Genomic DNA, 55,830 nt, shown 5'->3' on the forward strand with positions numbered 1-55,830 from the left:
ACAGGGGCCGCCGCCCGGCACACCGAGAGCACGCACCGACCACCGCCCGGCCCGCCCTCCGGGCGAACGACGGGAGTTTGACGACAGGACCTAGGCCGCTGCCGACGGATCCCCGGGGCGCGGGGATCGTTCGTCCGAGGGGTTTCCCGTGGGGTTCGGAGCAGTGGCGGACGGTGCTGGGGTGCGCTGGGTCCCGGCGTGGGCTGTGATGTGGGCTACGGCTGGCCCAGGCGGTCAGGCGTGAGCCCGCAGTCCGGACCGTCAAGGAGGCGCCATGCGCGGAGCCGCGCGCGCGAAGTGGGCCGTCGGCGCGGCGGCCCTGGCCCTCGCGGCCTCCGCCTGCGGGGGCGGCACCGCGGGCCCGGGCGGCTCCGCCGTGGTCAGCGCCTCCTGGGGGGACCCGCAGAATCCGCTGGAGCCGGCCAACACCAACGAGGTGCAGGGCGGCAAGGTCCTGGAGATGCTGATGCGCGGTCTGAAGCGCTACAACCCCAAGACCGGCGCCGCCGAGAACGTCCTGGCCGACCGCATCGAGACCACCGACGCCCGGCACTACACCGTGACGCTCAAGCCCGGCTGGACCTTCAGCAACGGCGAGAAGGTCACCGCCAAGTCCTTTGTGGACGCCTGGAATTACGGGGCGCTGCTCGACCACAAGCAGAAGAACGCGTCCTTCTTCCAATACATCGACGGCTTCGACAAGGTCCACCCCGACAAGGGCACGGCCACCGCGAAGACCCTCTCCGGACTGAAGGTGAAGGACGACCGCACCTTCACCGTCGCCCTCAACCAGAAGTTCTCCAGCTGGCCGGACACCCTGGGCTATTCGGCGTTTATGCCGCTGCCGCAGGCGTTCTTCCGGGACCACGAGGGCTGGTTGAAGAAGCCGATCGGCAACGGCCCGTACATGGTGGACTCCTACGACAAGGGCACCGTGCTGCGGATGCGGAAATGGAAGAAGTACCCCGGCCCGGACCCGGCCCAGAACGGCGGCATCGACCTACGGGTCTACACCGACAACGACACCGCCTACACCGACCTCCAGGCCGGGAATCTGGACCTCGTCGACGACATCCCGGCCTCGCAGTTGCGCAACGTCCGCAGCGACCTCGGGGACCGCTATCTCAACCAGCCGGCCGGCATCATCCAGACCCTCACCTTCCCCATGTACGACCCGCAATGGGGAAAGCCGGGCCGGGAAAAGGTGCGGCGCGGGCTGTCGATGGCGATCGACCGGCAGCAGATCACCAAGGAGATCTTCCAGCACACCCGGACCCCGGCCACCGACTGGACCTCGCCGGTCCTGGGGGAAAAGGGCGGTTACCAGGCCGGGGTGTGCGGCGATGCCTGTGACTTCAATCCGGCCAAGGCCCGGCAACTCATCAAGGAGGGCGGGGGACTTCCCGGCGGCCGGCTGACCCTCACGTACAACGCGGACACCGGCTCCCACAAGGACTGGATCGACGCCGTCTGCAACAGCATCAACAAGACGCTGGGCAACGACCGGGCGTGCGTGGGGAATCCGGTCGGCACCTTCGCCGACTTCCGCAACCAGATCAGCGCCCGGCACCTGACCGGTCCCTTCCGGGCCGGCTGGCAGATGGACTACCCGCTGATCCAGAACTTCCTCCAGCCGCTCTACTACACCGGCGCCTCGTCCAACGACGGGAAATTCAGCAACGCCGCGTTCGACAGGCTGGTCAACGAGGCGAACGCGGCGCCCGATGCGCGGCAGGCGGTGGCGAAGTTCCAGGACGCGGAGCGGATTCTCGCCCAGCAGATGCCGTCCATTCCGCTGTGGTACCAGAACGGCAGCGGCGGTTATTCGGAACGGATCAGCATGGTGCGGCTCAATCCGTTCAGCGTGCCGGTCTACAACGAGATCACGGTCGGCTGACCACGAAAGCGGGCGCGCTCATGGGACGTTATGTGATCCGGCGGCTGCTCCAGATGATCCCGGTCTTCATCGGCAGCACCTTCCTGATCTTCGTCATGGTCTACGCGTTGGGCGATCCGGTCGCCGCGATGTTCGGTGACCGGGCGCCGGACCCGGCCACCGCGGCGCAGATCCGCCACGACCTCTACCTCGACCAACCACTGTGGAAGCAGTACCCGCACTACATGGGCCAGATCTTCCGCGGGAACTTCGGCACCGCGTTCAACGGCCGGCCGGTGACCGAGCTGATGTCCACGGCCTTCTCGGTCACCCTGCGGCTCACCCTGGTCGCGATCGTCCTCGAAACGCTGGTGGGCGTCGCGCTGGGCGTGTTCAGCGGGCTGCGGCGCGGCCGGAGCATCGACACCACCGTGCTGGTGCTGACCCTCGTCGTGGTCTCGGTGCCGACCTTCGTCAGCGGCTATCTGCTCCAGTTCGTCTTCGGCGTGAAGCTTCAGACGGCCGCACCGACCGTCGCACTGGAGGCGCCGCTGGGCCAACTGCTGCTGCCCGGGCTGGTGTTGGCGCTGGTCTCGCTCGCCTACGTCACCCGGCTGACCCGCACCTCGATCGCGGAGAACGCCCGCGCCGACTACGTCCGCACCGCCGTCGCCAAGGGGCTGCCCCGGCACCGGGTCATCACCCGCCATCTGCTGCGCAACTCCCTGATCCCGGTCGTCACCTTCATCGGCACCGACATCGGGGCGCTGATGGGCGGCGCCATCGTCACCGAACGCATCTTCAACATCCACGGCGTCGGCTACCAGCTCTACCAGGGCATCCTCCGGCAGAACTCGCCGACCGTGGTGGGCTTCGTGACGATCCTGGTGCTGGTGTTCCTGATCGCCAACCTGCTGGTCGACCTGCTGTACGCCGTCCTCGACCCGAGGATCCGCTATGCCTGAGTCGTACGTCCCCAAGGAAGCCGTCGGTCACGGTGACGGCGGCACCGCCGCGCTCGCCATCGGCGCGGCCGAATCCCTGGAGCGCGCCCCCGGCGCCGCGCCCCCGCTCCCGGGCGGCGAACCCACCGGAAAGCCCCGCAGCCTGTGGAGCGACGCCTGGCACGACCTCAGTCGCAACCCGGTGTTCGTGATCTCCGCGTTGGTCATCGTCTTCCTGGTGGTCATCGCCATCTGGCCGCAGGCGATCGCCACCGGCAACCCCTACCGCGCCGACCTGTCCAAGGCCCAACTGGGCGCCTCGCCCGGCCACCCCTTCGGCTTCGACACCCAGGGTCGGGACGTCTACACCCGGGTCGTCTACGGGGCCCGCGCCTCCATCACCGTCGGCACCTGCGCCACCGCCGGTGCCGCCCTCCTCGGCAGCCTCCTCGGCGGCCTGGCCGGCTTCTTCGGCGGCTGGTGGGACACCCTGCTCTCCCGGATTGCCGACATCTTCTTCGGTATTCCGGTCCTGCTGGGCGGGCTGGTCTTCCTCTCCGTGGTCATCAGCACCACCGTCTGGCCGGTGGTCGGCTTCATCGTGCTGCTCGGCTGGCCGCAGATCGCCCGGATCGCCCGCGGTTCGGTCGTCACCGCCAAGCAGAACGACTACGTCCAGGCCGCCCGGGCGCTGGGTGCCGGCAACGGGCGGATGCTGCTGCGGCACATCGCGCCCAACGCCGTCGCCCCCGTCATCGTCGTCGCCACCATCGCGCTGGGCACCTACATCTCCCTGGAGGCCACGCTGTCCTACCTCGGTGCGGGCCTGAAGCCGCCCACCGTCTCCTGGGGCATCGACATCTCCGCCGCCTCCACCCACATCCGCAACGCCCCGCACATGCTGCTGTGGCCCGCGGGCGCGCTGAGCATCACGGTGCTGGCGTTCATCATGCTCGGCGACGCGGTGCGCGACGCCCTCGACCCCAAGTTGCGCTGAGGAGGCGTCAGATGACGAACCGCGACGGCGCGGACCCCGAGGGGGCACTGCTGGACGTCCGGGACCTCCAGGTGGAGTTCCGCACCCGCGACGGCGTCGCGAAGGCCGTCAACGGCGTCAGCTACACCGTGGCGGCCGGGCAGACGCTGGCGGTGCTCGGCGAGTCCGGCTCCGGCAAGTCCGTCACCGCGCAGGCCGTGATGGGCATCCTGGACTCCCCGCCGGGCTTCGTCACCGGCGGGGAGATCCTCTTCCAGGGGCGCGACCTGCTCACCCTGGGCCGGGAGGAGCGTCGCAGGATCCGCGGCGCCAAGATGGCGATGATCTTCCAGGACGCGCTCTCCGCCCTGAACCCGGTGCTCAGCGTCGGCGCCCAACTCGGCGAGATGTTCCGGGTGCACACCGGTGCGTCCCGTAAGGAGACCCGGGCGAAGGCCGTTGCGCTGATGGAACGGGTCGGCATCCCGGCCGCGCGGGCGCGGGTGGGCGACTACCCGCACCAGTTCTCCGGCGGGATGCGCCAGCGCATCATGATCGCCATGGCGCTCGCCCTGGAGCCGGACCTGATCATCGCGGACGAGCCGACCACCGCCCTGGACGTCACCGTGCAGGCCCAAGTCATGGACCTGCTCGCGGAGTTGCGCCGGGAGTACCGGATGGGGCTCGTCCTGATCACCCACGACCTGGGCGTGGTCGCCGACGTCGCCGACACCATCGCCGTGATGTACGCGGGCCGGGTCGTCGAGACCGCCCCGGTTCACCAGCTCTACAAGGCGCCCGCGCACCCGTACACCCGCGGCCTGTTGGAGTCCGTGCCCCGCCTGGGACACCAGGGCCGGGAGCTGCACGCGATCAAGGGCCTGCCGCCGAACCTCACCGCCGTCCCGCCGGGCTGCGCCTTCCACCCCCGCTGCCCGCTCGCCCGCGACGTCTGCCGCACTGACCGCCCGCCGCTGTACGAGGTCGGGCCGGGGCGGGCCAGCGCCTGTCACTTCTGGAAGGAGGCCATGAATGGCGGCAGTTGACGCACCGCTCCTCGAAGTCCGCGATCTGGTCAAGCACTTCCCGCTCACCCGCGGGGTGCTGGTCAAGAAGCAGGTCGGCGCGGTCAAGGCGGTCGACGGGGTCTCCTTCGCGCTGCGGCCGGGCGAAACCCTCGGCATCGTGGGGGAGTCCGGCTGCGGCAAGTCCACCGTGGCCCGGATGCTGGTCGGCCTGGAACGCCCGACCTCCGGTCACATCCGCTACCGCGGCGAGGACCTCACCCGCCTCTCCGGCCGCGCCATGAAGGCCGTCCGCCGCAACATCCAGATGGTGTTCCAGGACCCCTACACCTCGCTCAACCCCCGGATGACGGTCGGCGACATCATCGGCGAGCCCTACGAGATCCACCCCGAGGTGGCGCCCAAGGGCGACCGCCGGCGCCGGGTCCAGGAACTCCTCGAAGTCGTCGGCCTCAACCCGGAGTTCGTCAACCGTTATCCGCACCAGTTCTCCGGCGGCCAGCGGCAGCGCATCGGCATCGCCCGTGGACTCGCCCTCCGCCCGGAGATCATCGTCGCGGACGAGCCGGTCTCCGCCCTCGACGTCTCCGTGCAGGCCCAGGTGGTCAACCTGCTGGCCCGCCTCCAGAACGAGTTCCACCTCTCCTACGTCTTCATCGCGCACGACCTGTCCGTCGTGCGGCACCTCTCCGACCGGGTCGCGGTGATGTACCTCGGCAAGATCGTCGAGTTGGGCACCGGCGAGGAGATCTACGACCACCCCACCCACCCGTACACCCAGGCGCTGCTCTCCGCCGTCCCGGTGCCCGATCCCGAGGCCCGGGACCGCCGGGAGCGCATCCTGCTCAGCGGCGACGTGCCCTCGCCGGCCGACCCACCGTCCGGCTGCCACTTCCGCACCCGCTGCTGGAAGGCCCAGGAACTGTGCGCCCGGGTCGAGCCGCCGCTGACCGTCCCGACGGACTTCCGACATGTCCAGGGCCCGGTGCGGCATCCGTCGGCTTGCCACTTCGCGGGGGAGCGGCGGGGGGTGTTGAGCGAGTAACGGGCCCACGACGCACCAAAGCCCGCTTCCCTTGAGGGAGGCGGGCTTCAGCGTTGTCGTGCGGGTGTGCGGGTCAGTCCTGCTGCTCGTCCGCCCCGTTCACGCCCTCGATCGCCGCCAGTGCCGGGTCCAGGACGATGTCCTCGCCGCGGGCCGCCGTCGTCGGCTCCTCCGGGAAGTGGCAGGCCGTCAGGTGGCCGGCATCGCTGCCGCCGAGTTGGACCAGCGGCGGCTCCTCGGTCGCGCACTTGTCCTGGGCCTTCCAGCAACGGGTGCGGAAGCGGCAGCCGGAGGGCGGGTTGACGGGGGAGGGGACGTCGCCGGCGAGGCGGATCCGTTCGCGGTCGTCCTCGCCCTCCTCCGTCAGCCGCGGCTCGGGGACGGCCGAGAGCAGGGCGTGGGTATACGGGTGGCGCGGGCGGTTGTAGATCTCGTCACGGGTGCCGACCTCGACGATCTTGCCGAGGTACATCACCGCGACCCGCTCGCTGAAGTGCCGTACGACGGCCAGGTCGTGGGCGATGAAGACGAACGCGATGCCCAGCTCGCGCTGGAGGTCCTGGAGCAGGTTGACCACCTGCGCCTGGATGGAGACGTCGAGGGCGGAGACCGGCTCGTCCGCGACGATCAGCTTGGGTTCCAGGGCGAGCGCGCGGGCCACGCCGATGCGTTGGCGCTGACCGCCGGAGAACTCGTGCGGGAAGCGGTTGTAGTGCTCGGGGTTGAGGCCGACGGTTTCCAGGAGCTCGCGGATGCGCTTCTCGCGGCCGCCCGTTGGGTTGATGCCGTTGATCTCCATCGGGCCACCGATGATGGTGCCGACCGTCTGCCGCGGGTTCAGCGAGGCGTACGGGTCCTGGAAGATCATCTGGATCTCGGAGCGGACCGGCGCCAGCGCCTTGCGGTTGGCGTGGGTGATGTCCTGGCCCGCGTAGGTGATCTTGCCGGAGGTGGGCTCCATCAGCCGGGTCAGCAGTCGCCCCGTGGTCGACTTGCCGCAGCCGGACTCGCCGACCAGGCCGAAGCTCTCGCCGGCGTGGACGGTCAGGTCCACCGCGTCGACGGCCTGGACGGCACCGACCTTCCGCTTGAACGGGAAGCCGCCGTAGATCGGGAAGTGCTTGGTCAGCCCCTCGGCGGTGAGCAGTGGCTCGCCCTGGGCGGGCGCGGGGGTCCGGGGCGCGGGGAGGGTGTCGTTCTTGGACATGGTGGTAACTCCCTAGCCCAGCCGGGGCTTGATCTGCTCGGTGAAGAGGGTCTGCTTCTGCTCGGCGGTCAGATGGCACGCGGCGGCGCGGCCCACTCCCAGCGGCGGACGCTCGGTGGTGCAGCGGTCGCCGTCGACCTCCGCGGTGAAGGCGCAGCGCGGGTTGAAGGCGCAGCCGGAGGGCGGGTTGAGCAGGCTCGGCGGGGAGCCCGGGATCGGGTGCAGCGACTCGGTGACGTCGGAGGAGAGCCGCGGCATCGAGCTGAGCAGGCCCCAGGTGTACGGGTGGCGGGGCTCGCTGAGGATCTCCTTGACGGTGCCGCGCTCGACCGCCCGGCCCGCGTACATCACCAGCACGTCGTCGGCGGTGTCGGCGACCACGCCGAGGTCGTGGGTGATCAGGATGATCGCGGAGCCGAACTCCTGCTGGAGATCCTTGAGGAGGTCCAGGATCTGCGCCTGGACGGTGACGTCCAGGGCGGTGGTCGGCTCGTCGGCGATCAAGAGCTGGGGGTTGCAGGCCAGCGCCATGGCGATCATCGCGCGCTGGCGCATACCGCCGGAGAACTGGTGCGGGTAGTCGTCCACCCGCAGGTTGGGCTGCGGGATGCCGACCTTGGTCAGCATCTCGATCGCCCGCTGCCGGCCCTCGCGCTTGTTGGCGCCGGTGTGCTTCATGAACGGCTCGGCGATCTGCCGGCCGACGGTGTAGTACGGCGACAGGGCGGTCAGCGCGTCCTGGAAGATCATCGCCATCTTGTTGCCCCGGAGCTTCTCCAGGGTCTTCTCCTTGGCGCCGGTGAGCTCCTGGCCGTCCAGGTGGATCTCACCGGTGATCTCGGTGGCCTTGGGGTTGTGCAGCCCCAACACCGCCAGGTTCGTCACGGACTTGCCGGAGCCCGACTCGCCGACGATGCCCAGGGTCTTGCCGCGCTCCAGGTCGAAGGAGAGGCCGTCGACCGCCTTGACGATGCCGTCCTCGGTGGAGAAGCGGACGTGCAGGTCGCGGACGGAGAGGAAGGAGCCGGTGCCGGACCCGTTCGGGGCCGGCGTCTCCGCGGTCTTGGTGGGTGTGGTCACGACTTTCTCCTAGGACAGGCGCACGCGCGGGTCGATGAACGCGTACGCCGCATCCACGATGATGTTGAAGACCAGGATCAGGGCGGCGCTGAAGATCATCACGCCCATCACCATGGGCAGGTCCAGGGTGATGACCGAGTCGACCGCCAGCCGGCCAAGTCCCGCCAGCTGGAAGGTGAATTCGGTGATCATCGCGCCGCCGAACAGCGACCCCAGGTCCACACCGAGGATGGTGACGATCGGGATCAGCGAACCGCGCCAGGCGTAGCGCAGGAAGACGTAACGCGCCGGCATGCCCTTGGCCTTGGCGGTGCGGACGTGCTCCTCCTGAAGCTGCTCGATCATCGTCGAGCGCGCCATACGGGTGTACTGCGCGGTGAAGATCGTCGCCATCACCAGCCACGGGATCAGCAGGCCCGTGAACCAACCGGCCGGATTGCTGGTGAGGTTCACGTACTGGGGCGCGGCCATGATGCCGCTGTAGACGAAGATGCCCAGCACGACGGGGCCGAGGATGTAGATCTGCACCGAGCTGAGGATCATCGACGCACCGGTGACCGCCTTGTCCAGCAGCGTGCCGCGCTTCCAGGCCGCGATCAGGCCGGCGCCCAGGCCGATCACCAGGAAGGCCACGGCACCGCCGAAGGCCAACGACGCGGTGAGCGGCAGTCGGTCCATCATGGTGTTCCAGACGTCCTGCTTGGTGGCGAAGGAGTAGCCGAAGCAGGGGGCGGCGCAGTGGCCGAGGGTGAAGTCGCGGCCGGCGAAGATGCCGACGAGGAAGTGCCAGTACTGGACCGGCACGGGCTGGTCCAGCCCCAGGTTCTTGTGGATCAGCGCGACGTTGTCGGCCGTGCAGTTCTTGCCGCAGGCCATCAGCGCGGGATCGCCCACGGAGAAGAAGACGAAGAACGTGAAGGCACTTAGAAGGACGAGGATGACGACCGCGCCGATCGTCCGGCGAAGGAGGAAGGGAAACATGACAGTTCGCTGCTCTCAGGACGGCGGCTGCAGTGGGGTGAGGGGTGGCGGGAAGGCCCCGGAGTGCGCGCCCCGCCTTGCGCGCGCACTCCGGAATGCCTTCGGCTGGGTGCTGCTTACTTCTTGACGAACAGCGTGTTCACGTCGAGGTAGTTGGTGTCCGTGTTGTAGCGGATACCGCCGATCTTCGAGCCGTAGAGCTGGAGCGACTTGACGAAGAAGACCGGGGCGGCCGGGTTGATCTTCTCCACGATGTAGTGGTGGAGCTTCTGCCACTCCGCGGTCTGCTTCTTGGCGTCCGGGATCTGCCGGATGCGGTCGATCTCCTGGCTGATCTTCGGGTCGCGGACGTGTGAGTAGTTGGTGGCGCCGTCCGCGATGGTGCGGCCGTCGTAGGACGGCGGGATCACCGTGGAGGCGTCCGGCCAGTCCTGGCCCCAGCCGGTCAGGTAGATGTCGAAGCCGTTGTCGACCTTGCCCATCTGCTGGTACCAGGAGGAGGAGTCGATTTCCTTCTTCTGCACGTCGAAGCCGGCCTTGGCCAGCCCGTCGGCGATGGCGACCGCTTCCTTCTGCCGGATCTCGGTGTTGGCGTAGGCGTAGACCAGCTTCATGCCGGTCTTGCCGGCTTCCTTGAGGAGCTGCTTGGCCTTCTCCGGGTCGCCGTTGGGCTTCTTCAGCTTGCCGTAGGGGTCGTAGCCCTTCTCGTAGCCCGCGACGGTCGGGGAGAGCAGACCGCCGGCGACCTCACCGCCGTAGCTGCCGCCCTCGATCCGGACGACCTGCTGGCTCGGCAGCGCGTAGGTGATGGCGTCACGGATCCGCTTGTCCTTGATGCGGTCCATGTTCATGTTCAGCTGCCAGACGTAGGGCTGGTAGCCCTGCACCAGGCGCTTGCTGGCGCTGGGGTTGCTCAGCACCTGCTTGGTCAGCGTCGGCTCCACGGCGTTGGTGAAGCTGATGGCGGTCTTGTCGCTGCCCTGATCGGCCATCAACCGCTTGGTGGAGTCCGAGAACTGGTGGTTGAAGGAGATGTTGTAGCCGTCGACGTACTGGTGGCGCGCCGGGTCGGTCTTGGGGTCCCAGTTGGTGTTTCGCACCAGCTGCATGGACTTGCCGGACTTGAAGGACGCGATCTTGTACGGGCCGGTGCTGACCGGCTTGACGTCGTAGTTGTCCTTGGTGTCCTTGGCGCTGTCCGGGACGGCGCTGTAACCGGCCATCGCCAGCGCGTAGGGCAACTGCGTCTGCGGCGCCTTGAAGTGGAAGACGATGGTCTTGCCGTCCGGGGTGTCCAGGACCGACTTGGGCAGGTGGTCGCCCTTGTACGGACCGTCCGGCAGCGCCTTGCGGTAGGCCGTGCCGTCGCCCGAAAGCCACTGCTGGATGTAGGTGGGACCCTCGGTGATGAACGGCGCGTACATTCGCTCGATGGAGTGCCGGATGTCCTTCGAGGTGATCGGCGTGCCGTCCTCGAACTTGATGCCGTCCTTGAGCGTGTACGTCCAGGTCTTGCCGCCGTCGGACATCTTGCCGGCGTCGGTGGCCAGGTCGCCGACGAGGGTCTTGTTGCCCTTGTCGTCCTGGGTGTAGGTGGTCAGGCCACGGAAGATCAGCTTGGCCAGGTCGCCCACGTCGCTGACGTACATCTGGGCCGGGTCCAGGTGGTTGTAGCTGTCCCGCTGGTAGACGGTGATGGCGCCGCCGTTCTGCGCGCCCGGAACCGCGGCCGCGGGGCCGTTGGACTGCGCCGCGGTGCCGAGCGGCACCACCTTGGACTGGGTGGCCGCGTCCTTGTCGGTCTGTGCGTTGTCCTTGCCCGTGCGGCCGCCGCTGCTGCAACCGGTGAGCGCGAGCGAACCGGCCGCCAGGGCCACGATCATCGCGCGAGCTCTACGCGTGGAGAGTGCATTCATGAGGATCCAAGCACCTGCCTGTCAGTCGTTGTCCCGATGTGCTGTCTGACGCATCCGGTGCGTCACCGGCGCGGGGGTGACAGCTCCCCCGTCAAAAGGGCGATCAGCGCCCGGACTTGGGGTCAAAGGCGTCCCGTACCGAGTCCCCGAGCAGGTTGAAGCAGAGCACGAAGATCACCATCGCGGCGCCGGGGAAGAGAAGGTAGGTCGGGTCGTTCTCGTAGATCTGGCCGGCCGTCTTGAACAGCCGCCCCCAGTCGGGAGTGGGGTCCACGATGCCGACGCCCATGAAGGACAGGCCGGCCTCCGCCGTCACGAACAGCGGGAGCATGTAGGTGCTTTGCACGAGGATCGGGGTCACCACGTTGGGGAGCAGTTCCTTGGTGATGATGCGCCAGGGGGAGGCGCCGGTGATCCTCGCGGCCTCGACGAAGTCGCGCTCCCGTAGGGACATCACCTGTCCGCGCAGCAGACGGGCCAGGCCCATCCACCCCAGCGCCCACTGCACGAGGATCAGCGCGATCACGCGGATGTAGGTGGGGGTCTCGTCGCCCGGTGCCACGAAGAGCGCGATCACCGCGGGCATGAACGCCACGAACGTGAGCTGGCTGGGGAAGGCGAGCAGGAAGTCGATCAGCCGGCCGACCCAGTAGTCGGTCTTGCCGCCCAGGTAGCCGGCCGTGATGCCGATGATGGTGCCGGTGATGACCACCAGGATGGTGACCGCGAGCGAGATGCCCAGCGAAGTCCGCATGCCGTACAGCAGGTTGGTGAACAGGTCGCGGCCGAGGCCCGGCTCGATGCCGAACCAGAAGTCGCTGGACATGCCGCCGTTGGGCCCCGCCGGGTAGCTGAACTCGTCGAGCAGGCTGGGGTCCTGGCCGCCGTAGAGGGTGTACGGGTCCTTGCCGTAGAGCGAGGCGATTACGGGTGCGAGCGCGGCGACGACGAAGAAGGCGAGCACGACGATCGCGCAGATCACGCCACTGCGGTCGCGCTTGAAGCGCGCCCACATCAACTGCCCGGGGGAACGGCCGACGAGCTCACCGCCCGTGCCCTTCTTCTTCTCCTTCTTCAGACCCTTGGGCGCAGGTCCTGGTGAATCAGCCGTGCTGACCGCGGTCTGGGATGGACTAGTCATCGCGAAGTGCCCCCGCGCCGAGTTCTCTTGGAACGTGAAGCGGCACCGGTCGCACCGCTGGATGAGCGCGACTTTCGCAAGTGGTTTATGGCGGAGTCAAGGGTATGAGGTGTGCTCGTGCACAGGTCGTCCGCTTCTTGAGCGAAGATTGCGCAGATCGTCGCCATGGCGTGCTTGACATGGGTTCGTCATGTGCCGCATATGGGACATCTCGCCGTCAATTGCTTTAACATGCGGGCAACTTGGCCGTCGCAACACCGATATACGGACGCGCCATGATGAACACCGTACGGCCGTGCGGGTGCCGTAGGTCGGCCGGGATGCCAAACGGCGTCCCGGCCGACCGTCGTTTTGTGCGGCTTTCGCGGTCTGGTTCCCGCCATGTCTGTTGTCCGAGGGTTGAGATGGGAGTAGACCTGCGGTAGCGCCTTCACGAATGCGGGGGCGCGGTGCCGCTTCGCGGGGTTCGGCCCACGTTGTTGGCTTTCCCGCCGCGCGGGTTGCTTTTTGCGCCTGCGGCGCGGGTCCGCTGCGCGGGGCTGTTGGGTGCGGTGCCGGGTCTCCGGGGTGGGTGTGCAGGACTGCTTCGCTTTACGTCCTGCACACCCACCCCTCCGCCCCGTCCCCTCCCGTTGGGGGTGGGGGAAAACGGTGGTCGCTGGCTTCTTCTGGTGGGTCAACTGAGGCTTCTGGCTGGGGTGGTGGCCGTCAGAGGACCGGTTACGCCAGCCCCCACTCACCTGTCCCACCACCCCCCCAACGGGAGGGGGCGGGCCGGAGGGGCAGGGGTTCCGGACGTAAAGCGAAGCAGTCCGGAACCCCTGCCCCGGAGGCCCGTCACCGCAGCCGATAGCCCCGCGCAGCGGATAACAAGCCCGCGCCGCAGGCGCTACGGCGGGAAAGCCGACAACGTGGGAAGCGGGCAGAGCGCAGCGACACCGCGCAGCGGACAATAAGCCCGCGCCGCAAGGCGCAAAGACAGCAACCCGCGCGGCGGGAAAGCCAACAACGTGGGAAGCAGGTCAAGCGCAGCGGATCCCCAACGCCCGTCTGAGGAAGTCCACTTGGAACAGCAGCAGATTCTCCGCCACCTGTTCCTGGGAGGCCATGTGCGTCACCCCCGTCAGCGGCAGCACCTCGTGCGGCCGGCCGGCGGCCAGCAGCGCCGAGGAGAGCCGCAGGGAGTGCGCCACCACCACGTTGTCGTCCGCCAGGCCGTGCACGATCAGCATCGGGCGGTGTGGCTGCGCCGCGCCCGACAACCCCTCGTCCGTCACCAGGGAGTTGCGCGCGTACACCGCCGGCTCCTCGTCGGGGTGGCCCAGATACCGCTCCTGGTAGTGGGTGTCGTAGAGCCGCAGGTCGGTGACCGGCGCCCCCACCACCGCGGCGTGGAAGACGTCCGGCCGGCGCAGCGCGGCCAGGCCCGCCAGATAGCCGCCGAAGGACCAGCCGCGGATCGCCACCCGCGTCAGGTCCAGGGGGAAGGAGTCGGCCAGCGCGGTCAGCGCGTGGACCTGGTCCTCCAGGGTCACCGACGCCAGCTCCCGGGAGATCGCCTTCTCCCAGGCGGGGGAGCGGCCCGGGGTGCCCCGGCCGTCCGCCACGATCACCGCGAAGCCCTGGTCGGCGAACCACTGGGAGGTCAGATGGGCGTTGTGCGCGGCGACCACCCGCTGGCCGTGCGGGCCGCCGTACGGGTCGAGCAGCACCGGCAGCGGGCCGTCGCCCTCCGTATAGCCGGTGGGCAGCAGCACCGCGCACGGGATGCGGCGCTCGCCGGCGAGCACCAGCCGCGGCCGGGCGGCGAGATGGGGCGTCTCGGCATGCGAGCCGATGACGGCCAGCGTCTTCTCGGCGCCGTCCGGATCCAGCCGGACCACCTCCGAGGTGGCGCCCGGACGCTCCAACGACGCCTGGGTCAGCACCATCAGCGCCCCGCTGCGCACCGCCGAGGACACCGTCGGATACGGCCGCTCGCCGACCCGCTCCCAGGTCGTCAGGGCCGGGGAGGCGCCGCCCTCCTGGCCGCCGCTGTGGAACCACGCCCGATAGACGCCGATGTCGTGCAACTCCGGCCCGCTGGCGGCGAACAGGACATCGTCCTCGCCGATGTCCAGCACCGCGCGGACGTGCAGCGGCTCCCCGGTCAGCGGCCGGTCGCCGACGAACAGCTTCCGGGCGCCGCCCTCGTCGGCGATCCGCACCAGCCGGCCGTCGGGCGTCCAGCCCGGTGCTCCGGGGAACGGCTCGACCCACACCTCGTCCTGGTCCTCGTGCAGCACGGCGGTCTCGCCCGTCTCCGGGGCGACCGTCAGATAGCGCTGGGCCCGTTGGTCCCGGGTCTGCACCAGGAGCAGCGGCGGGCCGGCCGCCGACCAGTGGACGCGGGCCAGATACGGATAGCGCGCGGTGTCCCAACGGACGTCCGTACGGGCGCCGTCCAGCCCGAAGAAGGCCAAGGAGACCTCGGCGTTGGCGGTGCCGGCCGCCGGATACGGCACCTGGGATGGCGCCCGGTCCGGATGCGCGGGGTCGGCGATCCACCAGCGGGCCACCGGCGACTCGTCGACCCGGGCGGCCAACAACCGGTCGCTGTCGGGGGACCACCAGAAGCCGCGGTGGCGGCCCATCTCCTCGGCCGCGATGAACTCGGCCAGCCCCCAGGTGACATCGGGGCCTTCGGGCTCCGCCAGCGCGCGGTCCGCGGCCGCGCCGCCGTCCCCGCCGCCGTCCGCCGCGACGACCCGCAGCGCGCCGCCCGACACATAGGCGACATGGCGGCCGTCGGGGGACGGGCGGGGGTCCACCACCGGGCCGGCCGCGGGGAGTTCGCGGGTGGTGCCGGCCCGCAGCTCGGAGACGAACAGTCGTCCCGAGAGCGCGAAGGCGGCCAACTCCACCGCGGTGTCGACCGCGTAGCCGACGATGCCGGCAGAGCCCTCGCGGCTGCGCTCGCGGCGCGCCCGCTCCTCGGGCGGCAGGTCCTCCTCCGCGCCGGCCAACAGGGCGTGCGGGTTTGCGGCGGTGAACTCCCGTCCGCCGTCCAGCTCCACGACCCAGAGCTGCTGGCTGCGGTCGGTGCCGGTGGCGGAGCGGAGGAAGGCGACGCGGGTGCCGTCGGGGGCCAGGGCGAAGGCGCGCGGGGCGCCGAGCGTGAAGCGCTGGGTACGCGCCGAGTGCCGGGGGAAGGGCAGCTGTCCGGTCATGTGCCGAGCCTACGGCGGCAGTGGCCGCGGCGGGTGGGACTGTGGAAAACGGCGTGCGCCCCCACCGTGCTCCGGTGCACCGACTTATGCGCAACGACGGAAAGTTATGATCCCATGCGCGTAGGGGGTGCGGGGTACAAGAGCCCTTGGCATACCCGGGTACGTCGTGCTGTCCGTTTGGCTCACGTACCGTCAACTCTGTCCGGACCATGCGTACTTGGAGGTGGGCCGCCGTGGCACTCTCGATTTCGGCGGTGGTGCTGCTGGCGATCATCGTCTTCTTGTTGATCAAGAAGTCCGGGCTCAAGGCGTTGCATGCCTTCGTCTGTATGCTGCTCGGCTTCTATCTGGCCAGCTCGTCCGTAGCCCCGACGATCAAGAGCCTGACGACCAACGTCGCGGGGATGATCGGCGGCATCAAGTTCTGAGCCGCTGACCGCCCCTCCGCCGGCCCGCCCCGGCTCCGTGCTCCGGCGGGCCCCGGGGCGGTCGTGCAGAGCGGCCTCCGGGGGCGCGGCGGCCGGCTCGTAGGCTGTCCGCATGACCTCCCACCCGCCCGCGGGGCGCAGCGACGCTCCCAGTCGCCGCCTCCTCCTGGTGCACGCGCACCCGGACGACGAGTCGATCAACAACGGCGCCACCATGGCCAGGTACGCGGCCGAGGGCGCCCGGGTCACGTTGGTGACCTGCACCCGTGGCGAGGAGGGCGAGGTCATCCCGCCCGGGCTCGCCCACCTGGCACCGGACCGCGACGACGCCCTGGGCCCGTACCGCGTCCGCGAACTGGCCGACGCGATGGCCGCCCTCGCCGTCACCGACCACCGCTTCCTCGGCGGCCCCGGCCGCTACCGGGACTCCGGGATGATGGGCGCGCCCCAGAACGACCGGGCGGACTGCTTCTGGCAGGCCCCCGTGGACGAGGCCGCGGCCCACTTGGTGGCCGTCATCCGGGAGGTCCGTCCCCAGGTCCTGGTCACCTATGACCCGAATGGCGGATACGGGCACCCCGACCACATCCAGGCCCACCGCGTTGCGATGCGGGCCGCCGAGCTGGCCGCGCGGGCCGACTTCCGCCCGGACCTCGGCGGCGCGTATGCGATCGAAAAGATTTACTGGAACTGCAACCCCCGCTCGGAGGTCGAGGCCGGTCTGGCCGCGGTGGCCGCTGCCGAGCACGGCTTCGCCGGGGTCGCGGCGGTGGGCGAGATCCCCGGCGTGGTGCCCGACGACGCGGTCACCGCGACGCTCACCGGCACGGACGGATACGCGGAGGCGAAGGCCGCGGCGATGCGCGCGCATGTGACGCAGATCGTGATCGACGGGGCGTTCTTCGCGCTCTCCAACAACCTGGGCCAGCCGCTGTTCGGCACCGAGCACTACCGGCTGGTGCACGGGAAGTCCGGCGCGGCCGACGGGGAGCGTGAGGACGATCTCTTCGCGGGGATCGCGGAGTCGGCCGGTTCGACGGGGGCGCCCGAGCGCGCCCGACGTGAGGAGGCGGCGGAATGACGACGTCGAAGGGCGGCGGGACCGCGGCCCGGCGCGGCCCCCACAAGGGCGGCGCCGACGCGGACAAAGGCCCTGACAAGGGCGCGAACAAGGGGCAGCGGACCCGGGCGTCCGGTGGCGGCGCCGCGGCGCGCGGCGGCACCCCCGCGGCGCCGCCGGGCGGGGCCCCCGCGAGCGCGCCGTTGACGCCGGGCCGGGTGGGCACCTACGTCCTGCTGCTGGTGGCCGGTGTCCTGGTCGCGCTCGCCGGCACGCTCGTCCAAGCGGCCTGGTTCCCGGGCGGGTTGCTGCTGGCGCTGGCCGGAATTGGTGCCCTCTTCTACGGGGGTTCCAGGGCGACCGGGACCGCGGGCGGGGTGCTGGTGCCCGGCGCTGCCTGGCTGGTGACGGTGTTCCTGCTGATCAGCGACGTTCGACCGGAGGGCGACTTCCTGTTCGGGCCGGGGCTCGGTTCGTACGCCTTCCTCCTGGGCGGCATCGTGATCGCTGTGATCTGCGCCACCGCGCACCAGTTCCGCGCTACCGCCGCGCCCCGTGGCCGAGTTGGCGGATGACGCGGCCCATATCGGGGCGTGTGCCGCGTAGTTGCGGGCGACCGGCCCCCATGCCGGCGGCACGGCCGATGCGGCGGCCTTGCCGCGCACTCGGAGTGCCGGACGGCGGCGGACAGTATGGTGGTGCGCGCCGCCGCGCCGCCCTGGGGGCGCCCCTCCAGCTGACGTTGGAGGCTCCCCGCCCGGCCTTCAGGTCGGGGGATCATGTCTGACGAGCGGCGGAGCCAACCGGGAGAACCTGCTTTGAGTCGTGAATCTGACAGTTCGTCCTCCGGCCCTCGGGGTCGTGGCGGAGCCGTGTACCCGTCGGGGACACCGCCCTACGGCTCGCCCAGGGGAGAAGCCGGCGAGGCGTCGGCGTCCGGATCCGCGGACCGGCCGGAGGAGCCCAAGACCGAGACCACGCTGACGACGCGGATCAAGATCAATATCCCGGGGTCCCGCCCCATCCCGCCGGTCGTCGTGCGCAAGCCCGTCGGTGAGGAGTCCGGCATGAACGCATCGGCTGCATCCGGCGGTTCCGCCGGCGGCTCCGGGTCCCAGGGGACGTCCCGCCCGGCCTTCGGTGGCGAGCGGGCCGCCGAGCGGACGGCGCAGACGCCGCGACCGGAGGCGGCGGACGAGGCACCCGCCGCCCCGAAGGAGAAGACGACCAGCGACTGGTTCGCGCCGCGCAAGCCCCAGGGGCCGGCCGGTGGGCAGTCGTCCACCACGGGCACCCACCAGGTGCCGGGGACGCCGGCAGCGGCGGCGGGCGGCCCGGCCACCCAGCAGCGCCCGGACCTGCCGTACTTCTCGGACGCCCCGGCGGCGGCCTCCGGGCCCGCACCGCAGGGCGGCGGCACGCCCTTCGACGGCGGCCGCGGCCACACCGCCGCGCCCTACGAGAACGACCCGCTGGGCGGCGACCCCCTGGGCGGCGCTCCGTTGGGCAAGGACCCCCTGGGCAACGACCCGCTGGGCAGTGGCCCGTTGGGCAAGAAGCCGCTGGACAACGACCCGTTGGGCAAGGGCCCGACGGGCGGCGATCCCCTGGGGGGCGACCCCTTCGGTGGCGACGCGCCCGGTGGCGACCCGTTGGCCGGCCCCTCCCCGTTCGACGGTGGTCCGCGCGCCGAGGCGTCGCCCTTCGACGGCAGCCCGCGCGGCGGCTCGCCGTTCGACGCCCCGGCGCGGCCCGCCGCCGACCGCAGCCCGTTCGACGGCCCGCAGGGCCCCAGCGGCGCGACGGCCGGCCCGGCGCGCGGCGACTCCGCGCTCGACCTCCCGCCCGGGTTCAGCGACCCCAGCGCCGGGAAGAGCGCCGCCGGCCGACTGAGCGACGACACCGCCGAGCTCACCCCGCAGCCCCCGGCCGGTGCCGGCCCCGGCGTCAGCGGCGGCATCGCGGGCGGCCTGGGCGCTCCCCGTCAGAACAAGGGCGCCGGGCCTGGCCCCAAGGGCGGCCCGCGCAGCGGCGGCCCCGTTGGCCAGGTGTCCGGCGACACCCTGGTCGGCGGGATCCCCAAGGTTCCCGGGAAGGACGGTCCGAAGACCGCCACCCCGTTCGCCGCGGCCCCCGGCAAGGGCGAGGAGGGCGCGGCCGCCAAGCCCCGCCCCAAGATCCCCGAGCCGATCAACCCGCCCAAGAAGGGCCGCAACAAGCTGGTGCTCCTCGGCGTCGCCGTGGTCGTCCTGGCCGGCGTCGCCTACGGTGCCGGACTGCTGCTCGACCACGCCGACGTGCCGAACAACACCACCGCGCTCGGCGTGGACATCGGCGGCAGCTCCAAGGACGACGCGGTCAAGAAGCTGGAGACCGCCCTCAAGGACCGCCGCACCGCACCGCTGAAGATCACCGTCGACGGCAAGTCCGAGAGCCTGCTGCCCGCCCGGGCCGGCCTGGACATCGACCTCCAGGCGACGGTCCGCAACGCGGCCGGCCGGGACTACAACCCGGTCTCCGTCATCGGCTCGCTCTTCGGCGTCAAGCGCACCGCCCAGCCGGCGGTGATCGCCGACAAGGAGAAGCTGGGGGTCGCGCTCCAGAGCGTGACCGGCCCGGCGGACGCCACCGCCGACGGCGGGATCACATTCGAGAACGGCAAGGCGGTGCCGCACTACGGCGCGCCCCACAAGGCGATCGACGCCGCGGCCTCCGAGAGCAAGATCACCGACGCCTATCTCAACCGCGTCAGCACCGGCAGCGACGCTCCCGTGGTGCTCGCCGCCACCACCCAGCAGCCCAAGGTCAGCAAGGCCGCGGTGGACAAGGCGCTCAAGCAGTACGCCGAGCCGGCGATGTCCGGGCTGATCACGGTGCGGACGGACCCCCGGCACGCGGTCTCCTTCAGCCCGCAGAAGTCCATCCCGAAGTTCTTCTCGTTCAAGATCGTGAGCGGCGAGCTGGTGCCCTACTACGACCGGCCGGCCCTCAAGGAGCTCTACGGGACCACCTTCGACGGCGTCATGGTGACCAAGGGCGACGGCAGCAAGCACCCGGTCAGCGTCGAGGAGGTGGCCAGCGCGGTGGGCAAGGCGCTGCAGGGCACCACCCCGGCCGAGCGCGTCCAGACCATCGCGACCAACGGCAGCTGACGGCCGGGATTTCCGCTTCCCGACCGCCGTATCCTCGACACCAGCAGGTCAGAGGCCCTTTCGTCCAGTGGGCGGAAGGGCCTCTGACGTTGCGGAACCCTTGAGAGCACATCAGGTCGCAGCGGCGAGTTCGCCGGTCTTTTGCCGGTCTCCAGGGCGGCCAGCCCGCTCGGCGAGCTTCTGGGCCTTCCGTGCCGTCTTCTCGGCCTTCTCTCGGCCTTCTCTCGGCCTTCTCCCGGTCTTCCTCAGCGCCTTGGGCTGCCTGCTTCCTTTGTTCCGCCAAGTGTCGACGTGAGAGCGGGAGTTAGTCCCCTAATTCCAGGGGAGTTGCGGACTGGTTCCTGCCGCAAATTCCTCGACGGTGTCTTCTGTGAGGCGTGAACGCCCGTCCTCTTTACCGAACGTGGCGCTGTAGTTGCTGTGTTGGGTAGTCGTATTCTTCGCCGTGGTGGTGGCGGTGGTGCTCCCGGCCGTGCTCGTTCTCGTCGCTGTCTTTGCCGAACGAGTTGATGCACGCGTTGCTGTGACACCCATTCCACATGCCGCCGTGGTGGCTGCTGCCGTTTCCGCCGGAGCCATTGCCGCCGGAGCCGTTTCCACCGGAGTCGGTGCCCGGGGGGCACGGCGGGGCCGAGCAGTGGGGCGCCAGGTAGGCGGAGGATGACGCGAATGCGTGCGGTGTCGAGGTGGGGATTCCTGCCGCGCTGACGGCGCCGGCGGTTGTCATGGCGAGTATGGGGGCTGCGCACACGGCAACGGCAACTCTTCGCACGGTGGCTTTCGTTGAGCGCATGGTGATATCCCTCGTTTCGGTCGAGGGTCGTTCTTGGGTATCGGTAGTTGGTTCCGGTGACCTTGTTCGTCCCGTATCAAGACGCTCAGCGTCAGCTTTATTCTCCGCCCTTCTGATGGATTCCGGGAGAGTTCGCGGAACGCGGTGGGCAGCCGACATCTTCGCGTCATAAGGCAGTTCGCGGAGCCGTTCGGGGAGCGCGTTTCGAAGGCCACGGTCGGCTCGGCACGCATGAGGCTGCGAACTAGGAGGAGCCGCGAGCGCCCAGAGGGGGAGGCATTACCGCAGGTCAGAGGTCCGCTGGGGAGAGTCCTCCGGGATTCCCCTAGGGGGCCTCACCCATGACATCTGTCATGCCGCTTTGCGGACACCTGACACTGCCGGACGACACCGTCGGTCGAGGAAACTCGATGCCATGACGACGACAGCGACCACCACACTCACCGCCGCGCAGGACGCGGGACGGGCCCCGGTGGTCAGCTTCCAGGGGGTCAGTAAGAGTTACGGCGCGGTGCGCGCGGTGGCCGACCTCCACCTGGAGCTGCACCCCGGCGAGACCGTCGCCCTCCTCGGCCCCAACGGCGCGGGCAAGTCCTCCACCCTCGACCTCCTCCTCGGCCTGCGCACCCCGGACACCGGCGAGGTCTCCCTCTTCGGCACCACCCCGCAGCGCGCCATACAGGAGGGCAGGGTCGGCGCGATGCTGCAGAGCGGCGGCCTGATGGAGGGCGTCAAGGTCCGCGAGCTGGTCCGGCTCGCCCGCGATCTGCATCCGCGCGGCTATTCCGTGGACCAGATCATGGCCACCGCCGGCATCACCGACATCGCGGACCGGCTCGTCGGCAAGCTCTCCGGTGGCCAGGAGCAGCGGGTGCGCTTCGCCCTCGCCACCGCCGGCGCCAACGACCTGATCGTGCTCGACGAGCCCACCACCGGCATGGACGTCTCCTCCCGGCAGACCTTCTGGGGCGCCATGCGCCGCCAGGCCGACGACGGCCGCACCGTCCTCTTCGCCACGCACTACCTCGAAGAGGCCGACGAGATAGCCGACCGCGTGATCGTGCTGCACCGCGGCCGGGTGCTGGCGGACGGCACCTCCGCCGAGATCAAGGCCCGGGCCGGCGCCCGCCGGATCACCTTCGACCTGGACGAGCTGCCCGACCGCAGCGCGCTGGAGGTCCTGCCGCACCTGACGTCCCTGACCGTGTCCCACAGCGGCTCCGCCGCGGGCGCCGCGCGCACCGTCCGCATCCAGTCACAGGACGCCGACGCCACCGTGCACGCCCTCTACGGCCTCGGTCTCTACCCGCGCAACCTCGAAGTCTCCGGCCTTGGCCTGGAGCAGGCGTTCATCGCCATCACCACCGCCGAGGAGGCGGCCCGATGACCACTCTGATCAAGCTGGAGATCCTCCGCGCGCTGCGGAACAAGAAGTTCATGTTCTTCTCGGTGATCTACCCGCCGGCGCTCTACGCCCTCATCGCCGGCGGTGCCGACGACAAGCCGCTCACCGGCACCGGCCTCACCATGGGCCTCTACTACATGGTCTCGATGGCCGCGTTCGGTGCCATGACGGCCGTCCTGCTCGGCAACAGCGAGCGGATAGCCAAGGAGCGCGAGCAGGGCTGGGTGCGTCAGCTCCGGCTGACCGCGCTGCCCGGCCGGGGCTATGTCGCCGCGAAGATAGCCGCCGCGGCGACGGTCAGCCTGCCCTCGATCCTGCTGGTCCTGCTCGCCGGCGCGGTCGTCAAGGACGTCCGGCTCGAAGCCTGGCAGTGGCTCGCCATCGCCGTCGGCACCTGGCTCGGCAGCTTCGTCTTCGCCGCCCTGGGCGTCGCCATCGGCTACGTGGCCACCGGCGACGCGGTCCGCCCGATCTCCATGCTCTGCTTCTTCGCGCTGGCCTTCCTCGGCGGATTGTGGATGCCGATGACGCTGCTGCCACAGTGGGTGCAGAACATCTCCGAATGGCTCCCGACGCACGCCTACGCGGCGCTGGGCACCGCCGTCGAGGCAGGCGGTGCCCCGCACGCCAAGGACGTGGCCATCCTGCTGGGCTACCTCATCCTCTTCGTGGGCGGTGCGGCTTGGCTGTACCGCAAGGACACTCGAAAGGCATGAGACCGGTGAAGACGAGGAGCGTGGTGGACGACCGCAACCCGGTGCTGATCGGGCAGCGGCCACGCAGCCGCCGCCAGGCCATCGGCAAGTCGATGTGGATCGCCATCTGGCTGCTCTACCTCGCCGGCCCGGTGGCCGAGCTGGGCAACCGCGGCTTCAGCACCGGCCAGCGGATATGGGGCGTCGTCGGCCTCACGCTCTTCGTCCTCGCCTACGTCCTCCTGGTCTTCCGCCATCTGTTGCGGAAGCCGCCGCTCGCCCTGCGGCACACCCCGCTGGTCGTGATGGTGCTGCTCTCCGTCCTCCTGACCTGGACGCTGGGCTACTCCTGGCTGGTGCTGTTCATCTTCACCAGCGTGGCCTCCGCGGTGGTGCTGCCCTGGCAGCGCTCCCGCTGGGTCATCCCGCTCATCACCGCGGTGCTGATCGCCGTCGGCATCCGCTATCCGGAGATACGCAACTACTACCTCTTCGCCTACGCGTTGCCCGCCCTCGGCAGCGGCTTCGTGATGGTCGGCGTGCAGAACCTGGTCCGTACGACCCAGGAACTGCGGGCCGCCCGGGAGGAGGTCGCCCGCCTCGCCGCCAACGAGGAGCGCCTGCGGCTCGCCCGCGATCTGCACGACCTGCTCGGGCACTCGCTCTCGTTGATAACGCTCAAGAGCGAGCTGGCCGGGCGGATGCTGCCCGGCCGCCCCGACGACGCCGCCAAGCAGGTCGCCGACATCGAGCGGGTCAGCCGCCAGGCCCTGGTCGACGTCCGCGAGGCGGTCACCGGCTACCGCCGCCCCCGCCTGGCGGTGGAGCTGGCCGGCGCTCGCGCCGCGCTGCGCACGGCCCAGATCGCGCTCACCGTCGACCCGTCGCTGGAGGAGGAGCACCGCGGGCTGACCGACGACACCGAGGGCGCCCTGGCCTGGGCGCTGCGCGAGGCGGTCACCAACGTCGTCCGGCACAGCGGCGCCCGCCGCTGCGAGCTGCTGCTCACCGAGGAGTGGGAGGTGGACGAGCGCCGCTACGTCTGCCTGACCGTGGCCGACGACGGGGACGGCCCGTCCCGCGCCCAGCACGACGGCAACGGCCTCGCCGGCCTGCGCGAGCGGCTGGCGCTCACTGACGGCCATCTGGAGACCGGCCAGGCCCCCGGCTCCGGCGGCTTCGTCCTGCGGGCCTTCGTCCCGCTGCGCGCCCCGGCCCCGTCCCCGGACGGGCCGATATCCACGCCGGACAGCTCCCCGGAGCCGGTGAACGGCCCCGCCTAAGGGGCGCCCGCTGCCCCGCGTACGGACTCCCGGCCGCCGTGCCCGCGCCGGGCCGTAAGCTGGCCCGCATGATCCGACTCCTCCTGGCCGAGGACCAGTCGATGGTCCGAGAGGCGCTGGCGGCGCTGCTGTCCCTGGAGGACGACCTGGAGGTCGTCGCCCAGGCGTCCCGCGGTGACGAGGTCCTCGCCCAGGCCAGGGCGCACGCGATCGACGTCGCGCTGCTGGACATCGAGATGCCGGGGATGACCGGGCTGGACGCCGCGGCCCGGCTGCGCGACGAGCTGCCCGGCGTGAAGGTCGTCATCCTCACCACCTTCGGCCGCCCCGGCTATCTGCGCCGCGCCATGGAGGCCGGCGCGGACGCCTTCCTGGTCAAGGACGCCCCGGCGGCCCAGCTCGCGGACGCGGTGCGCCGGGTGCGGCACGGCGAGCGGGTCATCGACCCGGCGCTGGCGGCGGCCGCGCTGGCCGACGGCGCCAGCCCGCTGACCGAGCGCGAGCGCGATGTCCTCCGGTCCGCCGCCGACGGTGCCACCAACGCCGAGATCGCCACCGCCCTCCACCTCTCCCAGGGCACGGTCCGCAACTACCTCTCGCTCGCCATCCAGAAGACCGGCGCCCGCAACCGCGCCGAGGCCGTCCGCACCGCCCGCGACAAGGGCTGGCTCTAGGGCCGGTCCGATGGGGCAGGGGCTGACCGGGGCCGGGGCGTCTGGCACGGCACCTCGTGGCGTTGCCGAAGCGTCCCCATAGCTTCGCTGTCAGGCCGCTCCGGCCTTGCGATGCACCGCACCAGACGCCCCAGCGCCAGTCAGCCCCTGCCCCATTAGACAGGTCCCAGGGCGTTTCCAACGGCCCACGCCCGCCCCCGCGCCGCCGGCCGCGCCCGGGACCTCCGTCGGGCGTTCCGGCGGACCTTCGCCCCTGTGCGGGCGCGCGGAACGTCCCGCAGGCTTGAAGTGTCATGCCAGCCCACCGCCCCGCCGAGGACGGCGTTCTCGCCCCCGTGCTGCTGATCCTCGCCATCGTGGTCGTCGCGACGGTCGACGCCACGACCGGCCCGGAGCTGCACATCTCCGCGTTCATGGGCATCGCCCCGTTGATCGCCGCGCTGCGCTGCTCCTACCACCGGACGCTGCTGGTGGCGGTCGTCTACGTCGTCTGCCTCACCTACGTCGATCTGTTGACGGTGCCCGACTGGGCCCCGGCCAGCCGCGTCGTCGGCGTCTTCGGGGCGTTCCTGGTGGGCGTCTTCTCGCTGGTGCTGTGCCGCACCCGGCTGGAGCGCGAGGCGTTGCACGCCCGCACCAGCCTGGTCGCCGACACCGTGCAGCGGGCGATGCTGCGCGAACTGCCGCTGCGCGCCGGCGCCCTGGAGGCGTACGGCTTCTATGTCTCGGCCCAGGAGGGCGCCCGGGTCGGCGGCGACATCTACGACGCCGTCGACACCCCGCACGGGATGCGGCTGCTGATCGGCGACGTCCAGGGCAAGGGCATGCCGGCGATCGGCGCGGGCCTGGAGGTGCTGGCGTCGTTCCGCGAGGCGGCCCAGTACCAGGAGTCGCTGGAGGGCGTGGCGGGCCGGATGGAGCAGGCGCTGACCCGCTACAACGCCCGCTCCGCGCAGGAGGGCACCGACGAGCGCTTCGTCACCGCGCTGCTGTTGGAGCTCCGCGCCCCCGGCCGGGCCCGCGTCCTGTCCTGCGGCCACATCCCGTACTACCTGGTGCGAAACGGCCGCGTCCACGAGCGCTTCGACGGCGAGGGCGGGCTCCCGTTGGGGCTGGCCGGGCTGAGCCGCGAGTCCCGCCGGAGCGCCCTGATCAGCCCGCAGCCGCGCGACTGGGCGGTGTTGTGCACGGACGGTGTCACCGAGGCCCGCAGCGGCGACGGCCACTTCTACCCGTTGGCCGAGCGGATCGCCGCCTGGGTGGAACTGGAGCCCGCCGACCTGGCCCGCACGCTCCGCGCCGACCTGGAGCACTTCACCGGCGGCGACCTGAAGGACGACGCCACGCTGTTGATCGTCCGCCGCGTCCCCGCGGACGAGGCCCCGGCGGCGCCGGCCCGGTCCGCGACGGCCTGACCGCGCGCCGCCGGCCCGTCAGTTGAGCCGGGCCCGGGCCGCCGCCGCTTCCTGCCGCAGCGTGATCGCGGCCGCCGGCTGGACCGGCTCCAGCACCTGCGCGTACTCCTCCAACTCGGCCGCCCCGGCCAGGAATTCGCCCCGCTGCACCAGGAGCCGGGCGCGCTCGTGGCGCAGCCGCGCCGGATGGCTCGGCAGCAGCAACAACAGGTCCAGCGCCCACAGATGGACCGCGCTGTGCTCCGGGCGGGCCTGCGCCCAGGCCCGGATGTTGTTGAGGATCCGCTGGACGATCTCCAACGGGCCGGCCGGCGCGAGCATCCCCGGCGTCAGCGCCTCGCCGGTCGCCCCCGCGACGAGCATCGCCGCGTCCTGGTCGGTGAGCAGCCGCCCGCCCTCGAACGGGTCGGCCAGCACGTGCCGCCCGGCCGGATCCCCGAGCCCGACGATGAAGTGGCCCGGCAGCGCCACCCCGTAGACCGGCGCCCCGGCCCGCCGGGCGACCTCCATCCAGACCACCGACAGCAGGATCGGCAGGCCGTGCCGCCGCCGCACCACCTCGTGCAGCAGCGACGAAGCGAGCCGCCGGTAGTCGCTGGACGAGCCCCGGAACCCGTGCCGGGTGCCCAGCAGTTCGGCGAGGTTGCGGGCCCAGGCGCCGGGGCCGCCGGCCGGGGCGTAGGGCAGCGCGCCGGCCAGCCGGTCGAGTTCGATCTGCGCCGCGTCGATGCCGGCCTCGTCCAGGGACGGGTCGGCCTCGGCGCTGATCAGCAGGCACAGCAGGGCGAGGTCGGGCCGCTCCTCGCGGGCCGCGGCCGCGAACTGCCGCCGCCGCATCTCGCGCGCCGCATCCCGCTCCGGCTCCCCGCCGCACTCCGCTCGCTCACCCATACCGGACGGATACCTCCTCAGGCCCCGGTCGCGCCGTCGGCCGGGCCGCGCCGGTAGTGATAGCCGTGGTGCTCGGTGAACCCGAGCCCGTCGTACAGCGCCAGCGCGCCCGCGTTGTCCGCCTCGACCTGGAGGTACGCCGCGGAGGCGCCCTCGGCCAGGGCCCGCTCGGCGAGCGCCGCCATCACCAGTTTCGCCAGCCCCCGGCGCCGCCGCGCGGGAGCGGTCTCCACCGCCGCGAAGCCCGCCCAGCGCCCGTCGACGACCAGCCGACCGATCGCCTCGGTGCCCCCGTCCGGCGCCGGCGCCCGCGCGAACCACACCGACGGGCCGCCGGCCAGCACCGCCAGCGCGTCCGCGGTGGGCGTCCCGGTCCGGTTGTACAGGCCCAGCCAGTCGGCGTCCGGCTGCCGGGAGAGCAGCACCCGGGAGGTGTCCGCGCCGGTGTCCGCCAGCGGCGCCAGGGCCGCGGTCCGCACCGAGGTGTGCGCCTCGTCGCGCCAGCCACGGGCGGCGAGTTCGCCGGCCAGGCGCTCCTCGGCGTCGGCCCGTTGGGTGGCGACGGTGAACAGGGCGGGCAGCCCGCGCTCGGCATACCACCGGGTGACCCGGGCCAGCGCCTCGTCCAACGGGACACCGGGGTCACCGAGCGGCAGGACGGAATTGGCGCGCCGGGTGAAGCCTCCGGAAGCGCGCAGCGTCCACTCCCCGAGAAGCTCTGTCTCAATGGCCGGCCAGCCACGGGCCGCGACCTCCTGGAGCTCGCGCACCGAGGCCGCCGGACCCCTCCTCCGGGCCGGCGCCGCGGGCACTACCTTGCCCGCCACCAGCGAAGACTCGTCGATCCGCACACACTCGCCGCTGCGTCGTGTGATGCTCAGCACACCGTCGTCCCATGATGTGAGAACGCCGACCGCGTCCGTGAACGCCCCAGCCCCCGCGCCGGCCCCGGTCAGACGCCGGACGGATACCCTTTTGCCCACGTCAGCATGGGTGATGCGGACTGCAGCGCGACCGCCGGCAAGGAATTCCATCGCTCTCTAACCGCCCCTCTTGTTCGTCTCGTGCCCGGGAACGGAGATACTAGGTGGCGGGCATCGACGACGCCGCGCTCCCGCGCGCCCAGCGGCGGTACCGCCGATCGGTCCGCCGGCCCTACCGAGGAGGAACGACAGCGTGACCTACGTCATCGCGCAGCCTTGTGTCGACGTCAAGGACAAGGCATGCATCGAGGAGTGCCCCGTCGACTGCATCTACGAGGGCTCTCGGTCCTTGTACATCCACCCGGACGAATGCGTCGACTGTGGTGCCTGTGAGCCGGTCTGCCCGGTCGAGGCGATCTTCTACGAGGACGACACCCCGGAGGAGTGGAAGGACTACTACAAGGCGAACGTGGAGTTCTTCGACGAGCTCGGCTCCCCGGGTGGTGCCAGCAAGCTCGGCCTGATCGAGCGCGACCACCCGTTCATCGCCGCGCTGCCGCCGCAGAACCAGGACCACTGATCCACACCGCCCGGAGGGGCGGAGGGGAGCCGGCCCGCTCTCCCGCACCTCCGAGGCAGCCGGGGGCAGCCCCGGCGTGAGCTGGGGAAGGCCGCACGGCGCCGCCCGGTCCCGTACGGCCACGCCGTACGGGACCGAGGCGTTTTCGCGTCCCGGCGTTCCCCGGCGCCACCCCGCGAGCGGGCCCGTACGAGAAAGAGAGCACCGTGGGCGCAGTCTCCCCCCGCCAGTCGCTTCGCCAGCGTCTTCCCGTCTTCCCCTGGGACCGCCTGGAGCCCTACAAGGCGACCGCCGCCGGGCACGCCGACGGCATCGTCGACCTCTCCGTCGGCACCCCGGTCGACCCGGTGCCCGCGCTGGTCCAGCAGGCGCTCACCGACGCCGCCAACAGCCCCGGTTACCCGACGGTGTGGGGCACCCCCGCGCTCCGGGACGCGCTCACCGGCTGGGCCGCCGACCGCCTCGGCGCCCCCGACCTCGCCCACCCCAACGTGCTCCCGGTCGTCGGCTCCAAGGAACTCGTCGCCTGGCTGCCGACCCAACTGGGCCTCGGCCCGGGCGACAAGGTGGCCTACCCGCGGCTGGCCTACCCCACCTACGAGGTCGGCGCCCGCCTGGCCGGCGCCGAGCCGGTCACCTACGACGCTGAGACATTTGCGGCTTCCGCCGCGGGGACGGCGCTCGACCCGGCCGGCCTGAAGCTGCTCTGGCTCAACTCCCCGTCCAACCCCACCGGTCGGGTGCTCACCGTCGACGAGCTGCGCCGCGCCGTCGCCTGGGCCCGCGAGCACGGCGTGCTGGTCGTCAGCGACGAGTGCTACCTCGAACTGGGCTGGGACGCCGAGCCGGTCTCCGTCCTGCACCCGGACGTCTGCGGCGGCTCCTACGAGGGCCTCGTCGCCGTCCACTCGCTCTCCAAGCGCTCCAACCTCGCCGGCTACCGCTCGGCGTTCCTGCTCGGCGACTCCGCGGTCCTCGGCGACCTGCTCCAGATCCGCAAGCACAGCGGCATGATGATGGCCGCGCCGGTCCAGGCCGCCACTGTCGCGGCGCTCGGCGACACCGCCCACGTCGCCGAGCAGCGCGAGCGCTACGCCCGCCGCCGGGCCGCGCTGCGCACCGCCTTCGAGGCCGCGGGTTTCCGCATCGAGCACAGCGAGGCGTCGCTCTACCTCTGGGCGACCCGCGACGAGCCCTGCTGGGACACCGTCGGCGACCTCGCCAAGCGCGGCATCCTGGTCGCCCCCGGCGAGTTCTACGGCGCCGCGGGCGAGCGCTTCGTCCGGATCGCCTTCACCGCCACCGACGAGCGGGTGGCGGCCGCGGTGCGCCGGCTGTCCGGGAGTTGAGCCGGTGACGCGCTGAACGCGCGGGGGCCCGGGGAGGCGTTCTCCCCGGGCCCCCGCGTCGTCGCGCGGCGTGTGGTGGAACGATTGCTCACCGGCCGCCGAGCGGCAGCCCGCCGAGCAGGCCGGCGGCCGGCTTGAGCAGGCCCTTGGCCGCCTCGGCGGCGATCGCGTCGGTCGAGATCCCGTTCTTCAGGACCGGGCGGGCCGTGTCCGCCGCCTTGTGGGCGGCGTCCTGGGTGAGCGGGGCGGCCTGTTCGACGACCGGGCCCAGGGTCTTCACCAGCGCCGGCGCGAGGGTGCGCGCGGCCTGGTTGCCCGCCTCGTTGACCACGGCGACGCCGGTCCGGGCGGTGTTGTCCAGGGTCTTGCTGGTGTTCGCGGAGTCCAGCGTGCTCAGTCCGCCCAGCTCGTTGCCCTTGGGCGGCAGGTCCACGGCGTTCGCGGATCCGGCCGCAGTGACCACGGGAGCGGCGCCCGCTGCGACCAGCAGGGCGGCTCGGGCGATCCGACGCGTAACGGGGAGGGACATGGTGCTCCTTTTACGGAGAAGGACTCGTACTTCTGACAGATGTGCCATGTCCGCCGGGCGGACGGACGCCCTGATTACCGCGTCAGGTGCCCGAAGGTTGCGGTGAACCCCGGTAAAGAATTGGCAACGTGTCACATAATCCGCCCTCGTTAAAGAGCGGCAATATGCACGCGTGCCGATGCCGTGCGGAAACGTCACGGACCGTAAAACGCACGGGAATTGGCCGGGGATACGGCCGCGGTCAGGTGAAATTCCGTGCAGGGAAAGCGGATTGCCGGCCCGGCCCGCGCGGTGTGGCCCAACACCCCTACCGCGCGGTGGTGATCCGCACCGACTCCGCCGCACCGACGGGCGTCGCCGGGCCCTGCCAGCCCTTGCCCGAGTCGGCCGCCGTCCACGTCCGCCCGGCGTAGGAGATCCGCTCGATGTGCAGGTCGGTGGCGTGCGCCAGCGCCCAGTTCGCCAACTGCCAGCCGCGCTGCGTGGTATCGCCCTCGGCCGCCGTGCGGAACCCGTCCGGCTGCACCGGCACCGTCACGCTCCGCCCCGACGTCGCGGACCGCCCGCCGGCGCCCACCGCCCGCGGCAGCACCTCGGGCCCGAACTCCCGCACCAGCTTCTCCCGGACCTTCGCCGCGCCGTCCGGCCCCGGGCTGTCCACGGGGTGGCTCACCGTGCAGCTCAGCGCGTCCTCGCTGCGACCGGTCAGCGCCCCGGTGAGCAGCGTGGCATTCGCCTCGTGCTTGGCGTACGCCTGCGGATAGCCGCTGCGCTGCACCTTCTGCGCGGCGACGGTCAGCGGCAGCCGGGAATAGCCCGGCACCTTCGCCAAATGACGGTAGAACTCCCCGGACGCATAGACCGGGTCCATGATCTGTTTCACGGTGCCCCAGTCCTGGGACGGCCGCTGCTGGAAAAGCCCCACCGAATCCCGGTCGCCGAAATTGATGTTGCGCAGCCCGGACTCCTGCATCGCGGTCGCCAGCGCGATCGTCACCGCCCGCTCCGGCAGCCCGCGCGAGGCCGCCACAGCGGAGATCGTCGCGGCGTTCGCGGCCTGCTCGGGCGTGAGCTCGTAGGGGTCCCCACCACCCTGGACGCGCACCGTGCAGTGCGGCGCCCCGGGGCCACTGGTGAGGTACTGCACCAGGAGATACGCGACCACCCCGAGGAGGACGACAAAGGCCGCGGCGGTGCGCCACAGACGGGTGCGACGGGCGGGGGAAACGGGCTGGGCGGACACGCAGCACAACGTACCGGAGGGCTGCCGATAGGGTCGGCCCCATGGAGCGCTCTACTCACACCGGCCTTGACCTGTCGTTGGACGCCGCCGCGTTGACCGCCCGGCTCGTCGACTTCCCGTCCGTGAGCGGCACCGAGAAGGACCTCGCCGACGCCGTGGAAGACGCCCTGCGCGCCCTGCCGCACCTGACCGTCGACCGGTACGGCAACAACGTCGTCGCCCGCACCCAGCTCGGCCGGGCGGAGCGGGTGGTGCTCGCCGGGCACCTCGACACCGTGCCGATCGCCGACAACGTCCCCTCCCGTCTGGACGACCAGGGCGTCCTGTGGGGCTGCGGCACCTCCGACATGAAGTCCGGGGTCGCCGTCCAGCTCCGGGTGGCCGCCACCGTCCCCGCGCCCAATCGGGACCTCACCTTCGTCTTCTACGACAACGAGGAGGTCGCCGCGCACCTCAACGGCCTGGGCAAGGTCGCCAAGGCCCATCCCGACTGGCTGGCCGGCGACTTCGCCGTCCTCCTGGAGCCCACCGACGGCGAGGTGGAGGGCGGCTGCCAGGGCACCCTGCGGGTGCTGCTGCGCACCCGGGGGGAGCGCGCCCACTCCGCGCGCGCCTGGATGGGCGCCAATGCGGTGCACGCCGCCGCCCCGATCCTGGCGAAGCTGGCCGCCTACGAGCCGCGCCGCCCGGTCATCGACGGCCTGGAATACCGGGAGGGCCTCAACGCGGTCGGCATCCAGGGCGCGGTGGCCACCAACGTCATCCCGGACGAGTGCACCGTCACCGTCAACTACCGCTACGCGCCCGACCGCAGCCCCGAGGAGGCGGAGGCCCACGTCCGCGAGGTCTTCGCCGACTGCCCCGTGGACGAGTTCATCGTCGACGACCACTCCCCGGGGGCGCTGCCCGGGCTGTCGCACCCGGCGGCCGAGGCGTTCATGACCGCGGTCGGCGGCGCCGCGCGGCCCAAGTTCGGCTGGACCGACGTCTCCCGCTTCAGCGCCCTCGGCGTCCCGGCCGTCAACTACGGGCCCGGCAACCCGCTGCTGGCCCACAAGAAGGACGAGCGGGTCGAGGTCGACCACATCCTGCACTGCGAGGAGCGGCTGCGCGCCTGGCTGACCGACGGCCCGGCGGCCTGACGGACGCGGCAGGTCAGCGACTGATCAACGGGGTCGTCCGGGACCGGACGGCCCCGTTGCCGTCCGCCCGCATACCAGCCGAATTCCCCTCCGTGTCACACCGGCCGATCTACGCTGAAGTGGCAAACGATCTGTCAGCGGAGGGAGCACGTCATGGCCAACCCCGAGGGAGCGCCCGTCCCCGAGGAGCAGCGGCTGGGCCCCGTACTGCGCCGGCACGACCAGGTGCAGACCGGCACGACGACGGACCAGCGGCTGCTGGACTCCGAAGGTCCTTCCGAGTGGGTGCACACCGACCCCTGGCGCGTGATGCGGATCCAGTCGGAGTTCGTCGAGGGCTTCGGCGCGCTGGCCGAGCTGGGCCCGGCGGTGAGCGTCTTCGGCTCGGCCCGTACGCCGCGCGGCACGGCCGAGTACGAGGCCGGGGTGCGGATCGGCGCCGCGCTCGTGGCGGCCGGCTTCTCGGTGATCACCGGCGGTGGCCCGGGAGCCATGGAGGCTGCCAACAAGGGCGCCTTCGAGGCCGGCGGCACCTCCGTCGGGCTCGGCATCGAGCTCCCCTTCGAGCAGGGCATGAACCGGTATGTGAACCTCGGCGTCGACTTCCGCTACTTCTTCGTCCGGAAGACCTGCTTCGTGAAGTACGCCCGCGGGTTCGTCGTGCTCCCCGGTGGACTGGGCACCCTCGACGAGCTCTTCGAGGCGCTGACCCTCGTCCAGACCCGTAAGGTCACCCGCTTCCCGATCGTGCTGTTCGGCTCGGAGTACTGGGGCGGGCTGGTCTCCTGGCTGCGCGAGACCCTGGTCGCCCAGGGCAAGGCGTCGCCGCACGACCTGGAGCTGTTCCACCTCAGCGACGACGTGGACGAGGCGATCGCCCTGGTCACCAAGGAGGTCGGGATCTAGCGCCCGACTCATCGGGCCGGCCCCGGGGTTGAGGCAATGGGGCATCCCTGGGGCCGGGGCAGGCGGGCCCTCGCGGGAATACCGCCCGCCCCCGGCCCGTTGTGGCCCCGCAGGGGGCCCGGCCATCCCCTACGGGATCTGTTCCCACGCCCCCTAATGCGGCCCCCGAGCGCTCCCGGGGCGCGTCCCCTCAGGCCAGCCCGCGCCGGGCCACCGCCGGCTCCCGGTGGCCGGCGATCGAGGCCACCATGTCCAACACCTGCCGGGTCTCGGCGACTTCGTGGACGCGGTAGACCTGGGCGCCGAGCCAGGCGGAGACCGCGGTGGTCGCCAGGGTGCCCAACCCCCGTTCCTTGACCGGCTTGTCCAGCGTCTCGCCGACGAAGTCCTTGTTGGACAGCGACACCAGCACCGGCCACCCGGTCGCCACCATTTCCCCGAGCCGCCGGGTCGCCTCCAGGCTGTGCCGGGTGTTCTTCCCGAAGTCGTGCCCCGGGTCGATCAGGATCCCGTCCCGCCGCACGCCCAACTCCCGGGCCCGCTCGGCCAGTCCGAGCGTCACCGACAGCACGTCGGCCATCACGTCGTCGTACACCACCCGGTGCGGCCGGGTGCGCGGCTCGACGCCGCCCGCGTGGGTGCACACCAGGCCCACGTCGTACCGGGCGGCGACCTCGGCCAGTCGCGGATCGACCCCGCCCCAGGCGTCGTTGAGCAGATCCGCGCCGGCCTCGCACACCGCCTCGGCGACCTCGTGCCGCCAGGTGTCGACGCTGATCACCACGTCGGGGTGGCGGCGGCGCACCTCGGCGACGAACCCGACCGTGCGGCGGGCCTCCTCCTCGGCGTCGACCTCCTCGCCGGGGCCGGCCTTGACGCCGCCGATGTCGATGATCGCGGCGCCGTCGTCGATCGCCTGCGCCACGCGGTCCAGCGCCGGCTCGTCACGGAAGGTCGCCCCCTGGTCGTAGAAGGAGTCCGGCGTCCGGTTGACGATCGCCATGATCACCGGCTCATGCGCTCCGAACTCGCGTTTTCCCAGCCGCAGCATTGCCTGACTCCCTCTCCGTGGTCCGGCAGCGACCCTAACTGTCAGACCCGCATGGCACGATCGGTGCAGGCACTTGAAGTCCGGGGAGATGGTCGTGTTCTGGTTCATGCTGATCGCGATGGTCGTGGTGGTGGCCGCGGTCACGCTCGTCGTCGTGGGCGGGGGCGACGCCGGCGGCGAGGGGGGCGGGCTGCGCGACGCCGAGCCCACGGCGCTGTACGACCCGCTGCCCCAGGACCGCCCGCTGGCCCGGGCCGACGTGGAGGCCGTCCGGCTGCCGGTGGCCGTCCGCGGCTACCGCATGGACGACGTCGACGACGTGCTGGACCGCGTCGGCGCCGAGCTCGCCGAGCGGGACGCCCGGATCGCCGAGTTGGAGGCCGCGCTGGCCGGCGCCCATGCCGCGGCGATGGGCGGGCCGGGCCTCATAGAGGGCGCGCCGCCCGCGCCCACCGAGGAGCCCGGGCGGCCCGGGACCGACGAGGCGCCGGGCGGTGTGGCGAGGAGCGACGGACCGGAAGCCCCCGGCCGCGCGGAGCACGGAGACGGTCGCGCCGAGCGCGCGGAAGGGGAGGGACCGCAATGAGTGGAGTGGTGACGGCGCCGGACGGCGTCCCGCGCTGTCCGTGGGGGATGGAGTCGGAGCAGATGGCCGACTACCGCCTCTATCACGACACCGAGTGGGGTCGGCCGGTCCACGGCGACGACGCGCTCTTCGAGCGGATGAGCCTGGAGGCGTTCCAGTCCGGGCTGTCCTGGATCACCATCCTGCGGCGCCGCGAGGGGTTCCGGGCCGCGTTCGCCGGCTTCCGCATCGCCGAGGTGGCCCGCTTCACCGACGTGGACGCCGAGCGGCTCCTGGCCGACCAGGCCATCATCCGCAACCGCGCCAAGATCGCCGCAACGATCGCCAACGCCAAGGTCGCCGTCGAACTGGCCCCCGGCGAGCTCGACGCCCTGATCTGGTCCCACGCCCCGGCCCGCGCCGGCCGCCCGGTGCCGCACACCGTCGCCGAGGTGCAGCCGACGACGCCGGAGTCCACCGCACTCGCCAAGGACCTCAAGAAGCGCGGCTTCCGGTTCGTCGGCCCCACCACCGCCTACGCGATGATGCAGGCGTGCGGTCTGGTCAACGACCACCTCGCGGACTGCCATGTGCGCGCGGAGGTGGAGGCGGCGGCCGGCTGAGCGCCGGCCCGGCCCGCCGTCCACCGGGAGCGGCGGGCCCGGTCAGCGCCCGACGAAGACCGGCTTCTCCTTCTTGACGAACGCCTCCACCGCGCGGTGGTGGTCCTCCGAGGCCCCGGCCCGGACCTGGAGCTCGTCCTCCTTCTCCAGGGTCTCGGCGAGCGAGTGCCCGGCGCCGTAGGCCAGCGACTCCTTGAGCGCGGCGTAGGCGGCGGTCGGCCCCTCGGCCAGTCGGCGGGCCACCGCGGCGGCCTGGGCCGCCAGTTCGTCGGCGGGCACCACCTTGTTGGCGATGCCCAGTTCGTACGCCTCCTGGGCGGGGACCGAGCGCGGGAAGAGCAGCAGGTCGGCGGCGCGGCCGTGGCCGATCAGCCGCGGCAGCGTCCAGGACATCCCGGAGTCCGCGGTCAGCGCCACGCCCGCGAACGAGGTGTTGAAGGAGGCGGTGTCGGCGACGACGCGGTAGTCGGCGGCCAGCGCGAAGCCGGCGCCGGCGCCCGCGGCGACGCCGTTGACCCCGGCCACCACGGGCTTGGGCATCTCCGCCAGCGCCGTGACGATGGGGTTGTAGTGCTCCCGCACGGTGTTCATGGTGCGGGAGCCGCCGCTCTTGCGGTCCTCGGCCAGCAGCCCGATGTGCTCCTTGAGGTCCTGTCCGACGCAGAAGGCGCGCCCGGTGGCGGTGAGCAGCACCGCCCGCACCGCCGGGTCGCCGGCGGCCTCCGTGAGGGCGTCCCGGAGCGCGACCTTTGCCTCCGTGTTCAGTGCGTTCATGGCGTCAGGGCGGTTGAGGGTGACCGTCGCCAGTCCCTCGGTCACGTCGTAGAGCACGGTGTCGGCCATAGTGGGAAAGTCCCCTCCGTCGTGGCTCGGTGCTGCCCGGCAACGGCAGCCAGCGCTCAGGATGCCGGAGATCATCCGCCCCCGACATGTGACGTACGTCAAAGAATGCGGGTGCGCTGGGTGGTGAAGAGCGGCGAAGTATCGCAGCCCGCTCCCCGAATTGGGTGGGTTTGCGGGAGCGCGTTGCCAAAGGGATGCCCCCTGATGTTGGTCATCGGGTCGTTCGATGCGGGATAATGGCCTAGAAGCAATGTGTTCGACGCCGGTGACACGCGCCTATCAAGGCCGTCGGCTGAGATGAGCTGGTTTCAGGAAGGGGAACGAGCATGGCGGCCATGAAGCCGCGGACGGGCGACGGCCCGCTCGAGGTGACCAAGGAGGGGCGGGGCATCGTCATGCGCGTTCCGCTCGAAGGCGGCGGTCGACTCGTCGTCGAGCTGACCCCCGACGAGGCCAAGGCCCTGGGTGAGGCACTGGAGAAGGTCACCGTCTGACGCGGGCGGTACTACCGCTGCGGCTCTTCGGGACATCCCGGTAGCTCCAGCCGGACACCCCGGCCCCGGCACGCGGCGCGCCACGCTACGGCGCGCCGCGTGCCGGGGCCGTTTCGTATGCCGGAACGGCGCTTTGGCGGGTGCGCGGGCGGGCGTGCGGGTGGTCGGCTAGCCGCGCTTGACCGCGCAGAGCAGCCCGTCGCCGACCGGCAGCAGCGCCGGCACCAGCGTGGCGCTCTCCCGTATGGCCCGCAGCAGTTCACGGATCCGCAGCACCTCGTCCGGCTGTTCCGCCGAGTCGACCGTCCGGCCGTCGGCGAACACGCCCTGGAAGCAGACGAGTCCGCCGGACCGCAGCAGCCGCAACGATTCAGCGAGGTACTCCAGATACTCCATGGGGTCGCCGTCGCAGAAGACGAGGTCATAGCCGCCGTCCGCCAGGCGCGGCAGGACGTCCAGCGCCCGGCCGGGGATGAAGCGGGCGCGGTTGCCGGCGAAGCCCGCGGCGCGGAACGCCTGCTTGGCGAACGCCTGCCGCTCCGGTTCGAGGTCCACGGTGGTCAGCACGCCGTCGGGGCGCATGCCGTGCAGGAGGTAGATGCCGGACACCCCCGTGCCGGTGCCGATCTCGGCGACCGCCTTGGCGTCCGCGGTGGCGGCGAGCAGCCGCAGGGCGGCGCCGGCGCCGGCGGTCACGGTGCGGACGCCGACCTCACGGGCGCGGTCGCGGCACCAGAGCAGGGCGGTGTGGGCGGCGTCGTCGAGGGTTCCGGCGCCGTACGCCTCGGCGAATGCCAAGCTCGTCTGCCGGTTGCCGGTAATGGCCCTCTCCTGTCCCCGTAGTTGACGCAACCGTGACTGTATCCGCTGCGCGCGGGAACCCGCAGATGGGACCGGGCGTTAGGAGAGGGCAGGGGGAAGGACGGGGGGACGCACCGGTGGATACCGCGCAAGAGGCCGGGCGAGAGCCGCGGCAGGACGAGAAGCCACACCAAATGCTGGTCAAAACTGCTTATCCGGAGCTAACGGGCGAGGTGGATATGGTAGGGGCTCTACTGGACACCACCAGAGCCACCAGGGGAGGTGCGGCTGCGGCGGGTGACCGAAGGGTGCGCAGGCGCTTGCGACGGTCGTTCGCCGGGCCGAAATCCGTGACCAACACCGCTGACCGTTTCCGCCCTCACGGCCCCAAGGCCAGGGGAGGGGCCCCCATCGCCGACGCGCCCACCGCGACCTTCGCCGCCGACGCGGACGCGCAGGCGTGGTCTCCGCCCACCTGGGAGGAGATCGTCAGCACCCACAGTGCCCGGGTGTACCGCCTCGCCTACCGCCTCAGCGGCAATCAGCACGACGCCGAGGACCTCACGCAGGAGGTGTTCGTCCGCGTCTTCCGCTCGCTGTCGTCGTACACCCCCGGCACCTTCGAGGGCTGGCTGCACCGCATCACGACCAACCTCTTCCTGGACATGGTCCGTCGCCGTCAGCGCATCCGCTTCGACGCGCTGGGCGACGACGCCGCCGAGAAGCTCCCCAGTCGTGAGCCGGCGCCGCAGCAGCAGTTCGACGACACCCACTTCGACGCGGACGTGCAGCACGCGCTGGACACCCTCGCGCCGGAGTTCCGGGCCGCCGTGGTGCTCTGCGACATCGAGGGCCTGTCGTACGAGGAGATCGCCGCGACCCTCGGCGTCAAGTTGGGCACGGTCCGCAGCCGGATCCACCGGGGCCGCTCCCATCTGCGCAAGGCGCTCAAGCACCGTTCGCCCGAGGCCCGGGCGGAGGAGCGTGAGGAGCGCGACGAGCGGCGTGCCCTGGCCGTGGTGCCCAGTAGGGAGGTCGGAATCGCGTGAGCGGCAGTGGCGGTCCGTCCCCCGCCGAGCAGCATCTCGGCGACCGCCTGGCAGCCCTGGTCGACGGTGAACTGGGGCACGACGCACGAGAACGGGTGCTGGCGCACCTGGCGACGTGCGGGAAGTGCAAGGCGGAGGCCGATGCGCAGCGTCGGCTGAAAAACGTGTTCGCGCAGGCGTTGTCCCCCGGGCCCTCCGAGGGGCTGCTGGCGCGCCTTCAGCAGTTGCCCGGCGGCGAGCCGGGCGGTCCGGGCAGCCGGCTCGGCAACGGCACCTTCGGCCGGGGCGAATTCGCCCGCGGCGACGGCGCGTTCGGCTATGTCCCGTCGGAGCGGCACCTCGGTCCCGCGATGGCGGCCGTCCCCCCGCAGCCCCGGGCCCGCGGCTTCCGGGTGCACGAGCCGGAGCGCGGCATCCCGCAGCGGCGCCGGCTCGCGTTCGCGGCGGCCGGCGCGGTCTCGCTGGCGGCGTTCGCGCTCGGCGGCGCCCTCCCGTTGGAGGCGGCCGTCGACGCCCCGGGCCCGCGCGCCGAGGGCAACGGCACCGCCGTCACCCCGCTCAACGCCAACCCCGCGGCCGGGGCCGTGCCGCTCCTCGGCGGCGAGGGGCCGCTGGCCACGGACGAGCCCCGGCCCGGTTCCTGGCCCTCCGCCAGCGATCCGACGGGCGCCCCCGCGCCCAGCCCGATGTCGCTGTTCGCGCCGTCCGAGGGCCATCCCACGGACGCCGTACCGGCGTTCAGCCCCCTGCCGGGCCGCTTCGGGCTCTCGCCGCTGATAGCCGCCACCGCTCCGCCGACGGAGAACCGCTTCGCCCGGCTCTCCGCCAGCGCCGAGGTCCCGATGCGCCACGCCCCGTCGCCGCTGCCGCCGTTGGAGCCGATGCGGCCGCTGCTCGGCTCCGACGGGGGCAGCAGCCAGGCGGCCTCCGGCCCGCACTGACCGGACCGCGCGCGTCACCGTCCGGAACTGGTTGAATCCCTTCTCGGGCGGCGCGTCCCTGCCCGGGGGCGCGTACCGCGGGGCCCGTCGTCGGACGGGCCGCAGGTGGCCGCGCAGGGGCGCGGGCGAAGTGTTGGGGAGAGCATGGACGACGCGAAGGGCGCCGGGCCCAAGCCGAAGTGGTGGAGCCGGCCGGGACCGGTTCCGGGGCCGGGACAGCCCGCCGGGGGCGAGGCCGGGGAGCCGACGACCGGCGCCACCGGCGGGGAGGCGTCGGGCGATTGGGTCGTCGGTCCGCCGCGACCCGCGACGGCGCCCAGGGTGGCGGGGCCGGCGACGGACGCGCCCCCGCCGGCCGAGGCTGCCCGGGAGGCCCGCGATGCCCAGAGTTCGCCGGGACCCGTCGATGTCGCCCAGGCTGCCGGTGGCGCCGATGCCGTCGATACCGCCAAGGGTGCCGAAGTGGCCGGAGCCGGCGGGGAGTTGACGGGCCCCGTGGGGGAGATACCCGGATCGGCTCCCGTAGGGGAGAGCGATGTGTCGAACCCTCCGGGCGAGCGGGAGCGGGTAACGGGCGACGCGACCGAGGACCGCCCGACCGAGGACCGCTCGGCCGAGGTGAGCCTGGCCAAGGACCGTCCAGCCGACGGTCGTTCGTCCAAGACCGGCGCCGCCACCCCCGAGCACCCCGCCGCGACCATGGTGCTCGGCGCGGTGCCCGCCCACGTCCCCGAGCAGCGCGGGCCGGCCCAGGGCGCCGAGCCCGCGGCCGACGCCCCCCGCCCTGACCCGCGCACCGCGCCCGCGGCCGATTCCCCGGCGCCGCCCACCGGTGCCGCCCATGCGGTCGACGCCCAGGTCGCCGGCGACGCCCCCCGTCAGCAGCCGCTGCACCCCGAGGACCCCTACGGGACGCCCCCGTACGGCGGCCCCGGACCGTGGGCGCCCGCGCCGCTCGTCCAGCGGCCGACGGCGACGCCGGCGCACGGCACCGTGGTGCCCAACGGGGCGGCGCCGGCCCCCGCTGCCCCGCGCGAGTCCGAACTCCCGCCCGCGGCAGGGGCCGTGGGGCCGGAGCCGGCGTACGCCCCCGGAGCGGCCGCCGAGCCCGCCGCCGGCGGCTTCGTCCCGCACCCCGGCGACGGCGGCCCCCGCCCCGCGCCCCCGACTGCGCCCGGCGCGTGGCAGCACTACGACCCCTGGAGCGCGCCCCGTCCCGGTGGCCCGATGGCGGCACCGGGTGCCCCGGATCCACGGGCGCCGCGGCGGCGCGGCCGGCGGGCCCGACTGATGGCCGCCGCCGTGGTGTTGGCGCTGCTCGCCGGCGGCGTCGGCGGGGTGGCCGGCGCGTACATCGAGCGGTACGGGGGCCTCGACGACCTCAAGCTGCCGCAGGCGGCGGGGGACGCGGGCGGCCGCAGCCCGGAGAGCGTCGCGGGGATCGCCAGGGCGGCGCTGCCCGGCGTGGTCACCCTGCACGTCCGCGGCAACGCCGAACAGGGCACCGGCACCGGCTTCGTGCTCGACCGGCAGGGACACATCCTCACCAACAACCACGTCGTCGAGCCGGCCGGGACCGGCGGCGAGATATCGGTGACGTTCAGCGGCGGACAGACCGCGAAGGCCAAGGTCATCGGGCGGGACGGCGGCTACGACCTCGCCGTGGTGCAGGTCCGGGGCGTCACCGGGCTGCACCCGCTCGCCCTCGGCGACTCCGACGCGGCGCAGGTCGGCGACCCGGTGGTGGCCATCGGCGCGCCCTACGACCTCGCCAACACCGTGACGTCCGGGATCATCAGCGCCAAGCAGCGCCCGATCACCGCCGGCGGCAAGAAGCCCGACGGCAGCGATGTGTCGTACGTCGACGCACTACAGACCGACGCCCCCATCAACCCGGGCAATTCGGGCGGCCCGTTGGTGGACGCCAAGGCCCGGGTGATCGGGATCAACAGCGCGATCCGGGCGGCCGACAGCGGCACCGGCGGGCTGGACGGCGGCGGCCAGGGCGGCAGCATCGGACTGGGCTTCGCCATACCGATCAACCAGGCCAGGCGCGTCGCCGAGGAGCTGGTCAACACCGGCCGGGCCACCCACCCGGTGCTCGGGGTCACGCTGGCGATGGAGTACGCCGGCGACGGCGCCCGGGTCAGCGAGGACGGCAAGGGTGGTGCGCCGGCGGTCACCCCCGGCGGCCCCGGCGCCAAGGCCGGCCTGCAGTCCGGCGACGTGATCACCGAGGTGGACGGGGCGCCGGTGCACAGCGGCGAGGAACTGATCATCAAGGTCCGCAGCCACCGGCCCGGCGACGTGCTGACGCTGACGGTCCAGCGGGGCGACGCGCAGCGGTCCGTCCGGCTGACACTGGGTTCCGCCACCCAGGGTTGATCGTTTGTACGGTGTTGGGGCGGGCGACTCCCGCCCGACGCCGGGGGCCAGGTACCGTGAGAGGCGGCCTGGCCCAAAGGCCCCCGAAGGCCGCGGATAACCCAAGGAGCTGCAAGGTGTTCTTCGACATAGGACCCCTAGAGCTGATTGCGATCGTCATCCTCGCGGTGCTTCTGTTCGGGCCGGACAAGCTGCCCAAGCTCATCCAGGACGTGACCGGTTTCATCCGGAAGGTCCGGGAGTTCTCCGACAGCGCGAAGCAGGACATCCGCGACGAGCTCGGTCCGGAGTTCAAGGACTTCGAGTTCGAGGACCTCAAGCCGAAGAACTTCGTCCGCAAGCACGTCCTGGAGAAGGACGAGTACGGACTGAAGGAGCTCGCCGAGCTGCGCGAGGGCTTCGACCTGAAGAAGGAGATGACCGACGTCACCGACGCGGTCCGGGAGTCCACCGCGCCCCGCGCCGCGGCCGCCGCGGGTGGCTCCTCGGTGAACCTGTCGAAGGAGCCGTCGGCTGCCTCCGCCGGCCGCCCGGACATGTTCACCAAGAGCGCCGACGCCTCCCGCCGCGAGCCGCCGCCGTTCGACGCCGACGCGACCTGAGAATCTCGTATGCCCGGCTGTGTTGACGCCACTGGCTATGCTCCCGGTGTCCGGGGTGAGGTCGCCTGAGGGGGGCGGGCCGCCCACGACGCAGGGCAACGAGGAGGCTCCGCGCAGATGGAGACGACGAGTCGGACAGTCACCCATGAGGTGTCCGCCGATACCGGTCGGAAGGCCGACGGCTATCTGCTGGCCGCGTTCCCGTGGTACGGCCTCGATGAGGCGTTCACCGGGCCGCGGTGGTTGATGCAGGTCGGGATGGCCGCGGACGGCACCGTCGAGCACGGCGCGACCGGCCACGGCGCGGAGCCCAGCATAAAGGTCGAGAGCCAGGACGATGAGCGGTTCGCGGTGGTGGTGACGGTCGCCAGCCGGCCCGTACGGCGCAGCGCGGACGGCACCGGCGTACTGGAGGCCACCTCGGTTTCGACGGCGGCCTGGCTGGCCGGCTCCGGCCTCCTCGCCCACACCTGGCCGACGCAGATGGACCGCACGCTGCGCCAGGACTGGCTGGACCAGCAGACGATGCTGGCTTGGGAGTTGGCCGACGATCTCGGCGGGGACGGCTGGAGCGAGCTGATGCTCCCGGTGGACGGGGTGCCGACGCCGTTCTGCTACCGGGAGTCCGAGTACGGCTGGGTGCTCGCCGGGACGTCCGGCCAGGACGGTCCCGAGGGTGCCGACGGGGTGCACCTCGGCGCCTACGGGCGCGGGATGAGCGCGTACGGGCTGGGCTTCTCGGTGATCCAGGACCTGGGCGCCTACGAGGGCTGAGCGCCCGCGCGCTGGGGGGCGCGAGTCAGGCGCCGCGCGCCCTGCCGGGCGGCGCGCGCGGCGCAGACGAAAGGGCGGACCGTCGAGGGTCCGCCCTTTCTCGTGCCGTACGCGGCCGGGGTGCGGCCGCGCGCGGGTCAGAACTTGTTGCGCGGGGTGATCCCCAGCGACATGCCGGACAGGCCGCGCTGGCGGCCGCCCAACTTCCCGGCGATGGCGCGGATCGCGGAGCCGGCGGGGGAGTCGGGGTCGGTGAGCACCACCGGCTTGCCCTCGTCGCCGCCCTCGCGCAGCCGGACGTCGATCGGGATGGCGCCAAGGACCGGGACCTGCGCGCCGGTGGTCCGGGTCAGGCCCTCGGCGACCCGCTCGCCGCCGCCGGTGCCGAACACGTCGACCATCTCGTCGCAGTGCGGGCAGGGCAGCCCGGACATGTTCTCCACCACGCCGACGATCTTCTGGTGGGTCTGCACGGCGATCGAACCGGCCCGCTCGGCGACCTCGGCGGCGGCCTGCTGCGGGGTGGTGACGACCAGGATCTCGGCGTTGGGGACGAGCTGGGCCACGGAGATGGCGATGTCGCCGGTGCCGGGGGGCAGGTCCAGCAGCAGGACGTCGAGGTCGCCCCAGTAGACGTCGGCGAGGAACTGCTGGAGGGCGCGGTGCAGCATCGGGCCGCGCCAGACGACCGGGGCGTTGCCCGGGGTGAACATCCCGATCGAGATGACCTTCACGCCGTTCGCCGACGGGGGCATGATCATGTTCTCGACCTGGGTGGGTCGGCCGTCAGCGCCGAGCATCCGGGGTACCGAGTGGCCGTAGATGTCGGCGTCCACGACGCCGACCTTGAGGCCGTCGGCGGCCATCGCGGCGGCGAGGTTGACCGTCACCGAGGACTTGCCGACGCCGCCCTTGCCGGAGGCGACGGCGTAGACCCGGGTCAGCGAGCCGGGCTTGGCGAACGGGACCTCGCGCTCGGCGGTGCCGCCGCGCAGCGACGCCGCCAGCTCCCGCCGCTGCTCGTCGCTCATCACCTCCAGCTCGACCCCGGCGCGGGTGACGCCGGGCACCCGCTCCACGGCCTCGCGGACGCTGCTGATGATCGTCTCCCGCATTGGGCAACCGGAGACGGTGAGGTAGACCACGACCGCCACCGAGCCGTCCGCGGCGATCTCCACCGATTTGACCATCCCCAGTTCGGTGATGGGGCGGTGGATCTCGGGGTCGTTGACCGTCGCGAGCGCTTCGCGGATCGCGTCCTCGCTCGGCGCGGAGCCGTTGGGCTGGGGCGTGTCTGTTGCCATGCACAGATAGTACGGCTGCCCGAAGGGCGTCCCAAAGGGGTGGTGGTCGGGGAGACGGGGGTCCGTACGGCGGGTGAGGGGCCCTTCCGGAAAGGTCCTCAGCGGTCGCGTTCGTCACGCTCCGGGTGTGCGCCGTCGGATGTCTGCCGCGCCTCCAGTTCCCGCAGCAGCTCCTCCAGTTCGGAGCGCATCCAGTCGCGGGTGGCGACCTCGCCCAGGCCCAGGCGCAGTGCCGCGATCTCCCGGGTCAGGTACTCGGTGTCGGCGATGGAGCGCTCGTTCTGCTTGCGGTCCTGTTCGTGGGTGATCCGGTCGCGGTTGTCCTGGCGGTTCTGCGCCAGCAGGATCAGCGGCGCCGCGTAGGACGCCTGGAGGGAGAGGGCCAGGGTCAGGAAGATGAACGGGTAGTTGTCGAACCGCAGGTCGCCGGGGACGGTCACGTTCCAGCCGATCCACAGGATGATGGTGACCGTCATCCAGACGATGAAGCGGCCGGTCCCCAGGAAGCGGGCGATCTTCTCGGAGAGCCGTCCGAACGCCTCCGGGTCGTATTCGGGGAAGAACGTCCGGCGCGGCACCCGCGGTTGGTCCAGCCGCGCCCGCGGCCGGGGCTCCGGCCCCCGGTGCCGCTCCCCGGCGCCGCCCCGGCGCACCGCCGAGGCGCCGTGCAGCCGCCGCTCCCTGGCGTTCTCCCGGTCCTCAGCGCCCATCGGCACCCTCTCCGCGCGCCCGGACGGTGCCGTCGTGGGCCTGCGGGCGGCCGTGCAGTCCGGCCTCCCGCCAGTCGTCCGGCAGCAGGTGGTCCAGCACGTCGTCGACGGTGACCGCGCCCAGCAGCGCCCCGCCCTCGTCCACCACCGGCGCCGCGACCATGTTGTACGCGGCCAGGTAGCTGGTCACCTCGGGCAGCGGGGTGTCCGGCCTCAGCGCCGGCAGATCGGTGTCCACGATGAAGCTGACGAGGGTGAACGGCGGGTCGCGCAGCAGCCGTTGGAAGTGGACCAGGCCCAGGTACTTGCCGGTGGGCGTCTCGTCCGGCGGCCGGCAGACGTAGACCTGGGCGGCGAGCGCGGGGGAGAGGTCCGGGTCGCGCACCCGGGCCAGCGCGTCCGCGACGGTGGCGTCCGGGCGCAGCACGATCGGCTCGGTGGTCATCAGGCCGCCGGCGGTGCGCTCCTCGTAGGACATCAGCCGCCGGACGTCCGCGGCCTCCTCCGGGCGCATCAGGGTCAGCAGGCGCTCCTTCTCCTCCTCGGACAGTTCGGAGAGCAGGTCGGCGGCGTCGTCCGGGTCCATCGCCTCCAGGACGTCGGCGGCCCGCTCGTCCTTCAGCTTGCCGATGATCTCGACCTGGTCGACCTCGGGGAGCTCCTCCAGGACGTCGGCCAGCCGGTCGTCGTCGAGCGCCGCGGCGACCTCACCGCGGCGCTTGGGGGAGAGGTGGTGCAGCACGCCGGCCAGGTCGGCGGGGCGCAGCTGCTCGAAGGTGGCCAACAGGCTCTCCGCGCCCTGCCCGTGTTCCTCCAGGGTGAAGCCGGTCACCGCCGACCACTCGACGGTCAAGACCTCTCCCTTGCGGCGCAGCGGGCCGCCCTTGCCGCGTCGGACGAAGACCTTGTCGATCTCCCAGTCGCGGCGGGCCGGGAGTTGGGTGATGCCGATGTCGAGCACGGTGACCTCCTCGTCGGTCTCGACCATCCGCACCCGTCGGTCCAGCAGTTCGCCGAAGACCAGCGTCTCGGAGGCCCGCTGCTCGAAGCGCCGCATGTTGACCACGCCGGTGGTGACGATCTGGCCGGACTCGACGCCCGTCACCCGGGTCATCGGCACGAAGATCCGGCGTCGACTGACCACCTCGACGACCAGCCCCAGCAGCCGCGGCGGGCGGTCCCCGACCCGGAGCAGGACGACCAGGTCGCGCAGGCGGCCGACCTGGTCGCCGTTGGGGTCGAACACGGCCACGCCGGAGAGGTGGGAGACGAAGATCCGGGGAGTGACCACCGCCATGGAGAGCGCCGCCCTTCTCCCTTTCCGTCCTGATTGCTCCGTTGTTGATCAGAAAACAACGCCTTGATTCGGGTTCAGGCTAACCCGTCGGGGTGGGCCGTGCCCCGGCGGGAACGGCCGTATGGTGGCCGGCCGGAAGCGGCCCTACGGGCCGTCGACCCCCGGGTACGCTGCCGTGAGCTGTCGAGATCACCCGCATCAGGAGGCCGAGCCGACGTGAGCGCCATCCCCCCGGACACCACCCGCCGACCGCCGGCCGGACCCCGACGCCTCGGGCTGGTCGCGCGGGTGGCGGCGGCGTGCGCGGCGCTGACCGCGACGGTGGCCGGCTGCGCGGAGGACCCGGACGCCGGCACCAACGGCGTCGGCAAGCTGCCCGCCGCGCAGATCGCGGCCAAGGCGAAGGCGGCCGCCGCCAAGGCCGACAGCGTCCACCTCTCCGGAAAGGTCGTCAGCCAGGGCAGCACCTACACCCTGGACATGCGCCTGGCCGGGGACGGCGCCCGGGGCGAACTGTCCACCCAGGCCGCCTCGTTCCAGTTGCTGCGGGTCGGCAACGCGCTCTACCTGAAGGCCGATGCGTCGTTCTGGGCCGGGGAGAAGGCCGGCACGGGCGGCGGCAGCGCGGCCAAGCTGGGCGACAAGTACGTCAAGGTGCCCGCCGCCGACCCGGTCCACCGGCGCTTCAGCGGCTTCACCGACAAGGACACCCTGCTCGCCGGGTTGCTCGGGCTGCACGGCGAGTTGACGGCCGGCAACCGCGGGACGGTGGACGGGCACCGCACCGTCCAGGTGGCCGCCGGCGGAGGCGGCACCCTCGACGTCTCCCTGGAGGGCACCCCCTACCCGCTGCGACTCCAGCGCGCCGGCGGTGCGGGCGAGTTGAAGCTCTCCGACTGGGGCAAGGGCGTGGACCTCAAGGCCCCCGACAAGGAGCAGGTCGTCGACTACGGCCAGAAGATCGCCGGCGCCGGCTGACCGCCCGCGGCCGGGGCCTCAGCCCTTGCGGCCCCGGCGCAGCAGCTTCGGCAGCGCGGCCGGCACCGGCCGGCGGGTGAGCGCGGGCGAGGCCAGCGGCGGCTCGGCGCCCGAGTCGTCCGGCATCCGGCCCGGACGCTGCACCGTCTCGCCGGCCGGGACGAGCCGCAGCACCCGGCACTCCCGGGCCCAGCGCGTAACGAGCGTCTCGGAGTCCGGGGCGTTGAGCCGCTTGCCCTTCAGCTCCTCGACGGTGGCCCGCCACTCCTCACTGTCCGGCGCCAGTTCGCGGACCGCGGCCGGCCAGGCGACCAGCCGGCCGCCCTTGTCCTTGCTGCGCACGGTGACCGTCGCGGTGCCGCCGTCGGTGAGCCCCAGGCCGGCCAGCGGCTGCTCGGCCCCGACGCGTTCTCGCCCGGCGTCGTCGGCGGCGCCCACCAGGCAGAGGGCCCCGTCGTGCCAGACGTGCCACAGCGCCCGCGCCGGGCCGCTCGCCCCGCGCACCCAGACCAGGCCGGACTTCTTGGTGGCCTCTTCGATGAGGGCCTGATCCAGCAGGGTCTGCGACACCGTCTCCGTCATGGTCCGTAGCCTAATCGGCCGGCCGGAGGGGCGGCCCGCCGGCGCTACAGCCAGCCGTTGCGCTTGAACCCGCGGTGGATGCCCAGGCAGATGCCGACGGTGACCAGCAGCACCGTCGGGTAGCCGTACTTCCACTCCAGTTCCGGCATGTACTTGAAGTTCATGCCGTAGATGCCGGCGATCATCGTCGGGACGGCGAAGATCGCCGCCCAGGCGGTGATCTTGCGCATGTCCTCGTTCTGCGCCACGGCGGCCTGCGCGAGGTTGGCCTGGAGGATGGAGTTCAGCAGGTCGTCGAAGGAGAGCACCTGCTCGTTGACCCGGGCCAGGTGGTCGGCGACGTCCCGGAAGTACTTCTGGATGTCGCTGTCCACCAGCCGCATCGGCCGCTCGCTCAGCAGCTGCATCGGCCGCAGCAGCGGGGAGACCGCGCGCTTGAACTCCAGTACCTCGCGCTTGAGTTGGTAGATCCGCCCGGCGTCGCCGCCCTTCGCGGCCCCCTTGCCGCTGCCCTTCCCGGTGGTGCCGGAGCTGAAGACGTCGATCTCCACCTCGTCGATGTCGTCCTGCACCGCGCCGGCCACCGCCATGTACCCGTCCACGACCTGGTCGGCGACGGCGTGCAGTACCGCGGACGGGCCCTTGGCCAGCCGCTCCGGGTCCTCCTGGAGGCGGTGCCGCAGCGCGCGCAACGAGCCCTGGCCGCCGTGCCGGACGGTGACGATGAAGTTCGGGCCGGTGAAGCACATCACCTCGCCGGTCTCCACCACCTCGCTGGTCGAGGTCAACTCGGCGTGCTCGACGTAGTGGACGGTCTTGAAGACGGTGAACAGGGTGTCGTCGTAGCGCTCCAGCTTGGGTCGCTGGTGGGCGTGGACGGCGTCCTCCACGGCGAGCGGGTGCAGCCCGAACTCCCGGGCGATGCCGGCGAATTCGGCCTCGGTCGGCTCGTGCAGGCCGATCCAGACGAAGCCGCCCTCGTCGCGGACGCCGGCGATCGCCTCGGCCGGGGCGGGGTGTCCGGCCACCCGCTGGCCGTCGCGGTAGACGCCGCAGTCGACGACGGCGCTGTTGGGGCAGGCCGCGGCGGCGGAGGTGCCGCGGTAGGGGGATTCGTCGCGGCGCCGGGCGGGGCGGACGGCGGCACGCAGGTCGCGGATCATCGACATGGCAGGCTCCTTCGGGCCGGCCGCCAGCGGCGAACGCAGGCGCAACGCGGCCCGGAACGAGGACGTACGCGGCGACAAGCAGCCATACGTCCGCAAAGCGGGCGGCGCTCGGTGCGGTGCTACCGACGGCAGTTCGCTGACATCACGGAAGCTAAGAGTCGAGGGCGCTCTTCCGTCATCTGCGTCCGGAGCAAAGGAACTTCAGGCGTTTCGCCGCTGTGCGGCGGGGTACGGAAGCTCTCGGATCAGAAGGCTCGCCCGGCGAGCGGGAGGACGGGAGAACTATCGGTACTGCACGGTCGACTCGGATCCACCGCAGCCCCACCTCCTCCGGCCGGTCCCCGTTGGGGGACGTTCGTCATTCCCTGACCAGACGGCAAGGCTATCAGCCACCCGAAGCGCTGTGACGCCCCTTTGCCCGTTCCATAACGAACCGCTCCCCGGCGTGTGACGGGGGTCTCCCCGGCGGCCGTTGGGCGGCGCGGCCGGCCCCGGGCCCGGCGCCTATGCTCGCCGCATGTCTGACGTTCTTGAGTTGGTCGAGGCCCGGTTGCGCACGGCGTTGGGCGAACCGGACGCGCGCGCCGCCATCACCTTCCTCGGCACCGACCGCATCGAGGTGCTGCGCTTCGTCGACGGCGACGTGCTCCGCTACGCCACGCTCGGGATGTCCGCCCAACCCATGAACGATCCGGCGGCGGTACTGGCCGACCCGCACCGCGGCCCCCGGGCCGAACTCCTGCTCTCGGTGCGCGGCGGCCACGCGGACACCGACAAGGTCCTCCGCCCGCTCGCCGTCCTCGCCGCGTCACCGCAGGTCGAGGGCGTGATCGTGGCCCCCGGGGCGTCGCTGGACGTGGGTGAACCGCTGTGGCCGGGGGCGCCGTTCACCTCGGTCCTGGTGGGCGCGGCCGGCGGCCTCGTCGAGGACCTGGAGCTGGGGGAGGCGGGGCCGCACGGCGCGGCGCTGGACCCGGTGCGGTTCCTGCCGCTGCTGCCGATGACGCCCAACGAGGCCGCCTGGAAGCGGGTGCACGGCGCCGAGGCGCTGCAGGCCCGCTGGCTGGAGCGGGGCACCGATCTGCGCGACCCGCTGCGCGCTGGCGTGGCCCTGGACTGAATGGACCCGGCCCCGCCCGCCGCGCCCCTCGCGCGGCGGACGGGGCGTCAATTCCCTTCCGTCTCCTACTGGTTGGCGAAGACCGCGACCCCGTCCTCGGTCGCGTGCCGGGGTTCGAGCTGCTCGGCCCGCAGCGTCAGCGACCGGCGGCGGACCGCGACGATGCCGGCGCCGATCGCCGCGGCCAACGCCGCGACCACGAATGGGACATGGGGATCGGCCCACTCCGCGATCTTTGGGGCGAGGAACGGCGCGGCCGCCGCCGCGAACCACCGGACGAAGTTGTATCCGGCGCTGGCCACCGGCCGCGGGGTATCCGAGACCCCCAGCGCCAACTCGGTGAAGACGGTGTTGTTCAGGCCGATGAAGGCGCCGGAGAGCACGGTGCACACCACCGCGGTGGTGTGGTCGCCGTAGCCGAGGACGACCAGGTCGACGGCGAGCAGCAGCAGCGAGCCGCCCAGCACGCGCAGCGAGCCGAAGCGCTCCTGGAGCCGGGGCGCCAGCACCACCGAGAACAGCGCCAGCAGCACGCCCCAGGCGAAGAACACCCCGCCCGACTTGTACGGCGACATGTTCAGCACGAACGGGGTGAACGCCAGCACGGTGAAGAACGCGTAGTTGTAGAAGAACGCGGAGACCGCGGCCGAGGCCAACCCGCCGTGGCCGAGCGCCCGGACGGGGTCCAGCAGTGAGGTCCTGCGGGCCGGTCGGGGCTGTTCCTTGAGGAAGACGGTGATGGCGAGGAACCCGATGGCCATCAGGGCCGCGGTGCCGAAGAAGGGGTAGCGCCACTTCATGTTGCCCAACACCGCGCCCAGCAACGGGCCGCAGGCCATCCCGAGCCCGAGCGCGGACTCGTAGAGCAGGATCGCCGCCGCGCTGCCGCCCGCCCGTCGCCCGCCACCGCCCCGAGTGGAATCGCTGCGCGATGCCCTTATGGGATTCGCGGCCCCCACGATCACCGCCAACGAGGTGGAGACGAAGAGTGCGTTGCCCAGGCCCCAACCGGCGCGGAAGCCGACCAGTTCGCCGACCGAGGACGAGGTGCCGGACAGCGCCGCGAAGAGCACCACCAGGGCCAGCCCGGCGAGCAGCGTCTTGCGGCCGCCGATGCGGCTGGAGACGAAGCCGGTGACCAGCATCGCCACCGCGGTGATCAGGAAGTAGGAGGTGAACAGGAGGGAGACCTGGCTGTTCGAGGCGTTCAGACCCTTGGCGATGGACGGGAGGATCGGGTCCACCAGCCCGATGCCCATGAAGGCGACGACCGAGGCGCCCGCGGTGGCCCAGACCGCCATGGGCTGCCGGAGAAGCGAGGTGCCGCCCCCGTCCAGAGGATCGTGGGTGGCACCGCCGTGACCGCTCTGCTGCATGCCGGGGTTCCCCTTCCTGTCTCTGCGCGCTCACCAAAATCGTTGCTGTTTACACACGATAAGTTAGGTGTGCTAAAGAATGCAAACTGCAACTAGTTTTCCGGGGAGGGGGTTTGCGCGTGACGAGAACCGGCCAAGTGCGCGGTGCGGTACGTGATGAGGGGCGCACTGGTCGAGTGATCGTCCTTGACGGGGCGGCGACTCGGGAGGACCGTTGGTCCTTATGAGGGGCGAACCCAGTTGCCCGAAGTGCGGAGGCCGGGTAAGGGCGCCCGGCCTCTTTTCCGATACCTGGCAGTGCGCCGCCCACGGCACCGTGCACCCGCTCCAGCCGGTCGTCCCGCCGAGCGTCGAGGCGCTCGGCGTCGTCGTGCACCGCGCGCAGGTGCCCGTGTGGATGCCCTGGCCGCTGCCGGTCGGTTGGCTGTTCACCGGCGTGGCCTGTGCCGGTGACGACCGCAGCGGTGGCCGGGCGACCGCGGTGGCCTGCTCCGGGCCCGGCCCGCTCGGCGGCCCCGGTGAACTCCTGCTGGTCGCCGAGGAACTGGGTGTGGGGCTCGGCTCCCGTTATGCCGGTATCGACGGCCCGGACCCCGGCCCGCATCTGCGCGTCGACCGGCCGCCGCACGTCAAGGTGCTCGCCGCCGGCCGCCCGACCCCGATGTGGCAGGTCCATGGCGCGCCCCCCGACCGCGCGGTCTTCGCCGGCGAGGCCCGGGGGCTGTGGCTGTGGGCCGTCGCCTGGCCCGAGCAGTCCGGGCTGCTGATGTACGACGAGCTGGTGCTCACGGATCTGCGGGAGGCCGGCGCCGAGGTGGATCTGCTGCCCTGCGGGGCGCTGTCGCCGAGGATTCTGGGCTGAGGAAGCCGGTGTGGCTACGGATCATCGGCGGGGCGTCGGGGCCGGATGTGAGGCCGACTGACGAGGGCATGTCCGGTCGACCGGTATCCTTCTGTAGTCCGTGGTAGTGCCCCGCAGTCCTTACGGGGTGGTTCCCGGTGTGGTGTCCGCTTTGCGGCCCGCCGCCGTATCCGTCCCGCAGCAGTCTGGAGAACGTGCCGTGCGCATCGACCTGCACACCCACTCCACGGCCTCCGACGGCACGGACACCCCCGCCGAGCTGGTGCGCAACGCCCTAGCCGCGGGCCTGGACGTGGTCGCGCTGACCGACCACGACACCGTCGGCGGTCACGCCGAGGCGCGTGCCGCGCTCCCCGAGGGGCTGACGCTGGTCACCGGCGCCGAGCTGTCCTGCCGGCTCGACGGGATCAGCCTGCACATGCTCGCCTACCTCTTCGACCCCGACGAGCCGGAACTGGCCCGCGAGCGGGAGCTGGTCCGCGACGACCGGGTGCCGCGCGCCCAGGCCATGGTCGGCAAGCTGCGCGAGCTGGGCGTGCCCGTCACCTGGGAGCAGGTGGCGCGGATCGCCGGCGACGGCGCCGTGGGTCGCCCGCACATCGCCACCGCCATGGTCGAGTTGGGCGTGGTCGACTCGGTCTCCGACGCCTTCACCTCCGAGTGGCTGGCCAACGACGGCCGGGCGTACGTCGAGAAGCACGAGCTCGATCCGTTCGACGCGATCCGGCTGGTCAAGGCGGCCGGCGGGGTCACGGTCTTCGCCCACCCGCTCGCCGTCAAGCGCGCCGTGTGCCTCCCGGAGAGCGCGATCGAGAAGCTGGCCGAGGCGGGGTTGGACGGCGTCGAGGTCGACCACATGGAACACGACGCCTCGACCCGGGCCCGGCTGCGCGGACTCGCCGCCGATCTCGGCCTGTTGACCACCGGCTCCAGTGACTACCACGGCAGCCGCAAGACCTGTCGCCTCGGCGAATACACCACCGACCCGGAGATCTACGGAGAGATCGTGCGCCGGGCCACCGGCGCCTTCCCCGTCCCCGGCGCGGGCGGCTGAGCCCGCCGGCACCGGCCGCCCGGCCGTCCGCCGTACCGCGCGCCCGCGCCTGAGCCGGGCGCGCCGCGGCACGCCTTCTTCCGCTTCTCTCCCACGGGTCCGTCCGTCGGCCGTGCCGCATCCGGTCCCGTGCGTCCCCCTCCGTTCGCCCGTACCACCGCAAGGCCAGCACTGTGTTCGACGTCGCCGTCTTCAGTACCCTCTTTGTCACGCTATTTGTGATCATGGACCCCCCAGGTATCACCCCGATCTTCCTGGCCCTGACCTCCGGCCGGCCGGCCAAGGTGCAGCGCCGGATGGCCTGGCAGGCCGCCACCGTCGCGTTCTGCGTGATCGCCGTCTTCGGGCTCTTCGGCAAGCAGATCCTGGGGCGGTTGCATATCTCCACGCCCGCGCTGATGATCGCCGGCGGGCTGCTGCTCCTGCTCGTCGCGCTGAACCTCCTGACCGGCAAGTCCGAGGAGCCGACCCAGACCAAGGACGTCAACGTCGCGCTGGTGCCGCTGGGCATGCCGCTGCTGGCCGGGCCCGGCGCGATCGTCTCGGTGATCCTCGCGGTGGACCACGCGCACGACGTCGCCTCCCAGGTCGCGGTCTGGTCGGCGATCGCGGCGATCCACGTGGTGCTCTATCTGGCGATGCGGTTCTCGCTCATGATCATCCGCGTGATCAAGGACGGCGGGGTGGTCCTGGTGACCCGGCTGGCCGGGATGATGCTCTCCGCGCTCGCCGTGCAGCAGATCATCAACGGCGTGACGCAGGTGATCCAGGGCACCTGAGCTGCTCCCGGACGCCGCGAAGCCCCCGTACGGCAGGTCCGTACGGGGGCTTCGTGCGTCGTCGGCACCCGGCGTTACGTCACGTCCGGGGCGCGGTCAGCGGCCGGCGGTCAGCGCGCGGCGGCGGCGTCAGCAGGGCGGATGTAGATGCGCTGCCCTATGGCGGCGGCCTGCTGCACGATCTTGTTGACGGAGGCGGCGTCCACGACGGTGCTGTCCACGGCGGCGCCGTCGGCATCGTCCAGGCGCATGATCTCGAAGCGCATACGGGCTTCTCCCTTCGTCTGATCCTCCTGTGGAGATCTCTTCGAGCGGATCGCCCGGCATCGTCGTCGGGCGTTCCATACGGGTACAACGAGCCTACAGCTGAAATGATTCCCTACGCTAAGGAAATTTTTTCATGGGCTAAGGAATCCCTGCGCGCAACCACTGTGGTTGTGCCGCTCCGGCGCCCGCCCGGACAATGGGTCCGCAATGAACGACCGCCAGCCCACGGGCACCACCGACCTCGCGTCGCTCGCCGCCGGCATCGAGCGCACCAACGAGCTGCTCGCCCGGGTCCTCGCAGAGGTCGCCACCACACCGTCCACCCACGCGGTCTTC

General features: G+C 71.8%; 52 protein-coding genes (1 of these 52 only partly in view). 32 read left to right on the forward strand and 20 right to left on the reverse strand.

Translation table 11 applies throughout. The features are described from left to right. Positions 1-274: 274 nt before the first annotated feature. Genes ACFVFQ_RS23685 through ACFVFQ_RS23705 form a run of 5 tightly spaced genes read left to right on the forward strand, consistent with a single transcriptional unit; the run spans position 275 to position 5,866 of the window. The gene (locus tag ACFVFQ_RS23685; protein ID WP_383419270.1) at positions 275-1,897 is read left to right on the forward strand and encodes an ABC transporter substrate-binding protein; all 1,623 of its coding nucleotides are present in this window, start codon (positions 275-277) and stop codon (positions 1,895-1,897) included. Between the two features lie 20 nt (positions 1,898-1,917). Then, positions 1,918-2,841 (forward strand): ABC transporter permease, encoded by a 924-nt coding sequence (locus ACFVFQ_RS23690; RefSeq protein WP_383419272.1) that lies wholly within the window; start codon positions 1,918-1,920, stop codon positions 2,839-2,841. After that, complete coding sequence (locus ACFVFQ_RS23695) at positions 2,834-3,817, forward strand: ABC transporter permease (RefSeq protein ID WP_383419274.1); 984 nt, start codon at positions 2,834-2,836, stop codon at positions 3,815-3,817. The genes ACFVFQ_RS23690 and ACFVFQ_RS23695 overlap by 8 nt, the downstream gene beginning before the upstream one ends. An 11-nt stretch (positions 3,818-3,828) precedes the next feature. Continuing rightward, entirely contained in the window at positions 3,829-4,842 is a 1,014-nt protein-coding gene (locus ACFVFQ_RS23700) for an ABC transporter ATP-binding protein (RefSeq protein ID WP_383419276.1), read from the forward strand. Further along, positions 4,829-5,866 carry an ABC transporter ATP-binding protein gene (locus ACFVFQ_RS23705; protein WP_383419278.1) on the forward strand — a complete coding sequence of 346 codons (1,038 nt, stop codon included), beginning with the start codon at positions 4,829-4,831 and terminating at the stop codon, positions 5,864-5,866. The genes ACFVFQ_RS23700 and ACFVFQ_RS23705 overlap by 14 nt, the downstream gene beginning before the upstream one ends. 73 nt (positions 5,867-5,939) lie before the next feature. On the opposite strand, the gene ACFVFQ_RS23710 is transcribed toward ACFVFQ_RS23705, so the two are convergent. From ACFVFQ_RS23710 to ACFVFQ_RS23735, 6 genes are all read right to left on the reverse strand, one after another. Beyond that, positions 5,940-7,073: an ABC transporter ATP-binding protein gene (locus tag ACFVFQ_RS23710; protein ID WP_383419280.1), complete on the reverse strand. Its 1,134-nt coding sequence runs from the start codon at positions 7,071-7,073 to the stop codon at positions 5,940-5,942. A gap of 12 nt (positions 7,074-7,085) precedes the next feature. Then, positions 7,086-8,153 (reverse strand): ABC transporter ATP-binding protein, encoded by a 1,068-nt coding sequence (locus tag ACFVFQ_RS23715; RefSeq protein ID WP_383419282.1) that lies wholly within the window; start codon positions 8,151-8,153, stop codon positions 7,086-7,088. Positions 8,154-8,162: 9 nt separating this feature from the next. Next, positions 8,163-9,134 (reverse strand): ABC transporter permease, encoded by a 972-nt coding sequence (locus ACFVFQ_RS23720; protein ID WP_383419284.1) that lies wholly within the window; start codon positions 9,132-9,134, stop codon positions 8,163-8,165. A 116-nt stretch (positions 9,135-9,250) separates the two neighbouring features. Beyond that, a complete protein-coding gene (locus ACFVFQ_RS23725; protein ID WP_383419286.1) occupies positions 9,251-11,017 on the reverse strand; it encodes an ABC transporter substrate-binding protein in 1,767 nt (588 codons plus the stop codon). 136 nt (positions 11,018-11,153) lie between these two features. Continuing rightward, positions 11,154-12,191: an ABC transporter permease gene (locus ACFVFQ_RS23730; RefSeq protein WP_383419288.1), complete on the reverse strand. Its 1,038-nt coding sequence runs from the start codon at positions 12,189-12,191 to the stop codon at positions 11,154-11,156. Positions 12,192-13,213: 1,022 nt separating this feature from the next. Next, positions 13,214-15,400 carry a prolyl oligopeptidase family serine peptidase gene (locus tag ACFVFQ_RS23735; protein WP_383419290.1) on the reverse strand — a complete coding sequence of 729 codons (2,187 nt, stop codon included), beginning with the start codon at positions 15,398-15,400 and terminating at the stop codon, positions 13,214-13,216. A gap of 233 nt (positions 15,401-15,633) precedes the next feature. On the opposite strand from ACFVFQ_RS23735, the gene ACFVFQ_RS23740 reads away from it, so the two are divergent. The 9 genes from ACFVFQ_RS23740 to ACFVFQ_RS23780 all read left to right on the forward strand — a co-directional run bounded on the left by ACFVFQ_RS23740 (position 15,634) and on the right by ACFVFQ_RS23780 (position 26,305). Next, positions 15,634-15,828: a hypothetical protein gene (locus ACFVFQ_RS23740; protein WP_383419292.1), complete on the forward strand. Its 195-nt coding sequence runs from the start codon at positions 15,634-15,636 to the stop codon at positions 15,826-15,828. Positions 15,829-15,940: 112 nt separating this feature from the next. Further along, positions 15,941-16,909: an N-acetyl-1-D-myo-inositol-2-amino-2-deoxy-alpha-D-glucopyranoside deacetylase gene (gene mshB / locus ACFVFQ_RS23745; protein ID WP_383419294.1), complete on the forward strand. Its 969-nt coding sequence runs from the start codon at positions 15,941-15,943 to the stop codon at positions 16,907-16,909. Then, positions 16,906-17,463: a DUF6113 family protein gene (locus ACFVFQ_RS23750; protein ID WP_383419296.1), complete on the forward strand. Its 558-nt coding sequence runs from the start codon at positions 16,906-16,908 to the stop codon at positions 17,461-17,463. Before mshB ends, ACFVFQ_RS23750 begins: the two co-directional genes overlap by 4 nt. 297 nt (positions 17,464-17,760) lie before the next feature. Beyond that, positions 17,761-20,040 (forward strand): hypothetical protein, encoded by a 2,280-nt coding sequence (locus ACFVFQ_RS23755; protein WP_383419298.1) that lies wholly within the window; start codon positions 17,761-17,763, stop codon positions 20,038-20,040. Between the two features lie 1,208 nt (positions 20,041-21,248). Next, positions 21,249-22,220, forward strand: a complete 972-nt coding sequence (locus ACFVFQ_RS23760) for an ABC transporter ATP-binding protein (RefSeq protein WP_383419300.1) — start codon at positions 21,249-21,251, stop codon at positions 22,218-22,220. Continuing rightward, positions 22,217-22,954: an ABC transporter permease gene (locus tag ACFVFQ_RS23765; protein WP_383419302.1), complete on the forward strand. Its 738-nt coding sequence runs from the start codon at positions 22,217-22,219 to the stop codon at positions 22,952-22,954. The genes ACFVFQ_RS23760 and ACFVFQ_RS23765 overlap by 4 nt, the downstream gene beginning before the upstream one ends. Continuing rightward, positions 22,951-24,216: a sensor histidine kinase gene (locus tag ACFVFQ_RS23770; RefSeq protein WP_383419304.1), complete on the forward strand. Its 1,266-nt coding sequence runs from the start codon at positions 22,951-22,953 to the stop codon at positions 24,214-24,216. Before ACFVFQ_RS23765 ends, ACFVFQ_RS23770 begins: the two co-directional genes overlap by 4 nt. A 68-nt stretch (positions 24,217-24,284) precedes the next feature. Continuing rightward, positions 24,285-24,890 (forward strand): response regulator, encoded by a 606-nt coding sequence (locus ACFVFQ_RS23775; RefSeq protein ID WP_383419306.1) that lies wholly within the window; start codon positions 24,285-24,287, stop codon positions 24,888-24,890. A 293-nt stretch (positions 24,891-25,183) separates the two neighbouring features. After that, positions 25,184-26,305, forward strand: coding sequence for a PP2C family protein-serine/threonine phosphatase (locus tag ACFVFQ_RS23780; RefSeq protein WP_383419308.1), 1,122 nt, complete (start codon positions 25,184-25,186; stop codon positions 26,303-26,305). Positions 26,306-26,323: 18 nt separating this feature from the next. Here ACFVFQ_RS23780 and ACFVFQ_RS23785 read toward each other — a convergent pair whose 3' ends face one another. Continuing rightward, the gene (locus tag ACFVFQ_RS23785) at positions 26,324-27,196 is read right to left on the reverse strand and encodes a tetratricopeptide repeat protein (protein WP_383419310.1); all 873 of its coding nucleotides are present in this window, start codon (positions 27,194-27,196) and stop codon (positions 26,324-26,326) included. 17 nt (positions 27,197-27,213) lie between these two features. Then, a complete protein-coding gene (locus ACFVFQ_RS23790) occupies positions 27,214-28,230 on the reverse strand; it encodes a GNAT family N-acetyltransferase (protein ID WP_383419312.1) in 1,017 nt (338 codons plus the stop codon). 142 nt (positions 28,231-28,372) lie between these two features. On the opposite strand from ACFVFQ_RS23790, the gene fdxA reads away from it, so the two are divergent. Both fdxA and dapC read left to right on the forward strand, forming a co-directional pair. Further along, the gene (fdxA, locus tag ACFVFQ_RS23795) at positions 28,373-28,699 is read left to right on the forward strand and encodes a ferredoxin (RefSeq protein WP_016573354.1); all 327 of its coding nucleotides are present in this window, start codon (positions 28,373-28,375) and stop codon (positions 28,697-28,699) included. 206 nt (positions 28,700-28,905) lie between these two features. Continuing rightward, positions 28,906-30,048 (forward strand): succinyldiaminopimelate transaminase, encoded by a 1,143-nt coding sequence (gene dapC, locus ACFVFQ_RS23800; protein WP_383419315.1) that lies wholly within the window; start codon positions 28,906-28,908, stop codon positions 30,046-30,048. Between the two features lie 88 nt (positions 30,049-30,136). On the opposite strand, the gene ACFVFQ_RS23805 is transcribed toward dapC, so the two are convergent. Both ACFVFQ_RS23805 and ACFVFQ_RS23810 read right to left on the reverse strand, forming a co-directional pair. Then, positions 30,137-30,577 carry an ATP-binding protein gene (locus tag ACFVFQ_RS23805; protein WP_383419317.1) on the reverse strand — a complete coding sequence of 147 codons (441 nt, stop codon included), beginning with the start codon at positions 30,575-30,577 and terminating at the stop codon, positions 30,137-30,139. Between the two features lie 307 nt (positions 30,578-30,884). Further along, positions 30,885-31,820, reverse strand: coding sequence for a heavy metal transporter (locus tag ACFVFQ_RS23810; RefSeq protein WP_383419319.1), 936 nt, complete (start codon positions 31,818-31,820; stop codon positions 30,885-30,887). A gap of 41 nt (positions 31,821-31,861) precedes the next feature. On the opposite strand from ACFVFQ_RS23810, the gene dapE reads away from it, so the two are divergent. Together dapE and ACFVFQ_RS23820 are read left to right on the forward strand one after the other, a co-directional pair. Next, positions 31,862-32,962, forward strand: coding sequence for a succinyl-diaminopimelate desuccinylase (dapE, locus tag ACFVFQ_RS23815; protein ID WP_383419322.1), 1,101 nt, complete (start codon positions 31,862-31,864; stop codon positions 32,960-32,962). Between the two features lie 153 nt (positions 32,963-33,115). After that, on the forward strand, positions 33,116-33,868 hold the full coding sequence (locus tag ACFVFQ_RS23820) for a TIGR00730 family Rossman fold protein (RefSeq protein ID WP_274913485.1): 753 nt from the start codon (positions 33,116-33,118) through the stop codon (positions 33,866-33,868). A 190-nt stretch (positions 33,869-34,058) separates the two neighbouring features. Here ACFVFQ_RS23820 and folP read toward each other — a convergent pair whose 3' ends face one another. Then, entirely contained in the window at positions 34,059-34,919 is an 861-nt protein-coding gene (gene folP / locus ACFVFQ_RS23825; RefSeq protein ID WP_383419324.1) for a dihydropteroate synthase, read from the reverse strand. Between the two features lie 94 nt (positions 34,920-35,013). On the opposite strand from folP, the gene ACFVFQ_RS23830 reads away from it, so the two are divergent. Together ACFVFQ_RS23830 and ACFVFQ_RS23835 are read left to right on the forward strand one after the other, a co-directional pair. Further along, a complete protein-coding gene (locus tag ACFVFQ_RS23830; RefSeq protein ID WP_383419326.1) occupies positions 35,014-35,505 on the forward strand; it encodes a DivIVA domain-containing protein in 492 nt (163 codons plus the stop codon). Continuing rightward, the gene (locus ACFVFQ_RS23835) at positions 35,502-36,107 is read left to right on the forward strand and encodes a DNA-3-methyladenine glycosylase I (RefSeq protein WP_383419328.1); all 606 of its coding nucleotides are present in this window, start codon (positions 35,502-35,504) and stop codon (positions 36,105-36,107) included. The genes ACFVFQ_RS23830 and ACFVFQ_RS23835 overlap by 4 nt, the downstream gene beginning before the upstream one ends. A gap of 42 nt (positions 36,108-36,149) precedes the next feature. Here ACFVFQ_RS23835 and ACFVFQ_RS23840 read toward each other — a convergent pair whose 3' ends face one another. Then, positions 36,150-36,950 (reverse strand): enoyl-CoA hydratase/isomerase family protein, encoded by an 801-nt coding sequence (locus ACFVFQ_RS23840; protein ID WP_383419330.1) that lies wholly within the window; start codon positions 36,948-36,950, stop codon positions 36,150-36,152. A gap of 326 nt (positions 36,951-37,276) precedes the next feature. Here ACFVFQ_RS23840 and ACFVFQ_RS23845 point away from each other — a divergent pair, with 326 nt between their 5' ends. Next, positions 37,277-37,444 (forward strand): DUF3117 domain-containing protein, encoded by a 168-nt coding sequence (locus ACFVFQ_RS23845; protein ID WP_003985072.1) that lies wholly within the window; start codon positions 37,277-37,279, stop codon positions 37,442-37,444. A 168-nt stretch (positions 37,445-37,612) separates the two neighbouring features. Here the strand turns inward: ACFVFQ_RS23845 and ACFVFQ_RS23850 are convergent, their stop codons facing one another. Then, entirely contained in the window at positions 37,613-38,296 is a 684-nt protein-coding gene (locus ACFVFQ_RS23850; protein ID WP_383419333.1) for an O-methyltransferase, read from the reverse strand. A gap of 299 nt (positions 38,297-38,595) precedes the next feature. Between ACFVFQ_RS23850 and sigE the strand changes: the two genes are divergently transcribed. From sigE to ACFVFQ_RS23875, 5 genes are all read left to right on the forward strand, one after another. Beyond that, on the forward strand, positions 38,596-39,294 hold the full coding sequence (gene sigE / locus ACFVFQ_RS23855; protein WP_383419335.1) for an RNA polymerase sigma factor SigE: 699 nt from the start codon (positions 38,596-38,598) through the stop codon (positions 39,292-39,294). Continuing rightward, positions 39,291-40,235, forward strand: coding sequence for a zf-HC2 domain-containing protein (locus ACFVFQ_RS23860; protein ID WP_383419336.1), 945 nt, complete (start codon positions 39,291-39,293; stop codon positions 40,233-40,235). The genes sigE and ACFVFQ_RS23860 overlap by 4 nt, the downstream gene beginning before the upstream one ends. 144 nt (positions 40,236-40,379) lie before the next feature. Next, positions 40,380-42,620: a trypsin-like peptidase domain-containing protein gene (locus tag ACFVFQ_RS23865; RefSeq protein WP_383419338.1), complete on the forward strand. Its 2,241-nt coding sequence runs from the start codon at positions 40,380-40,382 to the stop codon at positions 42,618-42,620. A 116-nt stretch (positions 42,621-42,736) separates the two neighbouring features. After that, positions 42,737-43,222 (forward strand): sec-independent translocase, encoded by a 486-nt coding sequence (locus tag ACFVFQ_RS23870; protein WP_383419341.1) that lies wholly within the window; start codon positions 42,737-42,739, stop codon positions 43,220-43,222. Positions 43,223-43,339: 117 nt separating this feature from the next. Beyond that, a complete protein-coding gene (locus ACFVFQ_RS23875; RefSeq protein WP_383419343.1) occupies positions 43,340-43,996 on the forward strand; it encodes a hypothetical protein in 657 nt (218 codons plus the stop codon). Between the two features lie 137 nt (positions 43,997-44,133). Here the strand turns inward: ACFVFQ_RS23875 and ACFVFQ_RS23880 are convergent, their stop codons facing one another. The 3 genes from ACFVFQ_RS23880 to ACFVFQ_RS23890 form a co-directional block, all read right to left on the reverse strand. Continuing rightward, the gene (locus tag ACFVFQ_RS23880; RefSeq protein ID WP_383419345.1) at positions 44,134-45,300 is read right to left on the reverse strand and encodes an Mrp/NBP35 family ATP-binding protein; all 1,167 of its coding nucleotides are present in this window, start codon (positions 45,298-45,300) and stop codon (positions 44,134-44,136) included. 98 nt (positions 45,301-45,398) lie between these two features. Next, on the reverse strand, positions 45,399-46,010 hold the full coding sequence (locus ACFVFQ_RS23885) for a DUF1003 domain-containing protein (RefSeq protein ID WP_383419347.1): 612 nt from the start codon (positions 46,008-46,010) through the stop codon (positions 45,399-45,401). Continuing rightward, positions 46,000-47,307, reverse strand: coding sequence for a magnesium transporter MgtE N-terminal domain-containing protein (locus ACFVFQ_RS23890; protein WP_383419350.1), 1,308 nt, complete (start codon positions 47,305-47,307; stop codon positions 46,000-46,002). The genes ACFVFQ_RS23885 and ACFVFQ_RS23890 overlap by 11 nt, the downstream gene beginning before the upstream one ends. Positions 47,308-47,523: 216 nt before the next feature. Here ACFVFQ_RS23890 and ACFVFQ_RS23895 point away from each other — a divergent pair, with 216 nt between their 5' ends. Next, positions 47,524-48,285, forward strand: coding sequence for a hypothetical protein (locus tag ACFVFQ_RS23895; protein ID WP_383419352.1), 762 nt, complete (start codon positions 47,524-47,526; stop codon positions 48,283-48,285). Positions 48,286-48,303: 18 nt separating this feature from the next. On the opposite strand, the gene ACFVFQ_RS23900 is transcribed toward ACFVFQ_RS23895, so the two are convergent. Next, on the reverse strand, positions 48,304-48,867 hold the full coding sequence (locus ACFVFQ_RS23900) for a hypothetical protein (protein WP_383419354.1): 564 nt from the start codon (positions 48,865-48,867) through the stop codon (positions 48,304-48,306). Between the two features lie 44 nt (positions 48,868-48,911). Continuing rightward, complete coding sequence (locus ACFVFQ_RS23905) at positions 48,912-50,036, reverse strand: magnesium and cobalt transport protein CorA (RefSeq protein ID WP_383419356.1); 1,125 nt, start codon at positions 50,034-50,036, stop codon at positions 48,912-48,914. 517 nt (positions 50,037-50,553) lie between these two features. Between ACFVFQ_RS23905 and ACFVFQ_RS23910 the strand changes: the two genes are divergently transcribed. Then, positions 50,554-51,156, forward strand: coding sequence for a suppressor of fused domain protein (locus ACFVFQ_RS23910; RefSeq protein ID WP_383419358.1), 603 nt, complete (start codon positions 50,554-50,556; stop codon positions 51,154-51,156). Between the two features lie 65 nt (positions 51,157-51,221). Here ACFVFQ_RS23910 and ACFVFQ_RS23915 read toward each other — a convergent pair whose 3' ends face one another. Then, on the reverse strand, positions 51,222-52,532 hold the full coding sequence (locus tag ACFVFQ_RS23915) for an MFS transporter (protein WP_383419360.1): 1,311 nt from the start codon (positions 52,530-52,532) through the stop codon (positions 51,222-51,224). Between the two features lie 223 nt (positions 52,533-52,755). On the opposite strand from ACFVFQ_RS23915, the gene ACFVFQ_RS23920 reads away from it, so the two are divergent. The 3 genes from ACFVFQ_RS23920 (at position 52,756) to ACFVFQ_RS23930 (ending at position 55,227) form a co-directional block, all read left to right on the forward strand. After that, a complete protein-coding gene (locus tag ACFVFQ_RS23920; protein ID WP_383419362.1) occupies positions 52,756-53,394 on the forward strand; it encodes a DUF6758 family protein in 639 nt (212 codons plus the stop codon). Between the two features lie 199 nt (positions 53,395-53,593). Then, positions 53,594-54,448 carry a PHP domain-containing protein gene (locus ACFVFQ_RS23925; RefSeq protein WP_383419364.1) on the forward strand — a complete coding sequence of 285 codons (855 nt, stop codon included), beginning with the start codon at positions 53,594-53,596 and terminating at the stop codon, positions 54,446-54,448. Between the two features lie 173 nt (positions 54,449-54,621). After that, positions 54,622-55,227, forward strand: a complete 606-nt coding sequence (locus ACFVFQ_RS23930) for a MarC family protein (protein ID WP_383419366.1) — start codon at positions 54,622-54,624, stop codon at positions 55,225-55,227. A 110-nt stretch (positions 55,228-55,337) separates the two neighbouring features. Here the strand turns inward: ACFVFQ_RS23930 and ACFVFQ_RS23935 are convergent, their stop codons facing one another. After that, positions 55,338-55,493, reverse strand: coding sequence for a hypothetical protein (locus tag ACFVFQ_RS23935; protein WP_383419368.1), 156 nt, complete (start codon positions 55,491-55,493; stop codon positions 55,338-55,340). Positions 55,494-55,701: 208 nt separating this feature from the next. Here ACFVFQ_RS23935 and ACFVFQ_RS23940 point away from each other — a divergent pair, with 208 nt between their 5' ends. Next, positions 55,702-55,830, forward strand: the beginning of a protein-coding gene (locus ACFVFQ_RS23940) for an NYN domain-containing protein (RefSeq protein ID WP_383419370.1). 801 nt of this gene lie beyond the right edge of the window; 129 of the gene's 930 nt are visible here — the first part of the coding sequence; the start codon lies at positions 55,702-55,704; its stop codon lies beyond the right edge, outside the window.

This window comes from Streptomyces sp. NPDC057743, from assembly GCF_042798755.1.
Taxonomy (GTDB): Bacteria; Actinomycetota; Actinomycetes; order Streptomycetales; family Streptomycetaceae; genus Streptomyces.

Excerpts from the sequence above, each read along its gene's own strand:
- ACFVFQ_RS23845 (WP_003985072.1), top strand. The coding sequence starts at position 37,277 with ATGGCGGCCATGAAGCCGCGGACGGGCGACGGCCCGCTCGAGGTGACC.
- ACFVFQ_RS23760 (WP_383419300.1), top strand. The coding sequence starts at position 21,249 with ATGACGACGACAGCGACCACCACACTCACCGCCGCGCAGGACGCGGGA.
- ACFVFQ_RS23770 (WP_383419304.1), top strand. The coding sequence starts at position 22,951 with ATGAGACCGGTGAAGACGAGGAGCGTGGTGGACGACCGCAACCCGGTG.
- ACFVFQ_RS23750 (WP_383419296.1), top strand. The coding sequence starts at position 16,906 with ATGACGACGTCGAAGGGCGGCGGGACCGCGGCCCGGCGCGGCCCCCAC.
- ACFVFQ_RS23775 (WP_383419306.1), top strand. The coding sequence starts at position 24,285 with ATGATCCGACTCCTCCTGGCCGAGGACCAGTCGATGGTCCGAGAGGCG.
- ACFVFQ_RS23790 (WP_383419312.1), bottom strand. The coding sequence starts at position 28,230 with ATGGAATTCCTTGCCGGCGGTCGCGCTGCAGTCCGCATCACCCATGCT.
- folP (WP_383419324.1), bottom strand. The coding sequence starts at position 34,919 with ATGCTGCGGCTGGGAAAACGCGAGTTCGGAGCGCATGAGCCGGTGATC.
- dapE (WP_383419322.1), top strand. The coding sequence starts at position 31,862 with ATGGAGCGCTCTACTCACACCGGCCTTGACCTGTCGTTGGACGCCGCC.
- ACFVFQ_RS23730 (WP_383419288.1), bottom strand. The coding sequence starts at position 12,191 with ATGACTAGTCCATCCCAGACCGCGGTCAGCACGGCTGATTCACCAGGA.
- ACFVFQ_RS23720 (WP_383419284.1), bottom strand. The coding sequence starts at position 9,134 with ATGTTTCCCTTCCTCCTTCGCCGGACGATCGGCGCGGTCGTCATCCTC.
- ACFVFQ_RS23690 (WP_383419272.1), top strand. The coding sequence starts at position 1,918 with ATGGGACGTTATGTGATCCGGCGGCTGCTCCAGATGATCCCGGTCTTC.
- ACFVFQ_RS23805 (WP_383419317.1), bottom strand. The coding sequence starts at position 30,577 with ATGTCCCTCCCCGTTACGCGTCGGATCGCCCGAGCCGCCCTGCTGGTC.
- ACFVFQ_RS23900 (WP_383419354.1), bottom strand. The coding sequence starts at position 48,867 with ATGACGGAGACGGTGTCGCAGACCCTGCTGGATCAGGCCCTCATCGAA.
- ACFVFQ_RS23700 (WP_383419276.1), top strand. The coding sequence starts at position 3,829 with ATGACGAACCGCGACGGCGCGGACCCCGAGGGGGCACTGCTGGACGTC.
- ACFVFQ_RS23820 (WP_274913485.1), top strand. The coding sequence starts at position 33,116 with ATGGCCAACCCCGAGGGAGCGCCCGTCCCCGAGGAGCAGCGGCTGGGC.
- ACFVFQ_RS23885 (WP_383419347.1), bottom strand. The coding sequence starts at position 46,010 with ATGGGCGCTGAGGACCGGGAGAACGCCAGGGAGCGGCGGCTGCACGGC.
- ACFVFQ_RS23890 (WP_383419350.1), bottom strand. The coding sequence starts at position 47,307 with ATGGCGGTGGTCACTCCCCGGATCTTCGTCTCCCACCTCTCCGGCGTG.
- ACFVFQ_RS23705 (WP_383419278.1), top strand. The coding sequence starts at position 4,829 with ATGGCGGCAGTTGACGCACCGCTCCTCGAAGTCCGCGATCTGGTCAAG.
- ACFVFQ_RS23865 (WP_383419338.1), top strand. The coding sequence starts at position 40,380 with ATGGACGACGCGAAGGGCGCCGGGCCCAAGCCGAAGTGGTGGAGCCGG.
- ACFVFQ_RS23695 (WP_383419274.1), top strand. The coding sequence starts at position 2,834 with ATGCCTGAGTCGTACGTCCCCAAGGAAGCCGTCGGTCACGGTGACGGC.
- ACFVFQ_RS23935 (WP_383419368.1), bottom strand. The coding sequence starts at position 55,493 with ATGCGCTTCGAGATCATGCGCCTGGACGATGCCGACGGCGCCGCCGTG.
- mshB (WP_383419294.1), top strand. The coding sequence starts at position 15,941 with ATGACCTCCCACCCGCCCGCGGGGCGCAGCGACGCTCCCAGTCGCCGC.
- ACFVFQ_RS23880 (WP_383419345.1), bottom strand. The coding sequence starts at position 45,300 with ATGGCAACAGACACGCCCCAGCCCAACGGCTCCGCGCCGAGCGAGGAC.
- ACFVFQ_RS23835 (WP_383419328.1), top strand. The coding sequence starts at position 35,502 with ATGAGTGGAGTGGTGACGGCGCCGGACGGCGTCCCGCGCTGTCCGTGG.
- ACFVFQ_RS23840 (WP_383419330.1), bottom strand. The coding sequence starts at position 36,950 with ATGGCCGACACCGTGCTCTACGACGTGACCGAGGGACTGGCGACGGTC.
- ACFVFQ_RS23905 (WP_383419356.1), bottom strand. The coding sequence starts at position 50,036 with ATGTCGATGATCCGCGACCTGCGTGCCGCCGTCCGCCCCGCCCGGCGC.
- ACFVFQ_RS23735 (WP_383419290.1), bottom strand. The coding sequence starts at position 15,400 with ATGACCGGACAGCTGCCCTTCCCCCGGCACTCGGCGCGTACCCAGCGC.
- ACFVFQ_RS23920 (WP_383419362.1), top strand. The coding sequence starts at position 52,756 with ATGAGGGGCGAACCCAGTTGCCCGAAGTGCGGAGGCCGGGTAAGGGCG.
- ACFVFQ_RS23785 (WP_383419310.1), bottom strand. The coding sequence starts at position 27,196 with ATGGGTGAGCGAGCGGAGTGCGGCGGGGAGCCGGAGCGGGATGCGGCG.
- ACFVFQ_RS23710 (WP_383419280.1), bottom strand. The coding sequence starts at position 7,073 with ATGTCCAAGAACGACACCCTCCCCGCGCCCCGGACCCCCGCGCCCGCC.
- ACFVFQ_RS23725 (WP_383419286.1), bottom strand. The coding sequence starts at position 11,017 with ATGATCGTGGCCCTGGCGGCCGGTTCGCTCGCGCTCACCGGTTGCAGC.
- ACFVFQ_RS23765 (WP_383419302.1), top strand. The coding sequence starts at position 22,217 with ATGACCACTCTGATCAAGCTGGAGATCCTCCGCGCGCTGCGGAACAAG.
- ACFVFQ_RS23875 (WP_383419343.1), top strand. The coding sequence starts at position 43,340 with ATGGAGACGACGAGTCGGACAGTCACCCATGAGGTGTCCGCCGATACC.
- ACFVFQ_RS23780 (WP_383419308.1), top strand. The coding sequence starts at position 25,184 with ATGCCAGCCCACCGCCCCGCCGAGGACGGCGTTCTCGCCCCCGTGCTG.
- ACFVFQ_RS23910 (WP_383419358.1), top strand. The coding sequence starts at position 50,554 with ATGTCTGACGTTCTTGAGTTGGTCGAGGCCCGGTTGCGCACGGCGTTG.
- ACFVFQ_RS23915 (WP_383419360.1), bottom strand. The coding sequence starts at position 52,532 with ATGCAGCAGAGCGGTCACGGCGGTGCCACCCACGATCCTCTGGACGGG.
- ACFVFQ_RS23685 (WP_383419270.1), top strand. The coding sequence starts at position 275 with ATGCGCGGAGCCGCGCGCGCGAAGTGGGCCGTCGGCGCGGCGGCCCTG.